The sequence below is a fragment of the Pseudomonas sp. GL93 genome, from assembly GCF_003408955.1.
GTDB lineage: Bacteria > Pseudomonadota > Gammaproteobacteria > Pseudomonadales > Pseudomonadaceae > Aquipseudomonas > Aquipseudomonas paracarnis.
The window spans coordinates 1-57,046 of the sequence record NZ_NKRF01000011.1; the positions used below are offsets into that span (position 1 = coordinate 1).

Annotated in this window: 51 protein-coding genes and 1 pseudogene (1 of these 52 cut by a window edge); 23 read left to right on the forward strand and 29 right to left on the reverse strand. The window is 60.6% G+C overall.

Going from position 1 to position 57,046, the window contains the following annotated elements:
- Positions 1 to 736: 736 nt before the first annotated feature.
- From CER19_RS02835 to CER19_RS02860, 6 genes are read left to right on the forward strand one after another with little or no spacing between them, the layout of a single operon-like run.
- Entirely contained in the window at positions 737 to 3,130 is a 2,394-nt protein-coding gene (locus CER19_RS02835; protein WP_116665368.1) for a TonB-dependent siderophore receptor, read from the forward strand.
- Between the two features lie 19 nt (positions 3,131 to 3,149).
- Positions 3,150 to 4,121 (forward strand): amino acid ABC transporter permease, encoded by a 972-nt coding sequence (locus CER19_RS02840; RefSeq protein WP_054898355.1) that lies wholly within the window; start codon positions 3,150 to 3,152, stop codon positions 4,119 to 4,121.
- Positions 4,114 to 4,887, forward strand: coding sequence for an amino acid ABC transporter ATP-binding protein (locus CER19_RS02845; RefSeq protein WP_116665321.1), 774 nt, complete (start codon positions 4,114 to 4,116; stop codon positions 4,885 to 4,887). Before CER19_RS02840 ends, CER19_RS02845 begins: the two co-directional genes overlap by 8 nt.
- Before the next feature lie 18 nt (positions 4,888 to 4,905).
- Entirely contained in the window at positions 4,906 to 5,829 is a 924-nt protein-coding gene (locus tag CER19_RS02850; RefSeq protein ID WP_116665322.1) for an ABC transporter substrate-binding protein, read from the forward strand.
- Between the two features lie 12 nt (positions 5,830 to 5,841).
- Complete coding sequence (locus tag CER19_RS02855; protein WP_116665323.1) at positions 5,842 to 7,425, forward strand: FAD-dependent oxidoreductase; 1,584 nt, start codon at positions 5,842 to 5,844, stop codon at positions 7,423 to 7,425.
- Positions 7,426 to 7,436: 11 nt separating this feature from the next.
- Positions 7,437 to 7,859: a RidA family protein gene (locus tag CER19_RS02860; protein ID WP_116665324.1), complete on the forward strand. Its 423-nt coding sequence runs from the start codon at positions 7,437 to 7,439 to the stop codon at positions 7,857 to 7,859.
- A 3-nt stretch (positions 7,860 to 7,862) separates the two neighbouring features.
- On the opposite strand, the gene CER19_RS02865 is transcribed toward CER19_RS02860, so the two are convergent.
- The 11 genes from CER19_RS02865 to CER19_RS02915 form a co-directional block, all read right to left on the reverse strand.
- Positions 7,863 to 8,645 carry a hypothetical protein gene (locus tag CER19_RS02865; protein WP_116665325.1) on the reverse strand — a complete coding sequence of 261 codons (783 nt, stop codon included), beginning with the start codon at positions 8,643 to 8,645 and terminating at the stop codon, positions 7,863 to 7,865.
- 87 nt (positions 8,646 to 8,732) lie between these two features.
- On the reverse strand, positions 8,733 to 9,569 hold the full coding sequence (locus CER19_RS02870) for a 5'-nucleotidase, lipoprotein e(P4) family (protein ID WP_116665326.1): 837 nt from the start codon (positions 9,567 to 9,569) through the stop codon (positions 8,733 to 8,735).
- 59 nt (positions 9,570 to 9,628) lie between these two features.
- Positions 9,629 to 12,139 (reverse strand): fimbria/pilus outer membrane usher protein, encoded by a 2,511-nt coding sequence (locus tag CER19_RS02875; protein ID WP_116665327.1) that lies wholly within the window; start codon positions 12,137 to 12,139, stop codon positions 9,629 to 9,631.
- Positions 12,140 to 12,224: 85 nt separating this feature from the next.
- Positions 12,225 to 12,965 carry a molecular chaperone gene (locus CER19_RS02880; protein ID WP_116665328.1) on the reverse strand — a complete coding sequence of 247 codons (741 nt, stop codon included), beginning with the start codon at positions 12,963 to 12,965 and terminating at the stop codon, positions 12,225 to 12,227.
- Between the two features lie 75 nt (positions 12,966 to 13,040).
- Entirely contained in the window at positions 13,041 to 13,643 is a 603-nt protein-coding gene (locus CER19_RS02885) for a fimbrial protein (RefSeq protein ID WP_116665329.1), read from the reverse strand.
- A gap of 197 nt (positions 13,644 to 13,840) precedes the next feature.
- Positions 13,841 to 14,488, reverse strand: coding sequence for a response regulator (locus tag CER19_RS02890; protein WP_116665330.1), 648 nt, complete (start codon positions 14,486 to 14,488; stop codon positions 13,841 to 13,843).
- 23 nt (positions 14,489 to 14,511) lie between these two features.
- Positions 14,512 to 17,685: a hybrid sensor histidine kinase/response regulator gene (locus CER19_RS02895; protein WP_116665331.1), complete on the reverse strand. Its 3,174-nt coding sequence runs from the start codon at positions 17,683 to 17,685 to the stop codon at positions 14,512 to 14,514.
- A 70-nt stretch (positions 17,686 to 17,755) separates the two neighbouring features.
- Positions 17,756 to 18,949: an EAL domain-containing protein gene (locus CER19_RS02900; RefSeq protein WP_003192443.1), complete on the reverse strand. Its 1,194-nt coding sequence runs from the start codon at positions 18,947 to 18,949 to the stop codon at positions 17,756 to 17,758.
- Positions 18,936 to 21,734, reverse strand: a complete 2,799-nt coding sequence (locus CER19_RS02905; protein WP_116665332.1) for an ATP-binding protein — start codon at positions 21,732 to 21,734, stop codon at positions 18,936 to 18,938. Before CER19_RS02905 ends, CER19_RS02900 begins: the two co-directional genes overlap by 14 nt.
- A gap of 57 nt (positions 21,735 to 21,791) precedes the next feature.
- The gene (locus CER19_RS02910; protein WP_003192439.1) at positions 21,792 to 22,775 is read right to left on the reverse strand and encodes a fimbrial protein; all 984 of its coding nucleotides are present in this window, start codon (positions 22,773 to 22,775) and stop codon (positions 21,792 to 21,794) included.
- Between the two features lie 23 nt (positions 22,776 to 22,798).
- Positions 22,799 to 23,488 carry a molecular chaperone gene (locus tag CER19_RS02915; protein WP_116665333.1) on the reverse strand — a complete coding sequence of 230 codons (690 nt, stop codon included), beginning with the start codon at positions 23,486 to 23,488 and terminating at the stop codon, positions 22,799 to 22,801.
- A gap of 198 nt (positions 23,489 to 23,686) precedes the next feature.
- Here CER19_RS02915 and CER19_RS02920 point away from each other — a divergent pair, with 198 nt between their 5' ends.
- Positions 23,687 to 24,208, forward strand: a complete 522-nt coding sequence (locus CER19_RS02920; RefSeq protein ID WP_003192436.1) for a hypothetical protein — start codon at positions 23,687 to 23,689, stop codon at positions 24,206 to 24,208.
- A gap of 15 nt (positions 24,209 to 24,223) precedes the next feature.
- Here the strand turns inward: CER19_RS02920 and CER19_RS02925 are convergent, their stop codons facing one another.
- Positions 24,224 to 25,429, reverse strand: a complete 1,206-nt coding sequence (locus CER19_RS02925) for a DUF1835 domain-containing protein (RefSeq protein ID WP_116665334.1) — start codon at positions 25,427 to 25,429, stop codon at positions 24,224 to 24,226.
- 286 nt (positions 25,430 to 25,715) lie between these two features.
- Positions 25,716 to 26,792, reverse strand: a complete 1,077-nt coding sequence (locus CER19_RS02930; RefSeq protein ID WP_116665335.1) for an aldo/keto reductase — start codon at positions 26,790 to 26,792, stop codon at positions 25,716 to 25,718.
- A 346-nt stretch (positions 26,793 to 27,138) separates the two neighbouring features.
- On the opposite strand from CER19_RS02930, the gene CER19_RS02935 reads away from it, so the two are divergent.
- The 8 genes from CER19_RS02935 (at position 27,139) to CER19_RS02970 (ending at position 34,438) form a co-directional block, all read left to right on the forward strand.
- The gene (locus CER19_RS02935; RefSeq protein WP_256660363.1) at positions 27,139 to 28,116 is read left to right on the forward strand and encodes a cysteine synthase family protein; all 978 of its coding nucleotides are present in this window, start codon (positions 27,139 to 27,141) and stop codon (positions 28,114 to 28,116) included.
- Entirely contained in the window at positions 28,094 to 28,654 is a 561-nt protein-coding gene (locus tag CER19_RS02940) for a phosphoribosyltransferase family protein (RefSeq protein WP_005789578.1), read from the forward strand. Before CER19_RS02935 ends, CER19_RS02940 begins: the two co-directional genes overlap by 23 nt.
- 22 nt (positions 28,655 to 28,676) lie before the next feature.
- Positions 28,677 to 29,594 (forward strand): DMT family transporter, encoded by a 918-nt coding sequence (locus CER19_RS02945; protein WP_050989046.1) that lies wholly within the window; start codon positions 28,677 to 28,679, stop codon positions 29,592 to 29,594.
- Complete coding sequence (locus CER19_RS02950; protein ID WP_116665336.1) at positions 29,591 to 30,838, forward strand: ATP-grasp domain-containing protein; 1,248 nt, start codon at positions 29,591 to 29,593, stop codon at positions 30,836 to 30,838. The genes CER19_RS02945 and CER19_RS02950 overlap by 4 nt, the downstream gene beginning before the upstream one ends.
- Before the next feature lie 140 nt (positions 30,839 to 30,978).
- The gene (locus tag CER19_RS02955) at positions 30,979 to 31,605 is read left to right on the forward strand and encodes a glutathione S-transferase family protein (protein WP_116665337.1); all 627 of its coding nucleotides are present in this window, start codon (positions 30,979 to 30,981) and stop codon (positions 31,603 to 31,605) included.
- A 16-nt stretch (positions 31,606 to 31,621) separates the two neighbouring features.
- Positions 31,622 to 32,542 (forward strand): LysR family transcriptional regulator, encoded by a 921-nt coding sequence (locus CER19_RS02960; protein WP_116665370.1) that lies wholly within the window; start codon positions 31,622 to 31,624, stop codon positions 32,540 to 32,542.
- The gene (locus tag CER19_RS02965; RefSeq protein WP_116665338.1) at positions 32,542 to 33,426 is read left to right on the forward strand and encodes a LysR family transcriptional regulator; all 885 of its coding nucleotides are present in this window, start codon (positions 32,542 to 32,544) and stop codon (positions 33,424 to 33,426) included. Before CER19_RS02960 ends, CER19_RS02965 begins: the two co-directional genes overlap by 1 nt.
- Positions 33,427 to 33,505: 79 nt before the next feature.
- Positions 33,506 to 34,438 (forward strand): pyridoxamine 5'-phosphate oxidase family protein, encoded by a 933-nt coding sequence (locus tag CER19_RS02970; protein WP_116665339.1) that lies wholly within the window; start codon positions 33,506 to 33,508, stop codon positions 34,436 to 34,438.
- 192 nt (positions 34,439 to 34,630) lie between these two features.
- On the opposite strand, the gene CER19_RS02975 is transcribed toward CER19_RS02970, so the two are convergent.
- Complete coding sequence (locus tag CER19_RS02975; protein ID WP_116665340.1) at positions 34,631 to 34,906, reverse strand: DUF6124 family protein; 276 nt, start codon at positions 34,904 to 34,906, stop codon at positions 34,631 to 34,633.
- Between the two features lie 661 nt (positions 34,907 to 35,567).
- On the opposite strand from CER19_RS02975, the gene CER19_RS02980 reads away from it, so the two are divergent.
- Positions 35,568 to 35,972 (forward strand): RidA family protein, encoded by a 405-nt coding sequence (locus CER19_RS02980; protein WP_116665341.1) that lies wholly within the window; start codon positions 35,568 to 35,570, stop codon positions 35,970 to 35,972.
- A gap of 123 nt (positions 35,973 to 36,095) precedes the next feature.
- Here CER19_RS02980 and CER19_RS02985 read toward each other — a convergent pair whose 3' ends face one another.
- Positions 36,096 to 37,583 (reverse strand): aldehyde dehydrogenase family protein, encoded by a 1,488-nt coding sequence (locus tag CER19_RS02985; RefSeq protein WP_116665342.1) that lies wholly within the window; start codon positions 37,581 to 37,583, stop codon positions 36,096 to 36,098.
- A 236-nt stretch (positions 37,584 to 37,819) separates the two neighbouring features.
- Here CER19_RS02985 and CER19_RS02990 point away from each other — a divergent pair, with 236 nt between their 5' ends.
- Together CER19_RS02990 and CER19_RS02995 are read left to right on the forward strand one after the other, a co-directional pair.
- Positions 37,820 to 38,989 carry a p-hydroxyphenylacetate 3-hydroxylase oxygenase component gene (locus CER19_RS02990; RefSeq protein ID WP_032901980.1) on the forward strand — a complete coding sequence of 390 codons (1,170 nt, stop codon included), beginning with the start codon at positions 37,820 to 37,822 and terminating at the stop codon, positions 38,987 to 38,989.
- Between the two features lie 56 nt (positions 38,990 to 39,045).
- Positions 39,046 to 39,519: pseudogene (locus CER19_RS02995) on the forward strand (flavin reductase family protein); the annotation flags it as partial.
- 32 nt (positions 39,520 to 39,551) lie between these two features.
- On the opposite strand, the gene CER19_RS03000 reads toward CER19_RS02995, so the two are convergent.
- The gene (locus tag CER19_RS03000; RefSeq protein WP_116665343.1) at positions 39,552 to 40,874 is read right to left on the reverse strand and encodes a hypothetical protein; all 1,323 of its coding nucleotides are present in this window, start codon (positions 40,872 to 40,874) and stop codon (positions 39,552 to 39,554) included.
- Positions 40,875 to 41,090: 216 nt separating this feature from the next.
- Between CER19_RS03000 and CER19_RS03010 the strand changes: the two genes are divergently transcribed.
- From CER19_RS03010 to feaR, 3 genes are all read left to right on the forward strand, one after another.
- Positions 41,091 to 42,590: an APC family permease gene (locus CER19_RS03010; protein WP_116665344.1), complete on the forward strand. Its 1,500-nt coding sequence runs from the start codon at positions 41,091 to 41,093 to the stop codon at positions 42,588 to 42,590.
- Positions 42,553 to 43,119 carry a DUF3156 family protein gene (locus CER19_RS03015; RefSeq protein ID WP_116665345.1) on the forward strand — a complete coding sequence of 189 codons (567 nt, stop codon included), beginning with the start codon at positions 42,553 to 42,555 and terminating at the stop codon, positions 43,117 to 43,119. Before CER19_RS03010 ends, CER19_RS03015 begins: the two co-directional genes overlap by 38 nt.
- A gap of 114 nt (positions 43,120 to 43,233) precedes the next feature.
- The gene (gene feaR, locus CER19_RS03020; RefSeq protein WP_116665346.1) at positions 43,234 to 44,175 is read left to right on the forward strand and encodes a transcriptional regulator FeaR; all 942 of its coding nucleotides are present in this window, start codon (positions 43,234 to 43,236) and stop codon (positions 44,173 to 44,175) included.
- 186 nt (positions 44,176 to 44,361) lie between these two features.
- Here the strand turns inward: feaR and CER19_RS03025 are convergent, their stop codons facing one another.
- The 5 genes from CER19_RS03025 to CER19_RS03050 all read right to left on the reverse strand — a co-directional run bounded on the left by CER19_RS03025 (position 44,362) and on the right by CER19_RS03050 (position 48,541).
- The gene (locus CER19_RS03025) at positions 44,362 to 45,117 is read right to left on the reverse strand and encodes an SDR family oxidoreductase (protein WP_116665347.1); all 756 of its coding nucleotides are present in this window, start codon (positions 45,115 to 45,117) and stop codon (positions 44,362 to 44,364) included.
- Complete coding sequence (locus CER19_RS03030; protein WP_116665348.1) at positions 45,107 to 45,910, reverse strand: SDR family NAD(P)-dependent oxidoreductase; 804 nt, start codon at positions 45,908 to 45,910, stop codon at positions 45,107 to 45,109. Before CER19_RS03030 ends, CER19_RS03025 begins: the two co-directional genes overlap by 11 nt.
- Positions 45,903 to 46,724: a molybdenum cofactor biosynthesis F family protein gene (locus CER19_RS03035; protein ID WP_116665349.1), complete on the reverse strand. Its 822-nt coding sequence runs from the start codon at positions 46,722 to 46,724 to the stop codon at positions 45,903 to 45,905. The genes CER19_RS03030 and CER19_RS03035 overlap by 8 nt, the downstream gene beginning before the upstream one ends.
- Positions 46,725 to 46,737: 13 nt before the next feature.
- Positions 46,738 to 47,103, reverse strand: a complete 366-nt coding sequence (locus tag CER19_RS03040; protein WP_116665350.1) for a cupin domain-containing protein — start codon at positions 47,101 to 47,103, stop codon at positions 46,738 to 46,740.
- Between the two features lie 139 nt (positions 47,104 to 47,242).
- Entirely contained in the window at positions 47,243 to 48,541 is a 1,299-nt protein-coding gene (locus tag CER19_RS03050; protein ID WP_020301330.1) for an FAD-binding oxidoreductase, read from the reverse strand.
- Between the two features lie 207 nt (positions 48,542 to 48,748).
- Here CER19_RS03050 and hpaR point away from each other — a divergent pair, with 207 nt between their 5' ends.
- Entirely contained in the window at positions 48,749 to 49,171 is a 423-nt protein-coding gene (hpaR, locus tag CER19_RS03055) for a homoprotocatechuate degradation operon regulator HpaR (protein ID WP_032896376.1), read from the forward strand.
- A gap of 124 nt (positions 49,172 to 49,295) precedes the next feature.
- Here the strand turns inward: hpaR and hpaI are convergent, their stop codons facing one another.
- From hpaI to CER19_RS03095, 8 genes are all read right to left on the reverse strand, one after another.
- On the reverse strand, positions 49,296 to 50,096 hold the full coding sequence (hpaI, locus tag CER19_RS03060; protein ID WP_116665351.1) for a 4-hydroxy-2-oxoheptanedioate aldolase: 801 nt from the start codon (positions 50,094 to 50,096) through the stop codon (positions 49,296 to 49,298).
- A gap of 16 nt (positions 50,097 to 50,112) precedes the next feature.
- Complete coding sequence (gene hpaH / locus CER19_RS03065; protein ID WP_116665352.1) at positions 50,113 to 50,916, reverse strand: 2-oxo-hept-4-ene-1,7-dioate hydratase; 804 nt, start codon at positions 50,914 to 50,916, stop codon at positions 50,113 to 50,115.
- Between the two features lie 11 nt (positions 50,917 to 50,927).
- The gene (locus CER19_RS03070; protein WP_116665353.1) at positions 50,928 to 52,232 is read right to left on the reverse strand and encodes an MFS transporter; all 1,305 of its coding nucleotides are present in this window, start codon (positions 52,230 to 52,232) and stop codon (positions 50,928 to 50,930) included.
- A 130-nt stretch (positions 52,233 to 52,362) separates the two neighbouring features.
- Entirely contained in the window at positions 52,363 to 52,755 is a 393-nt protein-coding gene (locus CER19_RS03075) for a 5-carboxymethyl-2-hydroxymuconate Delta-isomerase (RefSeq protein WP_116665354.1), read from the reverse strand.
- A 15-nt stretch (positions 52,756 to 52,770) separates the two neighbouring features.
- Positions 52,771 to 53,628, reverse strand: a complete 858-nt coding sequence (hpaD, locus tag CER19_RS03080; protein ID WP_116665355.1) for a 3,4-dihydroxyphenylacetate 2,3-dioxygenase — start codon at positions 53,626 to 53,628, stop codon at positions 52,771 to 52,773.
- A gap of 154 nt (positions 53,629 to 53,782) precedes the next feature.
- Positions 53,783 to 55,243: a 5-carboxymethyl-2-hydroxymuconate semialdehyde dehydrogenase gene (hpaE, locus tag CER19_RS03085; RefSeq protein WP_116665356.1), complete on the reverse strand. Its 1,461-nt coding sequence runs from the start codon at positions 55,241 to 55,243 to the stop codon at positions 53,783 to 53,785.
- A gap of 5 nt (positions 55,244 to 55,248) precedes the next feature.
- A complete protein-coding gene (locus tag CER19_RS03090) occupies positions 55,249 to 56,019 on the reverse strand; it encodes a fumarylacetoacetate hydrolase family protein (RefSeq protein ID WP_116665357.1) in 771 nt (256 codons plus the stop codon).
- On the reverse strand, positions 56,016 to 56,681 hold the full coding sequence (locus CER19_RS03095) for a fumarylacetoacetate hydrolase family protein (protein WP_116665358.1): 666 nt from the start codon (positions 56,679 to 56,681) through the stop codon (positions 56,016 to 56,018). Before CER19_RS03095 ends, CER19_RS03090 begins: the two co-directional genes overlap by 4 nt.
- Positions 56,682 to 56,809: 128 nt before the next feature.
- On the opposite strand from CER19_RS03095, the gene hpaA reads away from it, so the two are divergent.
- Positions 56,810 to 57,046, forward strand: the 5' end (the start) of a protein-coding gene (hpaA, locus tag CER19_RS03100; RefSeq protein ID WP_116665359.1) for a 4-hydroxyphenylacetate catabolism regulatory protein HpaA. 624 nt of this gene lie beyond the right edge of the window; only the first 237 of its 861 coding nucleotides appear in the window; its start codon is at positions 56,810 to 56,812; the stop codon falls past the right edge of the window.

Genomic DNA, 57,046 nt, shown 5'->3' on the forward strand with positions numbered 1-57,046 from the left:
ACAGCGGGTCACTTTGGAAAAGAGCCCCAAAGTAACCAAAGGGCTCTTGCCCCACCACTCGGCACCTCGCTTGGGCTCGGTGTACCCGTAATCCGCCAGTGATTTGGGGGGCCGCCGCCACGCGCCATCCATGGCGCGGGGCGGCTAAACCGGCATCCCTGCCGGTTTACCCCCCAAATCCCTGTCGAATTCCGGCCAGCGTGGTTTGACGGGGCGCCTAAGATCAAGAGCAGATCAAGAGCCAGATCAAGAGCGGCTCGCTTCGCATCGTGGTTACCGTCGGTAGCTACCGTTGCGATGGGGGCGTGTCAGTAAATGCATTTTGACTGGCCCACAGTCATCGGTAGCACGCCCCTTCCCACATTTTGAGCGTGCTGCGCGCGCAGATTAAAAATCATTTTTATGAATAATTATTTTTATAAATAATGAAAGTACAGAATATTAGCTTATGCCCAAATAGCATTATATTTTTAAAATCCATTCCGTTATGTTTGATCCCAACAGCCTACCCCTGACCTCGGATGGTACCCAGCGTGATTCAGATTCTGCGCGCCTGACCGGGTAATCATCCCGCCGCAGCAGAATCGTTGGACGGGAGCTCAACGTATGTTGCCACTTCAACCCCCTCGCTTGCCCCACACCTAGCCCAAGCCGCATCGCCCCTTTGATTACCGGCCACACCGCGCCAGGCGCGTGTCTGCCCGACTTTGCGATTTGGAAAAAGCTGGGAATGGATATGAAGCAAATTCTGCAACCTACTGCTGCCCTGACCCTGTCGCTGTTCGCCGCAGCAGCCCAGGCCCAGGATGACAGCACCTTGTCGACGGTCGTCGTGACCGGCAACCGTGGCGCCGAGCAGCGCACGGTCACCAGCAGCCCGGTGCCGATTGACGTGGTCAGCGCCCAGCAATTGCAAAACACCGGCAAGCCCGGGTTGATGGAAGCGTTGAGCGCGGTGATCCCTTCGCTGACCCTGCCGGAAAAAACCGGTTGGGACGCCAGCGGCATTGCCCGGGCACCGAACCTGCGGGGCTTGAGCGCCGCCGAAGTATTGGTGCTGGTCAACGGCAAGCGCCGCCACACCAGTGCCACCTTGAATATCAACGGCATCAATACCGGCGCGGCGCCAGCTGACCTGGACCTGATCCCCATCAGCGCCATCGACCATGTCGAAGTACTGCGCGATGGTGCGGCTGCCCAATACGGGTCCGACGCCATCGCCGGGGTGATCAACGTAATCCTCAAGGCCGACACCCGCGGCACTTCGGTGACCCACGCGGGCCTTGGCTACGACGGCAAGAAACAGACCGTGCAGCAAAGCCTCAACAAGGGCTTCGAAATCGGCAACGGCGGCATCGTGCAACTGGCCCTGGATGCGCGCAGCCAGAACGATGACAACAAGGCCAGCGCCAACGGCTACACCTATGAGCAAGCCTATGGCCTGGCGGGCAAGTCCACCTATGGCGGCTACGGCACGCCCAAGACCAACCTGCTGACCCTGGGCTACAACGCCGAGTTGCCGATCGACGACAGCCTCAGCCTCTACTCCTTTACCACCTACTCGCGACGCAAGGCCGAGCAGGGGCAGAACTTCCGCCTGCCGACCATCACCAACACCATCACCACCGGGCCCAACGGTTACCCGGCCGGGTACACCCCGACCTGGTACATCGACGAGGACGACTTCCAGGCGGCGTTCGGTGGCAAGGGCACTGTGGGCGAGTGGGACTGGGACTTGTCTACCACCTATGGGCGCAACGAAGCGGAGCAGGGCACCACCCACAACCAGAACCCTTCCCTGGGCGAAGTCACCCCGAACAGCTTCACCTCCGGCACCTGGATTTCCACCGAGCTGACCACCAACCTGGACTTCAAGCGTGGCTTCGACATCGGTCTGCAAAAGCCCTTGGACCTGTCCTACGGCTTCGAGCATCGGCGCGACACGTACGAGGTGCAAGCCGGCGATTACGCGTCCTATGCCAATGGCGGTTACTGCGTGGCGCCGGGTAACTGCGCATCGTCCGGGGCACAGGTCACCAACGGTATTTCACCGGACGAAGAAAGCAGCGCGTCACGCAACAGCCTGGCCGGTTATGTGGATGTGGGTTTCAACCCCCTGCCGGACTGGTACGTCGGCACGGCGGTGCGTTATGAGCATTACAACGAGGGCGTAGGCGCCACCCGCAGCGGCAAGCTGACCACCCGCTACGACTTCACCCCGCAGTTCGCGGTGCGCGCCACGGTGAGCAATGGCTTTCGTGCGCCGTCCCTGGCCAACAGTCTGTTCAGTGCGCGCTCCACCACCTATGGCGTCGTCGATGGGGTGTATCAGTCGATCAACTATGGCGTGCTCCCCGTGGGTTCGGCGGCGGCCCAGGCGCTAGGCGCGCAGGCGTTGAGGCCCGAGCGCTCCACCAACTTCAGCCTAGGTTTTACGCTCACACCCACAGACCGCCTGAGCTTCACCGCCGACGCCTACGTGATCAACCTGCGTGACCGCATTACCCTCACCGGCACCTTGCTGGGCCCGGAAGTCACCCAGGTGCTGCAGAACAACGGCATTAACTCCACCTCCGGCGGCCAGTACTTTATCAACGGCGCTGACACTCGCACCAAGGGTCTGGATTTGGTCAGCAGCTACAACCAGGACCTGGGCGCGTTCGGCGCGCTGAAGTGGACCGCCGCGTTCAACTGGAACCAGACCCAAATCCTCAACTACAAAGCATCCACCCACATTCTCGGCACGTCCTACGACCTGATGGACCGCCAGGCGCGCAACCTGATCACCGGTGTGCAACCCAACACCAAGCTGATCCTGGGCGGCGACTGGAGTATCGAACGCTTCAACCTCAACCTGGCCCTGACCCGCTACGGCTCGTACAAGGAAGTGAACTCATCGGCCAATCGTGACCTGGACCGGGTCTACAACGCCCGCTGGATTACCGACCTCGACCTTGGCTACAGCCTCACCAAAGACCTGAACATCGCCATCGGCGCCAAGAACCTGTTCGACCTCTATCCCAAGAAACAAGGGGTGCCGAGCAGCACCATGGTTGCCAGCTACGGCACTTATTCGCCCTACGGTTTTACCGGCGGGTATTACTACACCCGGCTGACTTACGCCTTCTGAGGCCTGCGAGGAAAAGAACATGCCCATTGTCGCCAAACCCTATGACCTGCTGGATGAAGTCAGCGCCCAACCGCTGCGCCAGCGCCGTGCCGCCACGCCGATCAAGGCGTTGCGGGTGGTGCCGGCCCGGCACCCCTGGCGCTGGGCCGGGTCGATTTTCGCCGCGCTGGTATTACTCGCCATCGTGCACTCCCTGGCCACCAACCCGCGCTGGGAATGGGGGGTGTTCGGCCAGTGGTTCTTTTCGCCCTCGGTGCTGCGCGGGTTGGGCCAGACGTTGCTGCTGACGCTGCTGAGCACAGTGTTCAGCATCCTGCTGGGTACCGCGCTGGCCCTGGCGCGGCTGTCGGGTTCGCCGTTGCTGGCGGCGTTGGCCTGGGGCTATATCTGGTTTTTCCGGTCGATGCCGGCACTGCTGGTGCTGATCATCCTCTACAACTTTGCCTACCTGTACGACCACATCGTGCTAGGCGTGCCGTTCACCGACCTGGTGTTCGCCGAGTGGTCGACGGTGGATGTGCTCAGCCAATTTACCGTGGCCGTCCTGGGCTTGAGCCTGATGCAGGCGGCCTACGCGGCGGAGATCATTCGCGGTGGGCTGATTGGCGTGGATGCCGGCCAGCATGAGGCGGCGGCGGCCTTGGGGCTGCCGGCCTCTCGACGCATCTTCCGGATCATCCTGCCCCAAGCGCTGCGCTCGATCTTGCCGTCGGGGTTCAACGAAATCATCGGCCTGGTCAAGGGCACCTCGATTGTCTACGTACTGGCCTTGCCCGAGCTGTTCTACACCGTGCAGGTCATCTACAACCGCACCCAGGCGGTGATCCCGTTGCTGATCGTCGCCACGGTCTGGTACCTGATCATCACCACCGTGCTCACCAGCGCCCAGTACTACGTCGAGCGCCACTTCGCCCGGGGCACCGCGCGGGTACTGCCACCCACGCCGTTGCAGCGCGTGCGCCGCTGGTTCAAGGAGAAGGCCCATGCCTGAAGCACGCGCCGGGCGCATTCAGATCCAGGGCGTGGGCAAGCGCTTTGGCAACCAGCAGGTACTCGATCATATCGACCTGAGCATTGACCCTGGGAAGGTCACGGTGATCCTCGGGCCGTCCGGCTCGGGCAAGTCCACCTTGCTGCGCACCATCAACCACTTGGAGAAGATCGACAGCGGGCATATCACCATCGACGGTGAATACGTCGGATATCGGCGCAAAGGCGACCTGCTTTTTGAACTCACCGAACGCGAGATTCTCAAGCGCCGTATCGACGTGGGCTTTGTGTTCCAGAACTTCAACCTGTTCCCCCACCTCACCGCCTGGGAAAACATCGCCGAAGCGCCCCTGGCGCACAAGCGCTGGCGCCGGGTGCAGGCCCGTGACAAGGCCGATGAATTACTCGCCAAGGTCGGCCTGGCGGACAAGGCCGACGCCTACCCGCGTCAGCTCTCCGGCGGCCAACAGCAACGCGTCGCCATCGCCCGGGCCTTGGCGCTCGACCCCAAAGTGCTGCTGTTCGACGAGCCCACCTCGGCCCTCGACCCGGAACTGGTGGGCGAGGTGCTGGACGTGATCAAGGGCCTGACCCAACTGGGCGTGACCCTGGTGATCGTCACCCATGAGATCGGCTTTGCCCGCGAAGTGGCCGACCACGTGGTGTTCCTCTGCGACGGCCAACTGATCGAAGAAGGCCCGCCCGAACAGATCTTGCGCCAACCCCGACATCCCCGCACCCAGGCCTTTCTCGGCAAAGTGCTTTAGTTCAAGGAGTGACTGCCCATGTTTATCACCACTGCCCGTGTCGTCCTGTTGGCGCTTGCTGGCGCCACTGCCCACAGCGCATTTGCCGTGCAACAGGTCGACCTCAGCCCCGACCGCCCGCGCATCCATGCGCCACGCAATGAAGCGGCCATTGCGCAGATCCCGCCCGGCTTCAAGTTCGCCCAGCCGGGCAAGTTCACCGTCGCCGTGTCAGGCGTAGCCGGGCCACCGCTGGCGCTGCTGGCCAGTGACGACAAGACCACCATCGGCAGCGAGGCCGACACCGCCCAACTGGTGGCCGACAGCCTTGGCCTGCAACTCAATGTGGTGCAGACCAGTTGGGAAGACTGGCCCCTGGGCGTCAGCTCGGGCAAATACGACGCGGTGATCAGCAACGTCACCGTGACCGAGGCGCGCAAAAAGCGTTTCGACTTCGCCACCTACCGCCAGGATGTGCTCGGGTTTTACGTCAAGAGCACCAGCAAGATCAGTGAGATCAAGCAGGCGGCGGACATTGCCGGGCTGAAGATCATCGTCGGCTCCGGCACCAACCAGGAAAAAGTCCTGCTGGCCTGGAACGAGGCCAATGAGAAAGCCGGCCTCAAACCTGCGTTGTTGCAGTACTTCGACGACCAGGCCGCCGCACAACTGGCGGTGCAGTCGGGGCGCAGTGACGCACTGTTCGGACCGAACTCGGTGTACGCCTATTCGGCGGCGATCACCGGCGGCATCAAGCGCGTCGGCACCGTCAACGGTGGTTGGCCGTTGCAGGCGGATATCGCGGTGACCACGCGCAAGGACAACGGCCTGGTCAAACCGATTCACACCGCCCTGCAAGGTGCGATTGCCGGGGGGCAATACGCACAGGTGCTGCAACGTTGGGGCCTGGATGTGGAACGGGTCGACCAGTCGCTGATCAACCCGCCTGGGCTGCCGGATTAAGGAGGCACAGACATGGGACTGACACGACGTGAAGCGCTGTCGAGTATCGCGGCGGTGGGCGGTGAGAAAGCGGTCAAGGACGCACTGGCAGTGTTGGGCCTGGGCCCATCGTCACACCGTCGGCCGCAACCGCTGAAACTCAAGGATGGTCTGGGGCAAGGCACCCGCGTACTGGTGCTGGGCGCCGGGATTGCCGGCCTGGTCACTGCGCTGGAGTTGACGCGCGCCGGTTTCAGTGTGCAGGTGCTGGAGGCCCGCGAGCGCGTGGGTGGCCGCACCTGGACCCTGCGTAACGGCGACCGCGTGGACTATAAGGACGGTCGCTCGCAGACGGTGGGGTTTGACCCAGGCCAGTATTTCAACGCCGGGCCGGCGCGCATCCCCAGCCAGCACCGCACAATCCTCGACTATTGCAGTGAACTGGGCGTGCCCCTGGAAGTGCTGGTCAACAGCAGTCATGGTGCCCAGGTGCGACCGGACTTGAGCCAGGCAGCGTTCAGCGTCGGCCAGGCGCTCAACGATACACGCGGGCATTTATCCGGCTTGTTGGCCAAGGCGGTGCAACGCGATGCCCTTGACGATGTGCTGAGTGGCGAAGAGCGCACGCGCCTGCTGGCTTTTTTGCAGGTCTATGGCGATCTGTCCCAGGCGTTGGCGTTTGAGGGCACCCTGCGTTCGGGGCACCTCGAATCCGCCGCTCACCCTGGTGCCTTGCCTGCTCGCCGCAGCCCGTTGACGTTAGAGCGGTTGCTGCACCCGGAACTCTGGGGGGCTTTGCTGCACACCGAGTTCCCGGAATTTTCGGCCACCATGTTCCAGCCGGTGGGCGGCATGGACCGCATCACCGAGGCCTTCTACCGACGCGTGCAGGAGCAGGTGCAACTGGGCGCCCAGGTGCGGCAGATCCGCCAGTTGGAGGACGGCGTGGCGGTGACCTACCACGACCAGCACAGTGGCCGTGAACAGGTGGTGCGTGGCGACTTTCTGGTCTCCACCTTGCCACTGCCCCTGCTGGCCAAGCTCGATACGGACTTCAGCGCGCCGGTCAAGGCGGCCCTGCTCAGCACCCGCAGCGACCAGGCGACCAAGGTGGCGTGGCAATCCCCGCGCTTTTGGGAGACCGACTACCGCACCTACGGCGGCTTGTCGTGGATCGAGCACCCGACGCGCCTGCTGTGGTACCCCAGCAACGACCTCAACACCCGCGAAGGTGTGCTGGTGGCCGGTTACGTGACCGGCGAGGGCGCCGACGTGTTTGGCGGTCAGCCCCTCGATCAGCAGTACGCCGCTTCCCGGCAAGCCGTGGAGCTGTTGCATCCAGGTTATTCCAGGCATTTGCGTAATCCACTGGCGGTCTCCTGGGAGCAGATCCCCTACAGCGAAGGCCCGTGGTTGCAACGCGAACACTTCCCCGCCCAGGCCCACGCCTTGCTTGAACAGCCCCATGGCCGGGTGTACTTCGCCGGCGACGGCCTGGTGCAGAGCGGCGTGGGGATCTGGCAGGAATCGGCAGCCAACTCGGCGCGCCATGTGGTCGCGCAACTGGCCGAGCGCATCACCCAACAACACCAACTCGCGGCGTTGGCCGCATCCTGAGGAGCCTCACCATGAGTGACAGCATCCAACGCACCAGCGTCGGCGAATTTCCCATCTCGCAAACCGTCACCGTGCCGGCCTCGGCCAGCCTGGTGTTTGTCAGCGGCACGCTACCGGACCCCGCTGACCCGAAGGTGCCTGGTGTATATGGCGACACCGAAGTGCAGAGCGTTTCAGTGTTCAACAAACTGCGCCAGATCCTGCGCCAACACGACCTGGACCTGGGCGACATCGTGCAGTTACGGGTGTTTCTGGTCGGCGCTGAAGAGACCGGTGGCAAGCTGGATTTTGCCGGGTTGCAGCGCGGCTATACCCAGTTCTTTGGCACGCCCGAACAGCCGAACAAACCGGCGCGCACCGCGTTGCAAGTAGTGGCGTTGCCGTTGCCGGGGGCGTGGGTGGAGGTGGAGGCGATTGCGGCCAGGAACCTTTGATCCTTAAGACTGTGCTTTTTGAGGGCTCGATGAGGTCTGCGCATGTGTGTCATCACTCGGCTCTTTGGATGACAAATGCTCTGTAAATGGCTTGCTCTGCTCCGCAAGATTGATTTTCTTATTTGAAGCAGAGCTTTGCTCATGTCGGGCAGCCAATGCATGCAGGCTGGCGAGTTTGTTCATGAGTTTTGGACATTTCGTCTGAAGTGCGTCAACCGCGCCTTGCGAGTCCCTATAAAGCATAAGTGTGGTAAGTGAAAAGGACAGCGACATTGACGCCATGTACAGCGTTCCGAGCATTTCATGTCCGTTGGTTTTAAGGACACTGCATGCATAAAGAATGAATAGCGAAGCAAATATGGCCGCGGACACGGAAAAAGCTTTGATGACGCCCCATATCAGAAATGTCAGGCTACCTTCAATAAAAATCACCGGAGACGCGCAGCCTATGAATCCACAAATTATGTAGTTCAGCACTTGGGGTATTAAGATGATGCCCACGATCACCAGCAAGATCATCAAGTCCTTTTCAAGGTCAAGCATTACAGTCAATAGGCGACTGAGGAATGATCCAATCGGCCCTTGGAATGTTCCATTGCTGATTGCGCCCGTTATGAATGCGTACGTCGCTAACGCGAGGGTAATGACCATCGTTAGGGAAAATAGATAGAAGGTGACTCTTAGATCATCACCATATTTTTTGCGTAATTGGACGATCGCCACTCCGCTGAGAAAAGCGAATGCCATAAACGAAAGTATAAGCAGACCGATAATTTTGATGGTCATTTTGGTGGACTTCCTGTCAAGTAAAAGTGTCCTTGCTGGTGCGCTGCTCGTGAGCAGTCACTCAAAAACGTTCTTATTCTACCAAGGCTACTCTTGCATGAGCAGTGCGCTCTGCTTGAGCCTGCGTTTCTGCGCAAACGGCAAGCTCTCATCATCCCCATACGGCGCGCTATACCAGTTGCCGTAGCTCGGGTTGGGCAGCAGGAACCAACGCTGGCCTAGCCAATTCACATAGGGTTCGACGGCCTTGCGTTGTGCATCCAGGGTGTTGTGTTCGGCTTGCACGAAATCTCCCAGCGAGTCACCGGCCATCAACAACACGCGGGCTTGGCTGGCGACCCACTGGCGACGGCAATTCTTGCCATAGCCTGCGCTTTCGCAGTGGCCGGTGGGGGTGCTGGCCGCCAGGATCTGTGCGTCGCTCTCAATCGGAAAGCCGCGCAAACGCAGGTTTTTGGCGGTGGCCGCGACCTGGCTGTGCTCGCGGTTGGTGAGGTAGTACACCTTGACACCTTTTTGTCTGGCCGCTTGCAGGAACGCCACGGAACCCGGCAGCGCCTGAGCCTTGGCCTGCTCGACCCAGGTATTCCAGCGATCGTAGGAATAGACCTGATTGTTGATGATGTCGCGAGCGTTGAGCGGCACGTTGTCCAACAGGGTCTCGTCGATATCCACGATCACCGCCGGCGGCAGACCGGTCAGCTTGCGCGCAGGCAAAGGCAGTGCGTCCCAGTTGGGGTCGGCCAGCGCTACATCGAGTTGGCGGGTAGCGTTGGCGAAGAGCTGGCGGTAGATCAGCTCGTGTTCGATGGACGTCTGGGTCCAGAGCACGGCGTCGAGTTGGTCGTTGGCCGGGGGTGTTTGCTGGCAGCCTGCCAGGGCGGTGGTCAGCAGGCAGGCACTGGCAAGGAACAGGTTACGCATGGGCAAATCTCGCGGAGGATGGGTGCGTGGTCGGCACAGTAGCGCATTCCCCCGCACAATCAAGGCGTACACACCAGTGCCTGGCGCTCGTAGTTCAGCGCCTTGTTCTGCGGTGGCAATGTATAGGCGGCACGACAATGCTGCTCACCCCACTTGATGATCAGCGTGCCCTGATCCTCTTCCACCAGCGCCAGGGCATTACCATTGGGATCTGCAATCGCCAACTGCTTGCCATTGGCGTCTTCCAGTGAGGCACCAAACGACAGCGGTTGATGCTGTGCATCAAACAACTCAAACAACACCCGCCGTCCGGTAGTGCCACTGTAATGCGCCACCACGATGGCGCCACGGCGCGGCACCAGTTGCTGGGTGGCGTTGGTGATTTCCACGTCGCCACCCAGATCGCGAGTGTCCAGGCTGATCCAGTTGACCCGGTAGGGTTGCGCAGTGGGCACCACCGCATAGCCGTTGTAGCCGGTTTCCACCCCGCTGTAGCTGCTGATCTTGGCTCCAGCGACGCCTGGTACTTCGGCGAGGGCGAAGGTCTCGCTGACCGTCTGCCCCAGGTTGACGCCACCCGCATGAGCCACCACCGAGCCTGCGAGGTTGAAGTTCTGTGAGTTGTAGCCCTGGCCCTGGCTGTAGCCGAGGCTGACATCCGCCACGGCGGTACGACTGTTGATGTTCACCGAGCCTGAGTCGCCGCTGGTGTCACTGTGGCCGGCCTGCACCGAATAGAAAGTGTCGCTGGTGTCGGCCACGTAGCCATTGATGCCCGCTTGGGTGGTGGTGTCACCGCGTTGGTGGCTGGTGGTGACAAACGCCCGTGGCGCGCGGGCCTGACTGCCCAGCGGGAAAGACACCGACAGGTTCACCTGCGTGTCGCTGCTCGGCTCGCCCCAGGTGACGATCTGCTTGGTGCGCGTCACGCCAAGGTTGTAGCTCAGATCGCCCCAGTTGCCGGTGTAGCCCGCGGAAAAGCTCTGGGAACCGCCGCGATTCCAGTAGCGTTGGTCGCTGGCGTTCACATACAGGCTGCCAAATTCGCTGTTGCGCCCGAGGCTCTGGTTGATGGTCAGGTCGGTGCGGGTTTTCGAGTGGCCGGTGCGTACGCGCAGGTCTTCGCTGCTGTCTTCCACATGGTCGGTGAGGGTGCGATAGCCCTCGGTAGAGTAACGGTAGGCGGCCAGGGTGAAGTTGGTATCGGTGCCGGCAAAGGTCTTGGCGTACAAGGCGCGTACGCTGCTGCCCTGGAACGTACGCCCCTGGGCCTTGCTGGACGAGTGGGTGGTATCCAGGGAGAACGCACCGAAGGCAGTGTTCCTGCCGGCGCCGATCGACAGTGCGCTGTAGTCCTCACTGGCTTGCACACCGACAATCCCACTGAGGTTGCTGGTCAAGCCATAAGCCAGCGTCCCGCTGAGAAAGCGCGGGCTTGCCAGGCCATCGGCATTGTTTTTGAACGTGCCCGCCGAGACGCTGTATTTCACCTGGCCTTCGCGCACCATGATCGGCAGGCTGGAGAACGCCTGCATCGTCACCCGCCGCGTGCCGTCGGCTTCGATCACGGTGATTTGCAGGTCACCGTTGGAGCCGCTGGGGTAGATATCGTTGATCTCGAATGGCCCCGGCGCGACGTTGGCGGTATAGAGGATGTAGTCGTTCTGGCGGATTTCCACCGTCGCGTTGGTCTGCGCCACTCCACGGATTACGGGTGCATAGCCGCGCTCGCTGTCGGCGCGCATGCCATCATCCGAGGCGAGCTTGACCCCGCGATAGCGCACGCTGTCGAACAGGTCGGTGTCGGAGAAAATCTCACCGGCGCTGAACTGGCCCTTGATCGCGGTGACGTCATGCTGCAAGTAAGTGCGGTTGCTGGTAAAGGTGTTCGAGCGATCGGTGCCGCCGCTCAGGTTCGACTCGTTGCGCAGGCGCCAGGCCCCCAGGTTGATGCCGTTGCGCAGGCCCAGGTTATTGGCGATGCGGGTCTTGTAGTCGCCGGCGGTGCGGCTGCTGTTGAGCTGGTAGTTGATGAAGGCGGCGGACACACCGTCGTCCCACAACTGTGGGTCGACATACCCGCGCAGGCCGCGCTGCATCGCTACCTGCGGAATACTCGCGAGCAGGCGCAGACGGCTGCTGTCGTAGCGCACGCTGGCGTCTTCGATCATGTCGGCAAGGGCGTAGCAGTCCTGCGGCTGCTGCGGGTCAAGTTTGCCCTCGGCCTGCAATCGGTGCAGGTCGATACCCAGTTGCTTGAGCAGGTCGAGGGTCAGGCAGGCTTCGACGCGGCCGTTTTTAGGGTTGCGCTTGAAGTCGATATCACGCCGGCCCACCAGCACTTCGTTGCTGTACAAATCGACGCGGTAATTGCCCGGCAGCACGCTGTTGGCCGAGAGCAATTGCTGCAGGTCCACCGGCGACTGCGAGCCTTGAAGGAAGGTGGTGTTGAAGGTTTGCGCAGCGTCATCGGCCATGGCCAGGCTGGGCAAGCTGGCAGTAATCGCCAGCGACAGCGTCTTCAACTTCAGTACGCCACGTGCGGGCCTGTTGCTGGAAAGAAAAGACATGCGAAGACCTATGACATCCCTGATTGACGGACAGCCGGGCACGCAAACACGCACGCGAAGTGAGCTTGTGGGTTAGCGAAAGTGCTTAGGGGTTGAGGCGCGATTCAGTCGCATGCGCCGGTAGCGCAGTGCCGCTGGTCAGCGGCGCGCTGTAGTGATTCTGCGCGCCGTAGTCATTGATGCTGGAAAACGACAACTGCACCGGCCCACTGGCAACTGGAGCACTGAGCGCAAACTGTTTTTGCTCGCCGGGCGCGATCATGGTGGAGTCGCTGGCCAATACCGCCTGTACTTTGATGTCGGCCATGGACACGTGGTACAGCGTCGGGTTTTTCACCTGCAACAGGGTTTGGCTGCCGTGTTTGGCCAGCGTCCATTCAAGCTGCGCAGGGGCTTGCAGCGCGCTGCCGGTAAGACCGGCAGGGCGGTAGAAAATCTTGATGCGTTGGCGGATGGCCAACTGCAAGGTGTTCTCGGCCTCGCTGGCCTTGGGGATTTCCTGCACATTGAGCCACACCACCGACTCGCGGTCCGTGGGCATGCCGGTGCCTTCATACAGAAGGCGCAGCAGTTGTTGTTCCTTGGCGAATACCCGTGCCAGTGGCGGGGTGACGGCAAACGGCGCGCGGCTGGCGCTGGCGTCGTTCATGTCGACCCAGGATTGAATCAATACATCCTGGTTACCGTTACGCACGGTAATGTTGGCTTCCTTGTGGTCACCGTCAAACACGATACGGGTGGCATTCAATGAAATGCTGGCGGCGGCCTGGGTAGCCATGAGCAAGCCCAGCAGCCCCAGACATGCGGCGATAGAACGAGGCGGCATGACGGTTATCCGGTGTAATCAGAAGACAATGGCGAGGCCGGAAGGCCTCGCGCGTTCGGTGCCCGGGGCGCCGAATTATTCGTATTGCAGGATGAACGGCAGGGTGGCGTCACCGCGACCGGCGGTCGACGAACCAGCCGCTGCGGTAGTGACGTAGGCGGCCGCGAAGCTCAGGGTGGCGTCGCCGCCTTCAGTGCCAGCACCGTGCATGGTGCTTTCAATACGTGCGGTGCTTGGCGAGCTGAGGTCAATCAGACCGCCCTTGCTGTCGAGCAGGGCAATACCGACGTTTTGTGCAGTGGCCGAACCCGGGTTCAGGGCCAGTACTTTTTTGCGGGTGACCAGGCCCGAACCGCCGTTGTTGGCGTCAAAGATCATGGCGACCTTGGTGCCCTGGTTGCAGTTGACGTTCAGGTTGAAGTCTTTGGCGGTCACACGACCTGCGGTTGGGTTTTCCGCGGTGCCCATGTCCTTGATCGAAACGTTGCCCATGTCCACCGAAATGGTGCGGTCGGAGTTGGCGCCGTCCACCGAGCACGCGTCGTTGTTGATCACGCCGGTGAAGGTGATTTTGCCGCTGCCGCCCAGGGTTGGCGTAGGAGCAGGATCCACGGCAAATGCACTGCCGGAAGCGGCGATAATGGCCGAGGCGATCACAGCCAGGGAAAACTTCTTCATGATGATGTCCGTAAGTGTTAGTTGAAAAGTTTGCTGTTGTTGAACTGCGAGCAAAGAGTAGGCGACGAGGCGGCGGGAGCGAATAAGACGATTCTTATAAGCGCTGGGGTGGGCAGGTTATTTGTGCTGTTGCAGCGGTTAAAGGCTTGAAAATAAAGGGCAAAGCCATTGTCCAGGAATGGCTTGCAAGTGATGCGTTAGTTGAAAATGTTACGTTCCAGGCAATAAGCAAGTAGATCCTGGTCGCTGCTGACTTCAAGTTTGCGCATGGCCGATATCTTTTGTGCGCTGATGGTCTTTGAACTTCGGTTCTGGCGGCGCGCAATGTCACTCACGCTCATGCCGGAAATAAACAGGCGCAGGATCTCGAACTCTTTGGGCGACAAACTGGTAAAGCGCTCGTCAATTGCCGTGAGGGTCTCTATTACCGAGGTCTTTGGCGGCTCCAGGCTGCGATAGTCGCTGTCCTGGGCGATCGCCTTGAGTGCCAGTTGAATCTCGGTATGCAACTGGCTTTTCTGGATGATGCCGACCACGCCCAGCTCTTGCAGGCGGGTGAGGATCAGGTGGTTGGAGATCATGGTCAGGATCAGGATCTGTACCTGCGGGAAGTGTCGTTTCAGGTACTCCACCAGCTTCAGGCCATCGCCATAAGGCGAGTCGCCCGGCATGTTGTAGTCGGTAATCACGATGTCAGCGCCTTGACGCTGCAACAGCTCGATCAGGCCGGCCGAACACACGGCCTCGCCGATGACTTGAAAACGCATGTCACGCTCTACCAGTTCGCGAACGCCAAGCAACACGATCGGGTGATCGTCCGCGATTACCACATTGAATTTTTTCATAAAGGGCCGTCCGTAGTGCCAGTTCAAGTGAGTGAAGAGTGCCCGGGCTGGAGAGTCTCCAGAACGGCCGACAGACGCTGCATCACAGTCTTCACCTTGAGCTCAAGCGTTGTGTCGAGGCTGCCGCGGTTAAGTGCGCTTTCCAGTTCGATGCAGGCCTGGGCCAGGCTGAGCGCCTGCACTGCGCCCAGGGCCCCAGCGATCGAGTGCAGCAATTGGCCGAGGCCGCGGGCATCACGCTGGACCAGGGCCACGCCGATGCGCTGCACATCCTGCTGCACGCTGCTGATGAACAGCGGGCGCATCTTGTCCGACAGTTGCACGCGGTCGTCGAATACCTGGGCGTCAGGCTCAACCGGCGACTTGATCTTGCACAGTTTGATCAACTGGTCGCGCAGGGTCTGCAGGCTCAAGGGCTTGACGATCCAGGCGTTCATGCCCACTGCCAGGCAACGTACGCCTTCCTCGCGCATTGCATTGGCGGTCACGCCGACAATCGGCAACCGTGGATCATGCTCACGCAAGGTCCTGGCCAGTTCATAGCCATTCATCAACGGCATATTCACGTCGGTCAGCACCAGGTCGAAGGCCTCCGGTTGCCATAACTGCAACGCCTGTTCACCGTTGGCGGCCAGGCTCACCGAGCAACCGAGCGCCTCCAGTTGCTCCTTGATGATCGCCTGGTTGACCGGGTTGTCCTCGGCCACCAGGATGCGCAGCTCCAGCCGCCCGGCGCTTTGTGGCCGGGTCGCCGTGGGTTGCTCGTGCCTGCCGTGCTGCGCCAGTGATACGGTGGCGGCGATGGTGCGTATGTCGTGCATATCCACCACCCAGCCTTGCGCCGTGTGCAGCGGCGGGCTGTGCGCACCGGGCAGGCAGAGCACACGTTGGCCGGCCCATGGCTTGGGGGGCTCGCCAGGTAACAGATCTACCAGTACCGCGTGGTGACTGTCTTTGTCCTGGGGGGGCGCGGCCCGGGCGGCGGTGATGCCCAAGCGGTTGAGCCAGTCACTCATTGCCTGCGCCAGTTCGCGTACCGGTGCCTGCACGTACACCGGCGTCGGGCTGGGTTCGATCAGCGGCAGGTTGGTCAGTGCGCCACAACACAGTGGCAAGCGCATTTTCAGGGTAAAGCTGCTGCCCAGTCCGGGCTCGCTGACCACGCGGATTTCGCCGTCCATCATCTGCGCCAGCCATCGGCAGATCGGCAGGCCCAGCCCGGTGCCGCCTTCGCTGGCGGTGTCCGGTGCCTGGTAGAACAGATCGAAGAGCTTGGCCTGCTGCGCCTCGGCAATGCCCACGCCGGAATCGGTGACTTGCCATTCCAGGTCGACATTATTGGCGTCGCTGCCCACCACCCTGGCACGAATCACCACGCACCCAAAGTCGGTGAACTTGATGGCGTTGCTCACCAGATTATTGAGGACCTGGCGGATGCGCATCGGGTCGCCCATCAGGCAGTTCGGCAACTGCGGGTCGATGCAACTGTAAAGCTGCAAGCCTTTGCGCCGGGCGAAGGCGGCGTAGGTGTGCAAGGTATCTTCGAGCATGTCCAGCGGACAGAAATCCACGGCTTCTATCGCCATTTGCCCGGACTCGATCTTCGAGACATCCAACACATCACTGATCAGTTGGAACAGTGTGGCGGACGAACGCTGGATGGTGTGCAGGTAGGTTTTCTGGTGCGGGTCGAGGTCGGTCAGGCCGAGCAATTCGAGGGTGCCGAGCACGCCATACAGCGGCGTGCGGATCTCATGGCTCATGGTTGCCAGGAACAGCGTCTTGGCCTCGCTGGCCGCATCGGCGGCATGACGTGCCTCTTCCAGGGCCTGGGCGTCTTCGATGTGCCGGGTGATATCGTTGAATGCATACAGGCGTACGTCTTGAGCCTGATAACGGGTCGACACAAAGCCGATCTGCAGGTGCCGGCCCTCGATCTCCAAGTGCGTCTCACCGCTCTCGGCGCCATCGTGCTTACCGGCCATGGCCTGCACCAGGCGCAAGGTGCCCGGCCATTGCTGGGCGCGCTGGTTTTCGATCAATACCTTGCCATCGCTGCGTCGCACCACGCATAACCCAGTGGGTGCGGTGTCGATGATCACGCGGCTGAACGCCACGCTTTCGGCGATGCGTTCGTGGGCCAGTTGTGCCGGAGTGATCACCTGGCGTCGATACCATCGGCTGCCGGCCCAACCCAGTGTAATCAGGCTGAACAGCAGCAACGCCATGGTGCTCAACGGCCACAATGCGGAGTGAAAGAAGTGCGAGTAGTCCAGGCCATAGACCGCGCTCCAGGGCTGGTCGCCGGCCTCGGTGACCTTGAATTCAAAACCGTCGGCCGTGAAATGCACACCATCGCTGAGCTGCGCCTGGGTGGTTGGCCCAATCAACCGGTTGCCGTCAGGGCCTATCAGGGTAAAGCGATCAAACGCCGAGTGATTCAGCGCGCGCTGTACATCGTCGACCTGCGACACGTCGAGCAGGGTGCCGATCACGGCCTGGCCCTGGGCGTCGAGTGGCAGGCCGATGTAGGCCAGCAAATGCTCGGGTTCGGGGCCGGCCTGCCAATACACCCGATTCTGCTCCAGTGGCTGCGGCGCCTGAGCAAGGATTTGCTGCACGGCGTTGACCCGGGCCACCGGGTTGTCGGTATCCTCGGGGTTTTCCCGGTGCTGATAGCCCACGGACGGAATGGTGATGGTGTAGTTGGTCTGGCGATTGAGCACAAAGGTTTGCGGTGCCTCGTACGGCGACGAGGACCAGAAGGCGCTGTAGTAGCTGGTCAAGTGCGCACCCAGGGCAAAAATCGGCGGCCTGGCGGCGGTGCTGATCTGCTGTTCATCGAACTTGACGCTGAATGGCACCGAAAACGAATACTTCTGGCCTTCGTACAGTGTGCGGCGGTTGTCGACCATGCGGCTTTTGAGGCTGACCTGCACGTGGGTGGCGCGCAGCAGTTCGGCCTGGATGCCGGGGTGTGTCAGGCTCTTGAGGTAGGTTTGCTGTTCTGCGAGGTTTTCCATCAGTCGCGCAAAGTGAAAGCGCATCGCGCTGTAGCGCACTTCGACGCCTCGGTGCAGCGACCAGTAATTGGTCAGCATCAGCAGCAACGCGATTCCCATCAACACCATCAAGCCTTTGTTCAGGCGCAATGAGCTGCGGGTAAAGGCTTCGAGAATCGCGTTATTGTGCTTCATCAAGGTTTTCCGCAGGCGCAGGATAAATCGGTACAGGATGGAGCTTACTCCCTGGAATCGCGGCCGCCAGCTAGTGAGATGTCGCGGGGCCATCATTGTTCAGTAGTTGCTGAAATTGGTCCGAAGACACGGCGTGGGAGATCAGGAAACCCTGCACCTGATTGCAGTCGATTTTGCGCAGCAGCGCCAATTGCTGCGGGGTCTCCACGCCCTCGGCAACCACCGTCAGACCCAACTTGCGGCCCAGCGCGATAATGCTCGCCAATGCCTGGGCGATGCCTTCGTTGTCGTGGCTGCCCTGCACCAGTGCCTGGTCGATCTTCAGTTCGGTAAAGGGCGTGGACACCAGATTGAGGTAGGAGCTGTAGCCCTTGCCGAAATCATCCTGGGACAAACCGAACCCCTTGATCCGCAATCGGCAGGCGCCGGCGTAGAAATTGCTGATGTCCTGTGGCACCGAACATTCCATCAACTCGAAGCAGATCATTCCCGGGATACCATCGTGGTGCAGCACGAACTCCAGCAAACGGTCGGCCAGGTCATGGCTGTTGAGCAAGTGGGTCGGCAGGTTGATCGACACCGGAATTTCATAGCCGCGCTGGCGCCAGTGTTCCTGGGCGTGGATCGCTTGCTTGAGCACCAGCCACAACAGCCGCTCCTCCAGTTCGAACGCCTTGATTGCCGGCAGGAACGCGGCAGGCAGCATCACGCCTTGTTCGGGGTGCATCCAGCGCACCAGGGCTTCGGCGGCGACGATACGGCCGTTGGCCAGGGATTTTTTCGGCTGGAACCAGGCCTGGAACTGGCCGCTGCTCATGGCCTGCACCAACGTGTGACGGTCGATGTCCATGTGCTCGGGCAGTTCGGGGGTAGGCGTGCGCACCCTGTTCCTGAGTTGGTTGACCAGGGTGCGTAAGGCTTCGGCGTTCACGGGCTTGGAAATCAGGCCAAGCACTTCCACATCGAGGTTTTTCGCCACCAGGCTGGCCGCCATCAGCATGCGCCTCGACGCCGCACTCATGATTGCCAGCGCCGGCTTGCAGCGCAGGCTGGCCAGGCACTGGATAAACTGCACGCCGTCCATGCCGGGCATCAGCAGGTCGGTCAGTACCAGGTCGAAGTCCCGCTGGCGCAGGCGCTCCAGCGCTTCTTTGCCATCCTCGGCGGTTTCAAGCAGGAAGTCTCCCAACTCGCTGAGCAAGTTCTGCAGGTAGATATGCTGCAGGGGATGGTCCTCGACAATCAAAATACTAAGGGGCTTCATGGGTGATCCGTGCATAAGGCGCCAGGGAGTTGAATAGAGCCCGCAACGCAAAGGGTTTGACCAGGCAATGGTTCATGCCGGCGGCCAGGCACAGGTCGGCCTCGCCGCGCATGGCGTTGGCGGTGGCCCCAATAATCGGCAACGTGCAGCCCTGGCGCCGCAGTTCACGCGCCAGTTCATAGCCGTTGATATGGGGCATGTTCACATCCGTCAACACCACGTCGAAGTTGCCGGCGGTGTGGAGCTGCAACGCTTGCTGACCGTCGGCCGCCAGCTCCACGGTGCAGCCGAGTTCTTCCAGTTGATCACGCAAAATCAGCTGGTTGATGATGTTGTCCTCGGCCACCAGCAGGTGCAGGTTGAGTTTGTTCAGATCCCGCCGGTGCGTTTGCTCATCGGCACGGGCCACCCATAGCCCTTGCGCCTGGCTCACGGCCTGATGAATAGCCCCCAGGTGGTTGAGGTTGACGTGCCAGGCGCCGGCGTCGGCTTCTACGCCGGGGCAGGCGTTGCTGCTCACGTGAATCACCGGCCCGGGCCACTCGGGCACCAGCAACGGGTCGACGCTGCCGGGGTGCACTTGCAACAGCAGATGCGTGTCCGCCAGCGTCGGCAAGCCGGCCTGGGCCCTTGCGCCCCAGCGGCGCAACCAGCCGGCGATCGCGTTTGCCAGTTCCGGGATCGGCGAGGCCACGTAAATGGTCTCAGCCAGCAACGGTGTCATCGGTGGAACAGATGCTTCTTCCAACGGTAGGATCAGGCTGAAACTGCTGCCCAGGCCGAGTTCGCTGACCATGCGGATATTGCCGTTCATCAACTCCGTCAGGCGCTGGCAGATAGGCAGGCCCAGGCCGGTGCCGGCGACCACATTGGTATTGCCTTCACTCTGGTAAAACGGCTCGAAGATCATCGCCTGGTCTTCCTGGGCGATACCTTTGCCGGGGTCCGAGACCTGCCACAACAGACTGGAGCGTTCCCCGTCGCGGCCCAGCACTTTGACCCGCATTACCACGCGCCCATAGTCGGTAAATTTCACCGCGTTATTGAGCAGGTTATTGAGAATCTGGCGGATGCGCGTTACGTCGCCGATCAGGCGTTCCGGCAGCTTGGGATCGAAGCAGGCATACAGCTGCAGGCCCTTGGCGTGGGCGGCTGCGGCGTAGCCCTGGATGATTTCATGCACAAGGTCCAGCGGCGAGAACTCGCCCATCTCCAGTGCCAACTGCCCGGCCTCGATCTTCGATACGTCCAGCACATCGCAGATCAGTTGCAGCAAGGTCGACGATGAGCCTTCGATCGCCTGCAGGTAGTCCTTTTGTTGTGCATCCAGTTGCGTGCGCGCCAGCAGTTCCAGGGTGCCGAGCACGCCATACAGCGGTGTACGGATTTCATGGCTCATGGTCGCCAGGAACAGGGTTTTTGCCGCGTTGGCTGCGTCCGCCGATTGCCGCGCCTCTTCCAGCGCCGCCTCGACCTGCTTGCGCGCACTGATGTCACTGAAGGCGCAAAACAGCACGTCTTCGCCTTTGTAGCGGGTCGGTGCACTGCTCAGGTACAGGTGACGGCCGTCGATGGTTTCAAAGTAGTCACTGCGCTCGGAAGGTCCGTTGGCAAAGGCTTGCTCGATCCAGCCGGCGCGCAGTGCCTCGCGCTCCGGCCCGTTACCCAGCCATTGCTGGGCCAGGGTGTTTTCCAGTACCACCTGGCCGTCGGTGCGGCGCAGCACGCAAAGGGCCACTGGCGCGGTCTGGATCACATCGCGGCCGAAGGCTTCGCTTTCGATCAACGCCTGGATGCGATGGATCGACGGAATGATGAAACGCTGATCGACGCGGCGCATCACCAGCCAGATCAGTGTCAGGCTGAACAGGCAGAACAGCAGCGAACCGAGCAGCTGTTTCCACAGGCCGGTGACCACCGCACGCAGGTCGATGGAGTACATCAACTGCCACTCGGAGGACTTCAAGTGTTTGCGAATCACCAGGTGGTCGGGCAGCCAGCCGCTGCCGACAAAACCGAAAAAACTGTCTTCGCCGGGCCTCAGGTGTTGCTGGCTCAACTGTGTATCGGTGCTGTTGGTGAACACCAGCATGCCCTGGGAATTGAGCATCATGAACTCACCGGCGCTCTGGTCGCTGAGTGTCGATGAGACTTCACGGCTATCCATCTCCAGGCCGAGCCAGCCGGAGTCGCGATCACGCTCGTCCAGGCGGATGAAGATATACAGGTGCGAGTGCTGTTCAGTCCTGTCGCTCAGCCAAAGTTCGTTAAGCGTGGCCGGGTCGGTGTGCTGCAGAGCCTTGAGGCGGTTGAGCATACATTTGGAAATCGGCAATACCTGCGCGGTGGCGTCGTAAAGGCGCATCACTTGCGGGTTGGGGCCGGCGTTGACATAGAGTAGGTTCAGCTGTGTGGCCTTGAGGTAGTCGCGCATGCGTGCGGTCAGCCAGATGCTCCACTGGTTGCCCGATGTGTCGCCCAATTCCAGGTGTTGTTCTTCGGCCGAGGACGGATAGACCCTGGACTGCTTGCGCACTGCCGACAGGCTCAGGCTTTCGAGCAGGGCTTGGCGGTTGGTGAAAAAGGTATGGGCTTCGGCAATGGCGCTGCTCATGTAGCCGCGGCGCTGGGAGATGTCGTTGTTGAAGGTCGACAGCAAAAAGGTATAGACCCCGCTGAGGATGCCTACCAGCAGCACGCTCGCAAAAATACGAAGCAGCCTTCTGGCTGCTTCGGGTCGGGAGAGGACGGGGTTGATCTGGAGCAGATAACTTTTCAATCGCATCGGCAGACTTTACGTCTGGGCCTCTGCCGGTGGCATAAGACGATCCTTAAAAATCACCTACTTGTAGTACATATCCACCACTACGGCAGCGTCGAACGCTCCGGGAATCGGTAGGGTGCGCCACTTGAGGTCGGCGCGGAATTCATCGTGGCTCTGGCCCAGGCCCATCAGCTCCTGCAGCGTGAACCAGTTATTGAAGGGCAGTTGCTGCTGGCTCTCGGCGCGAGACAGCGAGATGCCGACTGAGCTGTTGTTGTCCGGCACCAGCAGGCCATTGTTCACACTGCCGCCGCCCGGCGTGGTGGCGAAGCGTGCACTGACGGTATAGGGCGTGTCGCAACCTTTGCGCAGGTTCAGGCTGAAGTTTGCGCTGCTGGCGACTTCACCGATCGAGGCTTTGCGCGAAGGTGTGGGGAAGTTGACCACGCTGGGGCTGATGGTCAGTTCGGGAGTGCAAGGCACGAAGCGGATATCGTTCATTCCAGTGACCACATAATTGAAGTTGCTGTTGGGTCGTGAGTTGAGCCCGCGCACGCCGTCCAGTTGGAACACGCGGTAAGAGGTCAGGGTGCTGGCCTGGCCGCTCGGTGGCGTGGGGTCGTACTTCTCGATGAACACGCTGAAATTGAGGGTGAAGCGCGCCTTGTCCCAGCCCACGCAGTTGGACAAATTGCAGCCTCGGTCGGAGAAGAAACCGGTACCGACCTTACCGGTGCTTTGGGTAATCGGTTGGTTGTTATAGCGAATGCCCACGCGGATCCCGGTGCCGATACTCACGCTGGCCGGGTTGACGTAGAAATACACTTCCTCACGGCCGTGGAGGTAGTCGTCCTTGCAGATGACATTGGTCGAGCGCGGGCCGGATTCCCAAATGATGGTGCCGTTGGGTGCATCGGCGGCGACTGCCAGCGCCGTGCCCAGCGCTTCCTGGGTGATGATCGAGTTGGTGCCGTCCTCGCGGCAGGCCAGTGCGTGGCTGGTGGCGGGCAAGACCGCGCAGGCCCATATCAGTAGGGGTAAACAGCGTTTGGTCAGTGACATTGGTATAAATACCCCGTGATTTATCAGTTGAGCGCCGTGCTATGACGGGCTTGCAAACCGATATCGGTGATTTCGGTGAAGTGGAGAGTGGCGCCCTTGGACACAGCCTCTAGCGCGGTCAGGGTTTTGCGTTCATGGGGCTTGAGCAGCAGGTAATCGCTGAGCGTCTGGCTGTCGATTCGCAGGTTGACCAGCGACAGGTGGAAGGCGCTGGGGTTGTTGACCGTCACCGTGCGCCCGTCGCTGCTCCATACCAATTGCTGCACCGCCTCGGCCGAGCCGCCCTGGAGTGCGGGGGGCCGATAGAACAGCTTGAGCCGCTGGCGGATCGCGAACTGCACGCTGTTGGGGTCTTCAGGCTTGAGCGGGATCTCCATGATATTGAGCCAGAACAGCGATTCCCGATCGCTGGGCAAGCCCTCACCGGCATACAGGATGCGCAGCTTGTGATGCTCCCCGGCGCCCAGTTGTACCAATGGCTCGGTGGCGGCAAAGGGCACGGTGCGGTCGGCTGATTCGTCCTCGCCGGTGATCCAGGTTTGCACCACCACTTCCCGCGAGGCCTGGTTGACCACGCTGATACCGGCGGCCTTGTCCTGGCCGAAATAGATCAGGCGGGTGCCTTCGATCTTCAGCGCCGCATCGGCAGGCGGGGGCGCAAGCACCAGCAACCCGCAGGCCAGCAGCACCATTCTGAGTAGAAACATGAACACGGTAATTCCATGGTCGGGTAAGGGAACGCAGCCCATGGTAGGTAGCGAGTGGCGCGAAGGCTTTGAGGCGATTCTTAAAAGTACGGTGTGCCCCGGATTGCCGTTTCAGAATCGCCTTAAAGTCAGGGTTCACCCCTGACGGTTACTTTGCTCAGCGTTGAATGATCGACGCGGATGCCCAACTGTCAGGTTTACCCTATGTCCAATAAAGCGTTACGCCTTCTGATTGCCGATGCAGAGCTTTTGCAACGGATCAAGATCGAGAAAATGCTCAACCAGCTGGGCTATCACCGCATCGCCCCGTTGAGTTCGTTCGACGAGTTGCAGGCACTGACACGCTCGGGCGTTGTGGCGTTTGACCTGCTGATCATCAACACTGCGCTGGTGCACTCGCGGCAGGTCAACCTGCTCAAGTACTGCCATGACAACCCGTTGATCCGCCACACGCTGATCTATGACGGGCAATGTGCGCAGCGCTCGGTAGTGTCGGTCTCGGTCAGCCAGACCCTGCACCTGTCGTTGTCACAGTCGCCAGACTTCACCTCCCTGCGTCGCTGCATGGAAATTGTCGATCCGGCACACAGTTCTCCGACCGCTGAGTGGCCCATGCTGCGCGCCGTGGACGGCCGAGCGCCCCAGCCTTCGATGAGCCCGCGGGCGGTCTACCAGGGCGACCCGACTGTGGTGGCATGTGCCGTGGGGTTGTTCCCCAAGCGCTGAGCGTATCGCGCAGCATCAGTCACGCCAGACGGGCAGATCATCAAGGCCCAGTGCCCAATGAGGTTGCCGTGGCTGCAGGCACACACCGCCGACCCAACGCTCATGGCTGGCGTGCTCCAGCCAGCAGGCATTGCCGTCCAGTACCTGCTGCGCCAGTGGCGTCAACGCCAATACGCGGCGCGGCCACTCCACGTCCGTTTCGGCCTCGATCAGCAGCGGCGCCGTCCCATCAATCAATGGGCGCAGCAGCGCGTGAAACATCATATCGCCCAGGAAAGGCAGTGGCTCGCGCTTGGCCATCAACTCGGCAAACACCCGACCGAAAGGCACAGGCCCGGCCTCAGCGATATACCTCAGGGACAAACGTTCAGTCAGTGACAAACCGTCCTCGATACCCGGCAACTCCTGTAGCTGGCGCCGTAACGCCGGTGCCAGAAAAGGCAGGGCAGGGTGATTGCCATGGGCCAGTTCCGCGAGCTTGAGCGGTGAGCTGTCGCAGTAAGCCGACCAGACCCGTTTGGCCAACTGCACTGCGTCGTCGTCGATCAAGCGCCGCTGCGGCCAGAGCCAGGCCAGCACATCGGGGGCCAATTGGCCTATGCCGATAAATCGCTCGACTCCGGGAATTCGGTCTGCCTCAATCAGCTCCAGCTTGCGCGGCGCCTGCTCAAGGCCAGCCAGGGCGCGGACCAGGAACAATTGATCGTAGGCGTCCGCCTCGCACCACAGCACACTGGGATCGGCGTTGTTCAAGGCTTGTAGTTGGTTGTATTCATCGTTGATGCGATGCGCAACTTCAGTGGAGTCAATGGCAAAGGCCTGGCTGATAAAGGTACTGCGCATCGCTCGGAACGCTTCGCTGGGTAGTTCACGCACTGGCCCCATGCACAGCGGGTCAGTGAGCATCCGGAACTGTCCCTTGAACCCGGCCAGTTGCAGGCTGTGGGCAATATCATTACCACACCGCCAATGGGTGGTGCGGGATTCATCGCTGGCATCGAAACCAGGGTGGCGGGCGGCAAAGTCGAGGGCGTCGACGTGGGCCTTGAGCTTGGGCCAACTGGCGAAGCCCAGCTGTTTGGCGACCTGCCATTGAGCCTGGGACAAGGTTGCGCTGTGGTCTTGGCTTTTCAGGCGCGGCAACAGTTCCTTGGCGCGCTTGCGCTGCTGCTCAAGGTTGAGGCGGCCATTGGTAGTGGAGGCTAAAGGGCGTTGCGACATACGAGCTCCTTGCACAAACCTTTTCCGCTTTAAGGTTGGGAGTCGTAGAAATGAGGTAGAGCTGTGATGTCTTGGGCGCAGCCCTTTCCGCGGAAGGTGGCGTAGAGAGCGCCAGGCGGAAATATAGGCAGCATTGCCGTCGGGTGGCAACCCCAAAAATGTAGGAGCGAGCTTGCTCGCGAAAAACGTCAACGATAACGCGTGCTTCCTGAATAAACGCGGTGCCTGTGGTTTTTTCGCGAGCAAGGTCGCTCCTACAGAAAAGCCTGCTCCAAGGGGGGTGTTTTTATTTGTCCTGGCGGGCATCCAGGGTTTTTTGATGCTCGGCCAGGAAGGGTTGCTCCGCTGGATCAAAACGATCAATCCCGGCGGTGAAACGGTGCCAGTAGGGGTACAACGGCTGACGACGCGTGACAGCCTCGATGCGCGCCGACTGCTCGTCGGTGAGTTTCAGTTCGGTGGCCGCCAGGTTGTCGCGCAGGTGTGCTTCCGTACGGGCGCCGACAATCAGCGAGGTGATCCCCGGGCGATCCTTGAGCCAGGCCAGGCAGGTGCGGGCGACGGAGACGCCGTGTTCATCACCGACGGCGGCGAGGGTCTCGATAATGTCCAGCGCACGCTCCTGGTCGTGGACATAGGGTTCCGGCCAACCGCTGCCCTGGCGGGTATTGGCCGGCGGCTTGTGCCCGCGTCGGGGTGTGCCGGTCAGCAAGCCTTCGCCCATCGGGCCCCACACCAAAGTGCCGACCTGCTGGTCCAAAGCCAACGGCAGCAACTCGTACTCGGCCTCGCGGGATTCCGGGGTGTAGTAGATCTGCTGGGTAATTGGCTTGAGCATGCCGTGCAGTTCAGCCTTGCCCAGGGTTTTCATCATCTGCCAGGCGGTGAAGTTACTGGTGCCGAAGTAGCGGATCTTGCCCGAGCCGACTAACAGACGCAGGGCTTCGAGGGTCTCTTCGATGGGCGTCATGCCGTCCCAGTTATGCAGTTGGTACAGGTCGATATGGTCGGTGCCCAAACGCTTCAAACTGGCTTCACAGGCGCGAATCAAGTGATAGCGCGATGAGCCGGAATTGTTCGGGTTCTGGTCCACCGGGCTGCGGCCCTTGGTCGCCAGCAGAATATCGTTGCGCTTGTCGCCCAAGGCTTTGCCGACGACCTCTTCGGCCAAGCCGTGGGAGTAAAGATCGGCGGTGTCGACCATATTCACCCCGGCATCGAACGCGATATCGAACATACGCTTGGCCAAGGGCACGTCCACTGCGCCGCATTTTTCGAACTCCGCACGACCGCCAAAGGGCACGGTGCCCAGGATGATTTCCGATACCAGCAGGCCGGAATGACCCAGTTGTCGGTATTGCATGTCGCCTCCTACTTAACGTTGCACGTGAAGGTGTGAACGATGGGGAGGGCGATAGTTTGAATTTTTTAATGAAAACTCGTCTGAGGGGGGCGCCGCACCATTGCGGCCACGGGATTTGGCAGGGCGCACTGCTATTGAAGGTGGCGAGTCTCGTACGAAAAGTCTTTTTTGTACGTAATAAATTGTTAGTTATTACGTGGTTTACCTGCTGTTGTCGGGGCGTTCCTACATACATTTCCCTTAATGGATAGGTGGCCAAATGTTTTCTATTACCTATCCGTTCGGCTAGCTATTATTTATCGAAATGATTTGCTAGCGTCTGAATTCATTGACGAGTCGCTGAGGCATGGAAATGGAGCTGAAAGATATTGGTAATACGCCGCTACTCGAATTGGCAACACTTTCTGTGAATGGAAATAGGGTTTTCTCTAAGTGTGAGTACTTGAATTCATCGGGAAGTCATAAGGATCGTACCTATTTAAATATTATCAATAAATTGGAGAAGGCAGGCGTCCTTAAACCTGGTATGACGCTAATTGACTGTTCTACTGGGAACGGAGGGGCTGCACTCGCTTGGATCGGCAGGTTGAAGGGATACGGCGTAAAGATATTCATGCCTGAAGGTATGACCGAGGAGCGGAAAACACAAATACGTACCTATGGGGCGGATATAGTAGAGACTCCAAAAGAGTCTTTTTTGACGGGAGCAGTTCTCCAAGCAAAAGCGTATCTATCCGAGAACTCATCGGAAGAGTTTTATTATCTGGATCAGTCTAATAGCCTGTTGAATAAAGACAGTTGGCGGTGCTGTGGGAAAGAAATCGTGAAACAGTTGAGTGCACAAAATATCGTGCCGGATTTCTTCGTGTGCTCAATCGGTACGGGCGGCACTTTTTCTGGAATCGCTGAGGTATTGAAGCAAACGTACAGTGGGATTAAAACAATAGCGCTGGAGGTTAGCAACTCTGCGCCTCTGTTTGCGCAAAGAAATAATTTGGCGTTCAATCATCGCTCGCACAATTTGATGGGTTTGGGCGCAGGAGTTTTATCAGCGAATACAGACTCCGGTCTAGTTGATGAAATACGAGTGATTGATGATGTCGACGCTTGGGCTCGGATGAAGCACTTCATCGCGTCAGAAAAAATACCCATTGGACCAACCTGCGGAGCCAATCTACTGATGTGTGACGAGATCGTTCAAGCGCATAAATGCAAGAACATAGTCACGTTATTTTTTGATAGCTCTTGGAAGTATGCGAGTCGCTGGGATGGGTTTTATCCTGAGTACAGTGAGGTGCGCCATGTTGCTGGAAGAAATTTATAAAAAAGCTAAAGTTGTGAGATCTGGAAAATCTCTGACTACGGTCAATGAGTTTACGGATCAGATACCTGCTTTGCGGCCGGAAGTTTTAATTGAGGTCGCGCATAAAATCATCAAAGTCATGGAACGTGACGTTTCGAAAATTGTCACCGAGGAAGATAAGGGGGCCGCGTTGGCAACCACGGTCTCATTGTTGACGGGTATACCTTTAGCCATGGCCAGGTGGTATTCCTACAGTCTTGGTGGTTTCAATGAGCAAGTGGTCGATATTGACTCCGAATACTACAAGGGACAGTTGTATCTCAACGGCGTCGAAGTTGGCGATCGAGTCATCATCATTGACGATACGCTAAGTTCCGGCGGTGCGGTAATTGCGCTGGTAGACGCTGTGAAAGGGGCGGGTGGTGAAGTGGCAGATGTTGTCTGCGCTGTAGAGAAGGTTGGGAATTTTGGGGTTGAGAATGTAGTAGGTGCGACTGGGATTACCGTTAAAACTATTTTGAAAGTGTTGGTGAGCGAAGATCGAGTAACGGTTGAATGAAAATGCGCGCGCGGGTGGCTAAATGTTGATGCAACGAACCGGGTTAATTATCGGCTTGGTGTTTTGCTTGATCAGTGCGGCATTCGATGTTTATGTTGCGTTGGTCACGCAGTCGATCAGCACGTTGAACGTTATTTTTTATTGTTTTACAACGTCAGCCTGTGTCTTTGGTGTTTGGGCGGTTTATCGAAATCCCAATTCATTGTGGTCAAAGCTCAGAACCCAATGGCGATTGATCGTTATCATCAATCTTGCGGTTCTGTGCAATTGGGGCGGGTTGTTTTACGCACTCCGGTATCTGGAGCCAGCAGTAGTGGGAGTCGCCTCCGTAGCCTGCGGCCCTGCACTCACGTTGATTGTCTCCCTGCTGACCAATCGTAGCGTGAAGGTGGCCGTAGTCGATGCGGTGGTTTCATGGCTGGTGCTCATCTCGGTAGCGATGATGTTGTTCAATTCCCTTGCGGGGGACAGCGGTGTAGTCACCACCACCGCTGTGCAGCGGGTGCTCGGTATCGTTAGCGTATTGACGTGCGCGTTGGGCACGGTCATGTACACGGTTTTTTCTAAAGAGATGTTCGCTCGTCAATGGTCGGTCTACGAGATTTTGGGTGTCAGAAACATCGCGATGGTGGGTGTCTGTGCCGTTGCGATTCCTGCTACAGGAGGCAGCTTTTTACTCGATAGTGGATGGGTTCTGCCTATGGCTATCTTGGTGATAGCCGGACATTTGCTGCCGATTTACCTGATTCAGAAAACCATCTATTACCTCACGCCTATTCACGTTTCCCTGGTATTGCTGACGCTTCCTGTGTTCGTTTTTTTGTTCCAGTACCTGGATTCGAGAGTTGGGTTTTCTGTAGCCAGCCTCTCAGCCGTAACAGTCATCATCTTTTTGCTGTCGTTCAGGTCGTTGCATGCGCTGAAACGGGAGATCGTATGAAAATTGTGATAGTCGATGGGTTCTCATCGGGTAAATTTTTAGCGAAGCAATTGAACGACGATGGCTGCGTGCTGGTGCATGTGGCTTCATCAGCAACACTGGACGGCTATTATTATCAAGGTTTTGATTGCACGCTTTATGAGCAGATGATCGTCAATAGCAATTTTGGAATGACCTTGGCTGAAGTCCAACGCTTCATGCCACAGTTCATCCTCGCGGGTGCAGAAACGGGTGTGCTTCTGGCTGACGAGCTGAATGAGCAACTGCAGCTGCCTTATCGCAATGATTTCGACAAAACTAACGCACGTCGAAACAAGTACGAAATGATCCATTGCATTACCCAGGCGCAGTTGCCGGCCGCAAGGCAGTTCATTACTGATAGTTGGCGTCCTGCACAAGAGTGGATCGATGAACACGGACGTTTTCCTGTGGTCATCAAACCCCTCGAGAGCGCAGGCGCCGATGGGGTGTCTATTTGCGAGGATATGTGCGCGTGCAAAGCTGCTATGGAGCGCCTGTTAGGAACGACCAACAAGCTAAATATACCTAACACGCGGGTCCTGATTCAGGAATACCTGGCGGGACTGGAGTATGTGGTGAACATGGTATCGCTCGACGGGCAACAACTCGTCACTGAAGTCGTCCGTTATCGAAAGCAGCGAACGCCGACCGGCGGCGTACTCTATGACATTGACGAACTGATTGGGCCCGATTCGATGGTTTATCCGATTCTGGTCCAATACACACGAGCAGTGGTGCAGTGCCTGGGGATCCGAAATGGGCCTAGCCATGCGGAGATTATGTTTACTGAAGACGGTCCGAAACTGGTGGAAATTGCTGCCCGCACTGACGGCATTCTTCGGCCTGGGGTTTCAAAGGTAACTACTGGCCTTGGTCAGATCGATGCTGTGGTTTTATCCCTCATGCAGCCTGAGTTATTTGAACAACAACTGGCGAGGAAGATCAATTATCAGCGTCTGCAACATACCTACAATGTTTGCTTGATAAACCGCTCAGAGGGGCGTTTTGAAAAAGATGGGTTCTTGAGGGAGTTACTCAAGCTTGAGTCGTTTTTCGAAGCAGTGTTTTACGTTGAGGACGGCCAGCAGATCGGCGTGACGCAGGATGTTTTCAGTCAGCCGGGCACGGTGTATCTGGTACATGAAGACCCCGCCGTGCTCGAGGCAGATTACCACCAGATTCGCATACTTGAATGGCAGGGGGCTTATCTGGCGGAGAGGTAGCCGTTCGCCATGGATCACCTCATTGTTTCATTCTGTGAAATGCTGGATTGCACAATCTGGTGATTCCATCGCAGGGTTGCCCATAAGAAGATCGCTTCCCTCGACGCGAATACTCGGTCGACAACGATCTGGAGTCTTTCATGCCTGCTATCAAACTGTATGGTTTTCCCTTGTCTGGCCACTCCCACAGAGTCGAGCTGATGTTGTCCCTGTTGGATCTGCCGACTGAATTCATCCTCGTGGACCTCAAACAAGGCGCTCACAAAGCACCTGCGTTCATCGCCAACTTCAACAGCTTCGGACAGGTGCCGGTGATCGACGACGCCGGCACTGTGCTGGCCGACTCCAATGCGATTCTGGTCTACCTTGCCAGTACCTATGGCAAAGGGCAGTGGTTGCCAAGCGACCCCATCGGGCAAGCGCGGGTCCAACGCTGGCTCTCGGCCGCCGCTGGTCAACTCCATGCTGGGCCCGCCACGGCGCGCTTGGCCACGGTGTTTGGCGCCGAGGTGGACACTGTCAGCGCGATCAACCGTGCCCATGCCTTGCTGAGCGTGATGGAACAGCAACTGAGCCAAAGCCGTTTCCTCGCCAGCGATCAGCCAAGCATCGCCGATATTGCGTTCTATACCTACGTGGCCCATGCGCCGGAAGGCAACGTGTCGCTGGCCGACTACCCTGAGGTGCGTGCCTGGCTTGCCAGCATCGAAGCCTTGCCAGGGTTTGTCGCTATGCCGCGCACGGCGGTGGGGCTGCAATCACAGTAACGATCAAGGGATGCCGATGGACCGATTTCATGAGATGCAGGTATTCCTGGCGGTGGCCGAGGAGGAGGGTTTTGCGGCTGCTGCACGCCGCCTGAAGACCTCGCCACCCAGCGTGACCCGCGCCATTGCCGCTATGGAACAGCGCATCGGTACGCAACTGCTGGCGCGCACCACGCGCAGCCTGCACCTGACCGAAGCCGGCCAGCGTTACCTGGAAGATTGCCGGCGCATCCTCGCCGAACTGGAGGAGGCCGAGGAAGCGGCAGCGGGCAGTTACTCCATCCCCGGCGGCCAGTTGACGGTGACCGCACCGGTGCTGTTTGGCGAGCTGTATGTGGCGCCTGTGCTGGGGGAGTACCTTGACCAGTTCCCCTTGGTGAACATCAGTGCCTTGCTGGTCGACCGTGTGGTCAATATGGCCGATGAAGGCGTCGATGTAGCGGTGCGTATCGGCCATCTGCACGAACCCGGGCAGCAGGCGATCAAGGTCGGCGAAGTGCGCCGGGTGGTGTGCGCATCGCCGGCTTATCTGGACCAACATGGGCGCCCGCAGCGACCTGAGCAATTGCGAGAAGCCAGGATCGTCTCCTCATCGTCCAGCCAACTGGTCAGTGAATGGACGTTCGTCGACGCCGGGCGGCCGCTGAAGATAGCCATTGAGCCGCGTTTGAGCGTTACGGCGAACAATGCCGCAATCAACCTGGCGCGCCTGGGCTGGGGCATGACGCGGGTGCTGTCCTATCAGGTGGCGGCAGCGGTGGCGGCGGGTGAGCTGGAGCTGGTGCTGGAGGCTTTCGAACCGGCGCCGCTGCCGATCCACGTGGTGTTCCAGCAAAACGGCCGCATACCGGCCAAGGTCAACACCTTTGTGGATTTCTTAAGCCATCACCTCGGGCAGGACCCGGCCCTGAACCCGGCGACGAAGCGGCGCACCTGATGGAGCGCTTTCGCGATATGCAGCTGTTTGTCGCGCTGGCCGGCCAACCCAGCCTGGCGTCGGCGGCACGCCATGCCGAGGTTTCCGGCCCGACCCTGGTACGAGCGGTTGCGCGCCTGGAGGCACGCTTGCGGGTGGTGTTGCTGCAACGCAGCACACGTGGGGTCAACCTCACCGATGCAGGCCAGGCTTACCTTACCGACTGCGTGCGCTTGCTGGCAGCGGTGGACGCGGCCGAAGCCTCGGCCAACGGCGCCCATGTGCACGCCCAGGGCAACCTGCGGATATGCCTGCCGTTGTTGTTCAGTCGCTATGTCATGGCGCCATTGCTGGCAGGCTACATGGATCGCTACCCGGCGGTGCGTGTCATTGCTAACTACCACGACTATTACCCCAACCTGCACGAAGAGGGCTTTGACGTGGCGGTGTGGGTGGGCCAATTGCCCAACTCATCGCTGATTGCACGGCAGGTTGGGCAAGTGCGCACCCTGCTTTGCGCCAGCCCCACGTATTTGGGGGCCAAAGGCGAGCCCCGGCATCCGGCCGACCTCAAGCAACATCATCTGATTGCCAGCGCCGAAGCGCTGCGATGGGATTTCCTGCATTACACCCTCAACGCCCGCGCCCGCCTCAGTTGCGCCACGGTGCAAGGCGCGATCAATGCGGCCGTGCAGGGCGCGGGGGTAATTCGTTGCCTCAGTTACCCGGTTCATGATCACCTCATAAATGGCCAACTGCGTCGTGTCTTGCCGGCCTTTGAACTGCCGCCGCTGCCGGTGCATGTGATCTACCGCGAAGGCCGCCATGCGCCGATGCGCGTGCGCAGTTTTGTCGACTACTGCGTCACCGCGTTGCGCGAACATCCGGCATTTCAGTTGGAGTAATAGTGGATTGCCTGGGGTGGGCATTCTCTGCAGGGTTGGGTAGGCGCAGCATTCGGTTATCCAACCAGAGGTGATCGCCATGAACTCGATCGAACAATCCCCTTGGCATGTCGGCGAACGCCACTTGCAGGAAAGTGCCGGCGTCGCTGAACGCATGGCCATGATCGGGCCGAAGGTCATTCGTGATTATTTGCCCGAGCAGCATCGTGATTTTTATCCGTTGTTGCCTTACCTCATTCTGGGTGTGGTGGACGAACAGGGTATCCCCTGGGCGACCATGCTGGAGGGCGCGCCAGGGTTTGCCCATTCACCGGATCCACAGGCGCTGCAAATCGACGGCCTGCCGTCCAAAAGCGACCCGGCCTGGGCTGGCATCACTCATGGCGCGTCCGTTGGCCTGCTGGGCATCGACCTCGGCACCCGGCGTCGCAACCGCATGAACGGTCGGATCGGAGCGCTGGATCATGACGGCTTTGCGGTGAACGTGGTGCACACCTTCGGCAACTGTCCCAAGTACATCCAACTGCGGCCCGTCGCTGGGATTGCGCGCAAACCTGGCGATACAGCCGAGCGCAGCACCAGCCTGGACGCCGCCGCCCAAACGCTGATCCGCAACGCTGACACCTTCTTCGTCGCCAGCTACGTGGACCAGCACGGCGAACGCTCGGTGGACGTTTCCCATCGCGGCGGCAACACGGGGTTTGTGCGGGTGGAAGGCAACGTGCTGACCATCCCCGATTTTGTCGGCAACCTGTTCTTCAACACCCTCGGCAACCTGCACGCCAACCCGGTGGCGGGGTTGCTGTTTGTCGATTTTGAAACCGGCGACGTGCTGCAAGTGGCGGGGCGTACATCGTTGATTCTCAGCGGGTCGCCAGTGGCCGAGTTCGAGGGCGCGCAGCGCTTGTGGACGGTGACGGTGGAGCACGTGGTCCGCCGCCCGGCAGCATTGGCACTGCGCTGGCAGTTCGCAGAGTTTTCACCGCACAGCCTGGCGATGGGCACCTGGTAGCCTGGCACGCTCTCCCTGGCACAACTACCTCACTGATGCAGTGAGATCAAATGTGGGAGGGGCGGTGCGACGATTCGACTTGCCCCCGATGAGGTAGTGTCAGTAGACACATTTGTGACTGACCCACCGCCATCGGGAGCAAGCCCCCTCCCACAGGGGAACGTCATTGCCTGTTGAGTTTGCGTTTGTTCATCAGGCCACCGGGCATTCCCGGTTCAGCGCTTCATCGACCAGCAACTGCGCAATCTCAATCATCTGCACCACCGCCAGCACATGCTTGCGGCTCTGGCCGTCAAGCTGTTCGGCACAGTCGTAGGCACAGACAGTCGCTGACTCCAGCATTTCGCTGGCATTGCTCAAGGCGGCTTCAGTGCTGAGTCCGGGGCGGACGGTAAAGATGACATCGGGAGGTAGTAGCGGGTTGTTATCCGAGGGGGATGGCGGGGGATTGGGTGTGACTTTCTTCATGGCGAAGCTCCTATGAATGAGCACCTCCATTTCGCTACCACACGAAGTAAGGAGGCGACTGTACACGGGGTGGTAGACCGGTCATAGAAACCCGGCAGGCCGAAGCCTCCCATGCACAGCCGCCACAAAGCAGCCCGCACAAAAAAACGCCCTTGAGCGTTTTGGGGTCTATGAAAGAACTGGGCTACCACACCCATTCGCTGAATTTGCAGCGACCCGCGAAGGTTAGCGGTGAGGCTCATCGGACGCAACCCGAAGTTTGTGTAAGAGCGGTCTGATGAACTCACTCCTTGGATCAACGTCGGCGGGGGGTAGTTGCCGGAAGGTTGATCGAGATGGAGGCGCAGGCGCTGGGGGCTGAAAACGACAGCTATCTCACTGACGCAATGCGACCCAAATGTGGGAGGGGGCTTGCCCCCGATGGCGGTGGGTCAGTCACAGATGTATTGATTGACACTACCTCATTGGGAGCAAGTCGAATCGTCGCACCGCCCCTCCCACAGTGGGACGTCATTGCTTGTTGAATTGCGTTTATTCATCAGGCCACCGGACGTGCCCGGTTCAGCGCTTTATCCATGAACATGTTGCTGGATGTTGAACCGTCCGACTGAGCAGTTCCTTTGGGTTAGCCTTGTTTTCCTACTGCCAACAAGGACTCGTCATGCAACGAAAGGTCATTAATCCCACGACGGTATTCAATTCGCTGCAATACGGTTTCAGCCAGGCCATGGAAGTGCCGCAGGGGCGGCGGATCATGCTTTCCGGGCAGGTGGGCGTCGATGCTCAAGAGCGCACCGTGGGCCCAGGCATTGCCGAGCAGACGGCCATGGCGTTGGATAATGTCGACAAGGTGCTGGCTGAGGTGGGGGGCGATCTGTCCCATGTGATCATGCTGCGGTTGTATATCGTCGAGTCTGCCCGGGAGCAGCAGGAGCCGATTGCTGAAGCTTTGCGCCAGCGCTTCGCGCATAACCCGCCGCCGTCTTCGTGGACTATGGTCAGTGGGTTGTCGTTGCCGGATTGGTTGATCGAGGTTGAGGCGGAGGCGGTGGTTCCGTTCAGTTAGGCGAGCGATTTTTTGAAAGCAGCAAGTAGTGGCTGACAAAGACAGCTATCTCACTGATGCAATGCGATCCATATGTGGGAGGGGGCGGTGTACACCAAACCAGATGTGCACTGCCCCCCCCAATCAATACCGAATCATCACCGACTTAAGCTCGGTGTAATCCTCAATAAATGCACTGCCAAACTCCCGCCCAACCCCCGAAGACCGGCACCCACCAAACGGCACTGCCGGGTCGAGCAAGGTGTGCATGTTCACCCACAAGGTGCCTGCCTTGATCGCCGGGATCATGCGCAGGGCCTTGCCCAAATCGTTGGTCCACAGGCTGGCGCTCAGCCCATAGGGCCCGTGGTTCATCAGCGCCAGCAGCTCGTCTTCGTCGTCGTAGGGCAGGAAGGTGGCGATGGGGCCGAAGGTTTCTTCGTTGAGCAGGGTGTCGTGCAGGTGGTTGGCGAGGATCACCGTGGGTTCGACGTAGCAACCGGGGCGGTCGATAAGGTGGCCGCCGTGGATGATCGTGTTGTTTTCGGCGCGGGCCTGGTTGAAGTAGCCAAGCAGTTTGTGCTGATGCTGCTGGTGTGTGACCGGGCCGAATTCGGTGTGTTCGTCCAGGGGCGAGCCGATATTCAGGCGGCTCAGGCGCGTCTTGAGTTTTTCCAGCACGGCGTCGATTTGCGAGCGGTGCACGAAAAAGCGTTCGGCCGCCGCGCAGATTTGCCCCGAGTGCAAGAAGCCCGCTTCGATGATGCCGTCCACTGCTTTGTTCACGTTCATATCGGGCAGGAATCCTGCCGCGTTCTTGCCGCCCAGTTCCAGGGTCGCACGGGTGAGCCCGGCACCCATGGCACTGCGGCCTACTGCAATACCGGTGGGCACTGAGCCGGTGAAGGACACCTTGTGCGTGCCAGGGTGTTCCACCAGCCCCTTGCCGACATGGCCGCCGCCGGTCAGCACATTCAGCACCCCCGCCGGCAGCCCCGCGTCGATGGCCAGTTCAGCGATGCGCAGCAGGGTCAGCGGCGTGAATTCGCTGGGCTTGATGATGATGCTGCAGCCGGTCACCAGCGCCGAGGCGAGCTTCCAGATGGCGATCATGGTCGAGAAATTCCACGGCACAATGCCCACCACCACGCCCACCGGTTCGCGCAAGGTGAAGGCGGTGTAGCGCTCGCCATTGAACGAAGGCAGCGACGGCGTGAGGGTCTGGCCGCTGAGCTTGGTGGCCCAACCCGCGTAGTAGCGCAGGAAATGCGCGGCCTGGTCGACCTCAAAGGCGCGGGAAATCTGGATGATCTTGCCCGACTGGCAGGTTTCGATCTGTGCCAGTTCTTCGCGGTGGTGTTCCAGCAGGTCGGCCAGTTTCAGCAGCACGTTGCCACGGATGGCCGGTGCGGTCTGCGACCACAGCTGGAAACCCCGGTTGGCGCAAGCGACCGTGGCGTCGATATCCGCCAGGTCTGCGTCGGCCACATCGGCGATCACCTGGCCGGTGGCGGGGTTGGTCACGCTCAGGCGTGTATCGGTGTGGCTGTGCACGCTGGCACCGTCAATGAATAGCCCATGGAGACGACGTAGAAAAGCGTCGACTTGAGGCAGCAGCGGTATATCGCTCATGGCAGGTTCCTGGCAGTTCACAAAAGAAACCCCGAGGTTAACCAACGCGCAGGTACGCAGCTTGACTGTGCCTGCCAGCTTTTATGCCTGTGCCTGCCGTGCTTGTGAAAAGTACAAGCTTGCCTACCGAACGTGCATTTCCCGCCTGCACGACCCGTTTGATACTGGCCCTGCATCCCGCGCCGTTCCACGATTCGGAGCGCCTGCCGGACTTCCAATAATAAGCAGGGCCGTCCATGAAAAAGCCAAACCCGCTCCTCGAAGATCTCAAGCCTCTTCTGCCTGCCATTGCCGCGAACGCCAGCCGTGCAGAACAGCTGCGCCAGGTGCCGGATGAGAATATTGCGCTGCTCAAAAGCATCGGCCTGCACCGCGCCTTCCAGCCCAAAGCATTTGGCGGCCTGGAGCTGTCGCTGCCCGAATTCGCCGACTGCATCGCCTTGCTCGCCGGCAGTTGCGCCAGCACCGCCTGGGCCATGAGTTTGTTGTGTACCCATAGCCATCAACTGGCGCTGTTCTCGGCGCAGTTGCAGGAGGAGATCTGGGGCGCCAACCCGGATGCCACGGCCAGCAGCAGTATTGCGCCGTTTGGCCGGGTGACCGAGGGCGAGGGCGGTGTGTACTTCAGTGGTGAGATGGGCTGGAGCAGCGGCTGTGACCATGGCGAATGGGCGATTGTCGGCTGCCGTCGCCAGAATGCCGAAGGCACCCAGGATTACTGCTTTGCCGTGCTGCCGCGCAGTGACTATCAGATCCGCGATGACTGGTTCGCGGCCGGCATGAAAGGCAGCGGCACCAAGACCCTGATCATCGACAACGCCTGGGTGCCTGAGCACCGGATCCAGAAGGCCAAGGACATGATGGAAGGCAAGTCCGCAGGCTTTGGTCTCTACCCTGACAGCCAGATTTTTTACGCGCCGTACCGGCCGTATTTCGCCAGTGGCTTCTCCACCGTCAGCCTCGGCGTGGCCGAGCGCATGCTGGAGGTGTTCCGCGAAAAAACCAAAAACCGCGTGCGCGCCTACACCGGTGCCGCCGTCGGCGCAGCGACCCCGGCGCTGATGCGCCTGGCCGAGTCCACCCACCAGGTGGCCGCCGCTCGGGCGTTTTTGGAGAAGACCTGGCAAGACCACGCCGAACACAGCGCCGCCCACCGCTACCCAGCGCGAGAAACCCTGGCGTTCTGGCGCACCAACCAGGCCTACGCCACCAAGATGTGCATCGAAGCGGTAGACCGGCTGTTCGCCGCCGCCGGTGGCAATGCCTGGTTCGAACACAACGAAATGCAGCGCCTATTCCGCGATGCCCATATGACCGGCGCGCATGCCTACACCGACTATGACGTGTGCGCGCAGATCCTTGGCCGTGAGCTGATGGGCCTGGAACCCGACCCGAGCATGGTGTAGCCGCGTTTTCCCTACAACAATCAGGGCGGCCCATAGAGGCCACCCGGGAGTCTTGCATGTCAGACGTATTCGACCCACGAGCCTTTCGTCGCGCCTTGGGCAATTTTGCCACTGGCGTGACCGTGGTCACCGCGGCCACCGCCTCCGGGCGCAAGGTGGGCGTGACGGCCAACAGTTTCAACTCGGTATCCCTCGACCCGCCGCTGGTGCTGTGGAGCATCGACAAACGCTCCAACAGCCATGCCGTGTTCGAGGAGGCCAGCCACTTTGCCGTGAATGTGTTGGCGGCGGACCAGGTGCATCTATCCAACAATTTTGCCCGCCCCCGTGAAGACCGCTTCGCCCTGATCGAGTACGAGCCGGGGGAGGGTGGCTCGCCGGTATTCGCCGATTGCTCGGCGCGTTTTCACTGCGAGAAATACCAGCAGGTGGACGGCGGCGACCATTGGATCATGATTGGCAAGGTGGTGGCCTTTGATGATTTTGGCCGTGCGCCGCTGCTCTATCATCAGGGCGCCTATGCCGAGGTCCGGGCGCTGCCTCCCTGCGCGCCCGAGGCGGTTTAGAACGGCACGGCGACCACCAGTTGGCTGTAGACATTGGTGCCGTTGCCGCCGACCTGATTGCCACCGGTATCGGCTGATTTGTTGGGTGTGTAAAGGCCCAGCAGCGGCGTGATGATCAGGTGCTCGTTGACGGCCCATTCGGCATACAGGTCCAGTTCGCGGCCATCCAGATTGGGCTGGTCACGGGTACTGACGGTGTTGTAGTCGAAGAACAGCGCCCCAAGGGTGACGTTCTCCAATGGTTTGACCTTGAGCGCCACGTGCTGCACGGCGGTATTGCTGTTGAAGGGGCCGGAATAGTTGCCCGCCACTTCGCCCTGCACCCAGGTGCCGTAGCCACGGTTGAAGCCTGAGAACAAGCCGTCCCAGTTCTTCGAATAACGGGCGTAGCGGTAGGTCAGGTCCGGCGACCACGGCAGGTTGGCGAAGGTGTAGCCGGCTTCGACGTAACCGGCATTTTCCTGGCCGTCGCGACGGCTTTGGCGCGCCAGTTCGAAGGCCAAGTGCGCGTTGTCGATACCGGCATTGCCGGCGCCGCGCAGGCTGTAGAGGTTCATGCCTTTGCGCTGGCGCTGCAGGTCGGTGGCGAAGCGCTCATCCACGTCGATGCCGTGAATATAGGTCAGCCCCAGGGTGCCCGGCGCGGCACTGTATTCCAGGGTGCCGGCGGCCATTTCGGTGAGGGCCTGGGCGCGGTTGTCGGACTTGATCCACATCAGGCTGCCGTGCACACCGTCCTTGCCGCCCAGGCGAATCACCGCCGTCTTATCGAAGGCATGGCGTGCGGCGATGTAGTAGGCGCCGCCGCGATTGAACTCGCCGTCGCCCACACCGTTGCCCAGGTTGGGGCCGTCGTCGTTAAGGATAAAACCGTCGCCGAGCATGATGATCTGGCGCCCGAACGACAGGTCCAGGCCGTCCTTGCCCAGCGCCGGTAACAACTCGCCAGACCGCCAGCCAGCGAAGGCTTCGTCAAACTTGGTGGTGCGCTCGGTGCCGTTGGTCAACCCGGCCGCATCGCCGTCGCCCCAGGTACCGGAACTCACCAGGTTGGCCGTGCCATACACACCGCCCAGGTTGCCCAGGTTCTGTTCGGCGCTCAGGCCGTACTTGATGAACGCCTCACGCCAAGTGGAGCCGCCGCTGCGCCCATCGTAGTTCTTCGGGCTATTGAACATACCGTACACGGCGAGGAAGTTGCCGGTGACCTGAGTGTCGGCGTCTGCATACAACTCGATGGCCTGCGCTTGGCCCACCAGCAGTGCCACGCCCAGGCCGACCGTCTGGCGCAGGCAGCGGTTTTTCAGTGTGTGCTCCATTGTTATTGCCCCCATCTTGGTTAAGAGTGAGGGCGCATTAGGGCGAGCGGTATGAGGCCAAGTCTTTTCCCTGCGTGCCAGGCAATTGACTCTGGCCGCCAGGCAGCAGGCCTTGGCAGGCAGCAACAAAACCGGCGGCAGACAGGGGCAAGACGATCAACGGGAGTGGGGCGCAGAGTGCCGACACATTAAAAAAACCGCTTCGAGGACCCCTCCATGTCGATCAACGACCGACTCACCGCACACCTCAACCGGGGCACGGTAGGTTTTCCCACTGCGTTGGCCAGCACCATCGGCCTGATCATGGCCAGCCCGGTGATTCTCACCGCCACCATGGGTTTTGGCATCGGCGGCAGCGCCTTTGCCCTGGCGATGCTGATCGCCGTGGTGATGATGCTGGCCCAGGCCACCACCTTCGCCGAGGCCGCGTCGATACTGCCTACCACCGGTTCGGTGTACGACTACATCAACTGCGGCATGGGTAGGTTCTTTGCGATCACCGGGCCCTTGTCGGCCTACCTGATCGTGCATGTGTTCGCCGGCACCGCCGAAACTATCCTCGCCGGCGTCATGGCCCTGGTGAACTTCGAACACCTCAATACCCTGGCAGAGTCGGCCGGCGGCTCGTGGTTGCTGGGCGTCGGTTTCGTACTGGTGTTCGGCGTGCTGAATGCTTTTGGCGTCAGCGCATTTGGCCGCGCCGAGATCATCCTCACCTTCGGCATGTGGACCACCCTGATGGTGTTCGGCGTACTGGGCCTGATCGCCGCGCCGGCGGTGCAGTTGGATGGCTGGTTCGGCGAGTCGTTGGTGGGCACCGACCTGGTTACCGTACTGTCGCTGGTGGGCATGGCGATGTTCATGTTCGTGGGCTGCGAGTTCGTCACCCCGCTGGCGCCGGACCTGCGCCAATCTGCCAAGGTGATGCCACGGGCGATGATGCTCGGGCTGATGGGCGTGGCCACCTGCATGTTCATCTATGGCGCGGCGATGAAACGCCAGGTGGAGAACGTGGTGCTCGATGTGGCGTCCGGCGTTCACCTGTTGGACACACCCATGGCCATCCCCCGGTTCGCCGAACAGGTGATGGGGCAGATCGGTCCGTTGTGGCTGGGCATCGGCTTTCTGTTCGCTGGCGCTGCGACCATCAATACCCTGATGGCCGGCGTGCCGCGCATCCTCTACGGTATGGCGGTGGATGGCGCCTTGCCCAAGGTGTTCACCTACCTGCACCCGCGTTTCAAGACGCCGCTATTGTGCATCCTGGTGGCCATGTTGATTCCGTGCCTGCACGCGCTGTACCTGGGCGGCAACACCGACAACATCATGCACCTGGTGCTGGCGGCGGTGTGCGCGTGGAGTTTCGCCTACCTGTTGGTGACCTTGTCAGTGGTGATCCTGCGCATTCGGCGTCCGGACTTGCCACGGGCCTATCGCTCGCCGTGGTTCCCGCTGCCGCAGATCGTCTCCAGCATCGGCATCCTGCTGGGCATGTGGTTTATCACCCCACCAGGCATGAACCCGGCTGACATCTACGTGCCGTTTGGCGTGATGCTCGGCGTGACGGCCACCTACGCGCTGTTCTGGACCCTGGTGGTGCAGAAGGTCAACCCCTTCAAGCCCGCCTGTGTGGAGGAGGTGTTGGCCAAGGAATTCAATCACGAACCGGGGCAGGCCCATGACGGTTATAGCGACCTTGCGGCAAAAACTGTTTGAGCTGTTTCGTGCTGACCGCGCACCCAGCGGGTATCGGCCGGGGGTGACCCTGGCCCACCTGCGGCGTGATCTGGGCCTGGCAACCCTTGAAGTGGACGGTGTGGCCTTCGAGATTGTCGAGCGCACCGAGTCGCAGTTGTTAATGCACCTGGTGCTGACCGAATGTGTCCTGCGCGTTCCTGCTGCAGCGGGTGGCGCTGGCAACTTCGAGGTGCACCATGGCGGCGCGTTCCGTCGCAGCGGCATTCATGTGCGGCGCCGCGCTGGCAACCAGGCACTGGGCCGTGAGTTGCAGGCGCGTTTGCTGGCTGACAGCACGTTGTTCCAAGCGTTAATGCCGCTGGATTTCAAGCGCCTGCGCATCGAGCTGCACGACCAGCAATGGTGCGTGCGCCTGGAGCATATGGGCGGCAGCGAGGTGGTCAACCGCATGCCGACGTTTCGGCGCTACATTGCTGTGAGCCGTGCACAACGCGAGCATTTGCTCGCCACATTGGTCGGCCTGCACAGGGTACTGTCGAATCTCTGATTGGCACCATTAGTGCTTCTGCAAAGGGCAAACAGGTTGTTGTTGCGTGCATATAGATAACATGTTAACTATTGCACCAGAACAACAAGAATAACGCCACTGCGGAGACACCCCATGAGCATCCCACAGCATGCACCCGACGGGCTCGACAGCTGGAACCGCGAACTGCGCGCCGCGTGCGGCCACTTCGATACCGAACTGGCCTTTAACCGTTCGCTGTTTATCGGCGAGATCCACAACCTGTCGCGTGGCCTGGCCATCCTGCGCACCAACGCCGGGCTAATCAAACGCCCGACGCACCAAGCTGACCATGACAACGACCAGGAATGTTTCCTGGTCAGCCAGCGCAGCGGCTATTCCCAGATCACCCAAAACGACCAGACCGTACAACTGGCTCCCGGCGAAATGCTGTTGATGGACTCGGTGGGCTCAATCGAAATCACCCCCTTCGGCCTGATCGAACACGCCTCGCTGTCCCTGTCGCGCACTGCGGTGTGCAAGCACCTGGGCGGCCAGGCACGGGCCTTCGGCAAGATCTCCTCGACCAAAGCCTGCGGGCGCATGCTGCATGTGCTGATGGACCAACTGTGCAAGGACGATACCGACGAAGACGCCACGCAAGTGGAAGCACTGCAAGCGGCCTTTGTCTCGCTGCTGGGTTCGGCGTTGGAGCAGGGCGGCGAGTGCCGTGAAGGCGTGGCCTCGTTGCAGGGCAATAACCTGCGCAGCTATGTGCAAAAAGTCATCGATGAGTCGCTGAGCCAGCCGGGCCTGAGCCCGATTGGCCTGGCCAACCGCCTGAATATTTCGGTGCGACACCTGTACCGTTTGTTTGAAGAACAGGACGACAGCGTCTGCCGCTATATCCAGCGCGCACGGCTCAAGCGCAGTGCGGATGACTTGACCAACCCGTTCCTGCGCAGTGAGTCGATCACCTCGATTGCGTACAAATGGGGCTTTACCGACTCGGCGCATTTCAGCCGCTCGTTCAAGAAGCAGTTCGAGGTATCACCCAAGGATTTTCGTTCGAGCCGGTTGCAGGCGGTGCAGGCATAAACAGCTTCTTCAAGCTGCATGAGAGCCAATGTGGGGCAGGCAAGGCATTTTGTAGGAGCGAGCTTGCTCGCGAAAGACCCACAGGCGCCGCGTTCATTCAGGAAGCACGCGTTATCGTTGACGTTTTTCGCGAGCAAGCTCGCTCCTACAGGGCATTGGGGCAAGCCCCCACAGTTAGTTCGGGTTTCAGGTTTCGGGCAGGGTAGACCCACCATCCACCACCAGCGTCTGCCCGGTGATATAGCCCGCCAGGTCAGAGGCCAGAAACACCATCGCCCCGGCAATATCCGCCGCCGCGCCCAGGCGCCCCAGCGGTACACGGCGGGCGATGCTGTCATTCACGGCCGCATCGCCCAGGTTATCCATCGCCGGCGTGGCGATCATGCCCGGCTCCACGCCGTTGACCCGCACATTCAACGGCGCCAGCTCCAGCGCTGCGTTGCGGATAAACCCATTCACCCCGGCCTTGGACGCCGCATAGTGGCTCAGCCCCGGATAACCGACCCGGTTGCCGGTGACCGAAGACGTCACCAGCACGCAGCCCCGGCCTTGCTCGCGAAACCTCGGCAACGCCGCCTGGGTCAGCCAGAACAGCGCCGACAGGTTCACCGCCAGGGTGCGCTCCAGGATCGTTGGGGTGATGTCGGCAAAGGCGGTCAGCGGAAAGTACCCGGCGTTGTGCACTAGCACATCCAGTTGCGCCAAGCCTTGGACGCAAGCGAACACCGCTTCGGCATCCGCCAGGTCAACGCCAACGGCGTCAACCTGATGCCCTTGCGTGCGTAACCCGGCAGCCAGGGCTTCAGCCTGTTCAAGCAGACGGTCGGCAATCACCACTCGCGCACCGCGTTGGGCAAAGGCCTGGACGATGCCCAGGCCAATGCCTTGGGCACCGCCGGTGACCAGCACGACTTGGCCGCTGAAATCCAGGTCATGGGGCATGGGCAGGCTCCAGGCGCGTGAACGCCAGCGTCGGCACGTCGACGATGCTGGCCCCACCGTCCGCCACCAACGTGGCGCCGGTAATGATCGAGGCGTCGTCGCTGGCCAGGAAGCGGCACACCTTGGCGATCTCGTCGGCACGGGCGGCGCGCCGCAGCGGTACATCGGCACACACGCGCGCGTACGCTTGCGCCAATGTGTCGCCATACGCCGCCATCAATGGCTGCATTTCCGCATCGGCCATCGGCGTGTGCACCCAGCCTGGGCACACCGCGTTCACCCGCACGCCATGGGGCCCATAATCGCGGGCCAGCGAGCGGTTGAGCCCGAGCAACGCATGCTTGGCGGTGGTGTAGCCACACACCTCGGGGCCTGCCGCCAATGAGGCGATGGAGCCAATCAGCACCATGTTCCCGGCGCTTTCCTGCAACAGTGGCAGGCAGGCGCGGGCGCTGTAGAACGCACTGTCGAGGTTGCTGCGCAGCGCACCTTCCCAGGTGGCCGGGCTGGTCTGGGTCGCGCTGCCCAGGCCGTGGCCACCGGCGCAGGCCAGCAGCACATCGAGGCGCCCGCAGTGGCTGCGGATTTGCTGGATAAAGCCGTCCCAGGTGTCCGGGCAGGCGGCATCGCCCACCAGGATCAGCCCGCCGGTGTCCAGCGCCACCTGTTCCAGTGGCTCACGACGCCGACCGATCAGCACCAGATGCGAGCCTTCCTGTGCGTACAAGCGTGCGCAGGCAGCGCCGATGCCGGTGCCGGCCCCGGTGATCACCACCGTGCGCGGCTCAGTCACGGGGGTACTCCGTGCGGTTGAGCACCTGGCAATAGGAACTGATCGGGAAGTTCGACAACGCGTCGAAGGACGCCCCGGCATAGCCGAAGATCTTGCCGTCGCTGCGGTGCTGTTGCAGGTCGATCAGCACCAGGCCGAGGGTCGGCACGATCTTCTCCTGCCAGACGAACAGGTACAGCTGTTCTGCGATCTTGTAGTAATGGCAGCGGTCGGTGTCGCACAGGCCTTTCTCCACGCCCTCAAGGCATTGCCAGGCGTAGAACCGCGGGTTGAGGTAGATGTGCTCGTAGACCTCGCTGGGGCTGTAGCGATAGTGGTTGCGCAGGCCGACCAACTCGTCGGTGGGGGCGTGCAGGCAGTGGCCGTCCTGCCACGGCCGGTCGAGGCTGCCGTGGAGGAAGTCAACCTGTACAGAGGTCAGCGGTTTGCCGGCCAGGGCGCGGTGGTAGAGGCCTTCGTGGGTCTCTGCCGGTTCCGGCATACGGCCAATCACCGCGGTAAAGGAGGCATTTGGCGTGTCCAGCACCAGGCTGATCGACCAGCTTTGCCCGGCCTCGTGCTTGATAAAGTCCACCAGGTACAGGCCCGGGCGAATCGAGCTGGCGCGGTAGGCCGCGCTGCCGCTGGAGTGGCCATCGGCGGCATGCCAGGCCAGGCGTTCCTGTTCGAAGCGGTGTTCGATCTGCCAGCCATTGGCAAAGTGCAGGGTGAAGGTCTGGCCGGCCAGGTCGGCCAGGTTCGGCAGGATGAACGCCTCGGGTGCAAAACCGTCGGCCAGGGCGCCTACGGTGATCCAGTCAGATGAATTCGACATGGCAACGCCTCCCTTACACGACGGCGAAGTAGTGTTTGACGAAACTCTCGCTGACCACTTCCCACAGCACGGGCGTGCCCTTGGTCACGAACCAGCTGTCACCGGCTTTGTAGCGTGTGGATTGGCCGGTGGACTCGTCGGTCAGCACCACTTCGCCGGTGACTATCGTGGCCTGTTCGGCGAACGGGTAAACCATGCGGAACTTGCCCTGGGTGGTGCCGAAGTACGCACTGCTGACCGCATCGGTGGGCGCGCCTAAGGTCATCTTGCCGAAGGCGCGTACTTCGCCTTCGAGGATTTGCGAGCCGAGGTCGGCCACGGTGCCCCAGGCGTCGAGTTCCGACAGCTGGACGTTGTGTTTGATAGTGGTAAGGGTCATGGCAGATGCTCCTGATTAATACAGCATTATTTTTTGTAGGAGCGAGCTTGCTCGCGAAGAACGTATTGGCAGCGCGATTCACCTGAATGCCCGCGTTATCGTCGACGCTTTTCGCGGGCAAGCCCGCTCCTACAGGGGGTTAGCGGCGACCGTTCCAGTAGCCGGAAAGTTGGTGCCAGGATTTGCCCGCCGTCAGCAGCAGCGGGCGAATCGCGTCCTTGCCAATGATGGTGGGGCGATGAATCGAGCTGACCAGGTCATAGCGCGCCGAGCCTTCGCTCATGCCTTCGGCCAACACCTTGCAGATGATGTGGCTGGGGGTGACGCCGAAGCCGGAATAGCCCTGTACGAAAAACGCATTGCTGCGCCCCGGCAAGGTGCCCACCTGCGGGAACAGGTTCGGGCTGCACGCCATCGGGCCGCCCCAGGCCAGGTCGATTTTCACGTCCTTGAGGTAGGGGAAAATCTTCAGCATCAGGTGGCGGTTCCAGGCTTTGAGGTCGCCGGGAATGTGCTCCACCAAAGGCGTGGCGGCGCCGAACAGCAGGCGGTTCTCATTGGTGACGCGGTAGTAGTCGATCACCGGGCGGATGTCGCTGTAGGCCCCACGGATCGGGCTGATGCGCTGGATCAGCTCCTCGGACAACGGCTCGGTCATCATCTGGAACGCGTAGGTGTTGATGGTCGAGCGGTGCAGTTCTGGCTCCAGCTTGTTGAGAAAGCTGTCACAGGCCCACAGCAACTTGCTGGCGCGTACCGAGCCGCGACCGGTGCGCACAGTGATGCGCTCGCCGTAGCTGACTTCCAGCGCCGGGCTGTTCTCGAAGATCTTCACGCCATGGCTGGCCAGTGCGGTGGCTTCGCCCAGCAGCAGGTTCAGCGAATGCACATGCCCGCCACCCATGTGCAACAGGGCGCTGGTGTAGGCGGTGGAGCCGATGATCTGCTGCACATCGGAGCCGCCGAGAAAGCGGATTTCGTGCTGGCTGTTGATCGACTTGAAGTCTTTCTCCCAGGCGCGCAGGGTTTTTTCCTGGCGGGCGTTGAAGCCCATGTAGCCGTAGCCGTGGCAAAAGTCTGCATCGATGTTGTACTTGGCGATGCGGTTCTTGATGATGTCGGCGCCCAGGTCGCTGATCTCGAACACTTGGCGCAGGCCGTCTTCGCCCACGTCCTTCTTGATCTTCTCCAGGTCATGGCCGATGCCTGCCATGATCTGCCCACCGTTGCGGCCCGTGCCGCCAAAGCCCAGGTAGCGCGCTTCAAGCACCACAATGTTGGTGATGCCTTTTTCCGCCAGCTCAAGGGCGGTGTTGATCCCGGAAAAGCCGCCGCCGATGACCACGACGTCTGCGTCGATATCCTGTTCCAGGGTGGGGAAGCTGAGGTTGTATTTCTTGGTGGCGGTGTAGTACGTGGGGGTTTCGATGTTGATCATGGCGCAGCCTGAAAAAGTGAAGGAAGGCGCTAAAGCGGATGCCTCCATTAGGGCCCCTGGCGGGCTGGAAGTCTTGATCCTGCGTGCCCGGGTTTTTGATTCAGCGCGCCACGGGCGAGGGCACCTACAAGTTATAGCGCGCTCCGCGGCCGGGAATGTTAGAGTTTCGTTAAACTATTAACTAAATACTTCGTGACCCTGAGCCCTATGTCCACACCTCGACAATCCCTGACCCTGGCCTTGCTGCAAGCACGTGAGGCCGCGATGAGTTTTTTCCGTCCTTCCCTGAATGAACACGGCCTGACCGAACAGCAATGGCGCATCATCCGCATCCTTGAACAGCATGGTGAGTTGGAGATCTACCAACTGGCGGAACTGGCCTGCATCCTCAAGCCGAGCATGACCGGCGTGCTGGTGCGCATGGAAGCGGCCGGCATGGTGCACCGGCGCAAGGCCGAACAGGACCAGCGCCGGGTGCTGATTACCCTGGCAGACAAGGGCAAGGCGAGTTTCGAGTCGATGAGCCAGTGCATGGAGGCCAACTACCAGCGCTTGCAGGATCAGTTTGGCGAAGAGAAATTCCAGATGCTGTTAGGGTTGCTGGATGACTTGAAGAACATCAAGCGCTGACCTAGTGACTGAACCACCACCGGTCAACTGTGGGAGCTGGCTTGCCTGCGATAGCGCCGGGTCAGCTGGCTTATTTGTCGCTGATGCACCGCTATCGCAGGCAAGCCAGCTCCCACATTGGATCTCAGTAGACACCACCGGTACTGGCAGCCAGAGGCACGTCTTTGAACTTCCCGGCCAGGCTTTGCAGCCCCCTCATCAACACCGTGGTGTCGACCCCCACCGCCACGAACGTCGCCCCCAACTCGATATAGCGTCGTGCGAGATTTTCATCTGCACTGAGAATCCCTGCGGCCTTACCCGCCTTGACGATACGCACGATGGCATCCTCAATCGCCGCCTGCACTTCAGGATGCCCAGGATTACCCCGATGGCCCATGGACGCGCTTAAATCTGCCGGGCCGATAAACACACCGTCCACGCCTTCGACGGCGGCGATGGCGTCCAGATTGGCCAGGCCCTCGGCATTCTCAATCTGCACCAGCAGGCACATCTGCGCGTCGGCCTGGTCGAGGTAATTATCGATACTGTTCCAGCGCGAGGCACGGGCCAGGGCGCTGCCGACCCCGCGAATACCCTGGGGTGGGTAGCGCAGGGCGCGCACTAGTTCTTGGGCCTGGGCAGCGTTTTCGACCATGGGCACCAGCAGCGTCTGCGCGCCGATATCCAGCAGTTGCTTGATCAGGGCCGTATCGCCGATCACCGGGCGAATCAACGCCTGGCTGGGGTAGGGCGCAATGGCCTGTAACTGCGCGAGCATGTCCCCCAGTTGGTTGGGCGCATGTTCGCCGTCGATCAACAGCCAGTCGAAACCGGCGTTGGCGGCCAGTTCCGCGCAGTAGGCGTTGGCAAGGCCGAGCCACAGGCCAATCTGTACCTCGCGGTTGTGCAGGCGTTGCTTGAAGCGGTTGACAGGCATGTCCATGAAAGCACTCCTGGATTCAGACGAAGCGGCAGGCAATCGAGCCGAGCAGGTCGTAGTCGACGTGGAAGGTATCGCCGGGGCGGGCTGCCACGGGGCGGGTAAACGAGCCGCCGAGAATCACCTGGCCGGGCAGCAGGGTGACGTCATAGGGCGCCAGCTTGTTAGCCAGCCACGCCACGCCCTTGGCCGGGTGGTTGAGCACCGCCGCCGACACCCCGGACTCTTCGATCACGCCATTGCGATACAACACCGCCGGCACTTTGCGCAGGTCGATCTCGGTGGGGCGCACGGCGCGGCCGCCGAGCACCACACCGGCGTTGGCGGCGTTGTCGGAGATGGTGTCGAACACCTTGCGCGTGGCGTTGGTGTGCGGGTCGACCTGCTGGATGCGGGCGTCGATGATTTCCAGCGCCGGGATCACCCATTCGGTGGCGTCGAGCACATCGAACACCGTGCAGTTGGGCCCTTTGAGCGGCTTGCCGAGGATGAAAGCCAGTTCCACCTCCACCCGTGGCACGATGAAACGTTCGAAGGGAATGTCGCTGCCTTCGTCGAAAAACATGTCGTCGAGCAGGGCGCCGTAATCGGGTTCGGTGATATTCGACGACACCTGCATGGCCCGTGACGTCAGGCCGATCTTGTGGCCCTTGAGCGTGCGCCCGTCCTTGATCTTTTGCGCGACCCATTCACGCTGGATGGCGTAGGCGTCCTCGATCGTCATGCCGGGGTAATCGAGGGAAAACTGGCGCACCTGTTCGCGGCTGCGTTCGGCGCGGTCCAGGTGGGCGGCGGCCGCGAGGATTTGCTGGGAGTCGAGCATGGCAACGGTCTCTAGTGTGGGTTGACGATGGCGGCCTGGGTGCGCAGCACCAGCAAGCCACCGAGGGCGATAAACAGCGCGAGTACGTACAGGGCCAGGCTGGCGCTCTGGGTGGCGTCGCGCATCCAGCCGATCAGGTAGGGCGCGAGGAACGCCGCGATGCTGCCGAACGAGCTGATCATGGCGATGCCCGCCGCCTGGGTGGTGTGGGAGAGAAACGCCGGTGGCAGTTGCCAGAACATCGGCAGGGCGGCACTGGCGCCCATGCCGGCGACCACCAGCCCGCTCATCACCAGCAGCGCATTGCCGGGCGCCAGGCCCGCCACGGCGATACCGAGCGCGGCCATCAGCAACGGCACGCACAGGTGCCAGCGGCGCTCGCGGTGGCGGTCGGACGAGCGCCCGCAGCCGAGCATGAAGAAGCAACCGGCCAAGTACGGCACGGCGCTGAGCAAGCCGACCTGACTGTCACGGCCGATGCCGGCGCCGTGGATCAGGGTGGGCATCCAGAACGCCAGGGTGTTGACCGCCAGCATCACCGCAAAGTACACAGCCACCAGCAGCCACACCTGCGGGTCACGCAGGATGCCGCCGAACGAGGTGATGGTCTTGCGCTGTTCCTCGTTGCTCAGTTGGGTGCGCAGTTGCTGTTTTTGCTCGGCAGTCAGCCAGTGCACCGACTCGAAGCTGTCCGGCAGCCACTTGAGCACCACCAGCCCCAGCAAAACCACGGGCGCGCCTTCGATCAGAAACATCCACTGCCAGCCGCGCAGGCTGCCGACGTCGTGGAAGTTTTCCAGGATCGCCCCGGAAATCGGCCCGCCCAGCACCCCGGCCATGGGCACCGCAATGGCAAACAATGCGGTGACCTGGGCGCGACGGCGTGCCGGGTACCAACGGTTGAGGAATACCAGGATCCCCGGGAAAAACCCGGCCTCGGCCACCCCCAGTAGAAAGCGCAGCACGTAGAACCCGCGCGCGCTCTCCACCCACAGCATGCCGGTAGAGAGCAGACCCCATACCACCATCAGGCCGGCGATCCAGCGCCGTGGCCCGACGCGGTCCAGGGCGATGTTGCTGGGCACGCCGAACAGTGCGTAGGCAATGAAGAACAGGCCGGCGCCGAAGCCATACACGGTGTCGCTGAAGTGCAGGTCGCTGCTCATCTGCATCTTGGCAAAGCCGATGTTGATGCGGTCCAGATGGGCGAACAGGTAACACACCAGCAACAAGGGCATCAGGCGCCAGGTCACCAAACGATGGGTGCGGTCGTGCTCGGCAAGCTGCAGGCTTGCAGTGGAATGGGCTGTGCTCATGGTGGTGTTCTTTTTGTTGTAGGAGCGAGCTTGCTCGCGAAAAACGTTAACGAAAACGCAGCGCTGTTGGATCCGCCGTGCCTGAAGGTTTTTCGCGAGCCAGCTCGCTCCTACAGGGAGGCGGGCCGTTTCAGTTCGCCGGGTTGTTCAGGAACGCGTGCACATTGTTCTGCTTGAAGTTGAGCTGCGGGTGCAGCTCGATCATCTCGAACGACAACGCGAGCAAGCGCTGTGCCTGCAGCTCGGCGAAGTGCGCGATGATCACCGCGAACACCGCTTGGGCGACGGCCTCGCGCGTGGCCAGGTCGCGGCCATGGCCGACTTTGAGGGTCATGTGCACAAAGGCATAGTCATGCTTGCCGTCGGCCATGCGCCAGGTGTCCAGGCGTACGCCGCGACTGCGAATGCCGCCCAGCGGAAACACACCGCTGTCGCCCAGCACGCGGTGGACTTTTTCAAACAGGCCGGGCAAGTCGGCCTGCTGTTCGAGGTTGTCGGTGTACTCAGCGATAAAGTGCGGCATGGGGCTCTCCCAGGGTTAAAGCGGGAAAATCGCGTTGATCTGGCCGGTGCCCGAACTGCCGAACGGCGGCGTGATGATCTCGGCCGGCTTGGCATAGTCCGGCCCACCCAGCAGGCCCAGGAGCATGGCGGTGTCGTGCATCTTGCCTTCGCCAAAACAGTGTTCGGCGTAGTCGGGCAGCATGGCGCAGAACTCTTTGAAGCGACCTTGCTTCCACATTTCCACGACATGCAGGTCCACCTGCTTGTCGAATTCGCGGGTCCAGTTGTGAATATTCGCCTCAGCCTCACGGTCGTCCGAGAACCGATGGGACAGCGAGCCGGACGCCAGCACCAGCACCTTGCGGTCGCTCTTTTCGATCGCCCGGCGCACAGCGGCGCCGAAGGCAAAGCTGTCTTCCAGGCGATGCCAGGCGCACCAGGCAGCGATGGAAATGACCTTGAATTTGTGTGCGTCGGGCACGCCCATATGCATGTAGCGCATGGGCACCAGGGTGCCGTATTCCAGCTCCAGGCTCGGGATGTTGTGGGCCATGCTGCGCACGCCAGCCAGGTTGGCTTCGGCGGCGATCAGCTCGCCCAGCTCGGGGCAACCGGGGTAGGCGTAGTCCATGTTCTTGATGAAGTGCGGCAGTTCGTTGCTGGTGTAGGTGCCCTGGAACTGTTCGCCGCAGTTGACGTGGTAGCCGCTGTTGACCAGCCAGTGCACGTCGAACACCACCGCGGTGTCGGCCCCCAGTTCGCGGGCACGCCGGCCGATTTCCTTGTGTCCGGCAATGGCCGCTTCGCGACAGCCGTGATGCTTGCCGGGCAGTTCCGACAGGTACATCGACGGTACGTGGCAGATCTTGGCTGCCAGAACCACTTCGCCCATGATGACTCTCCTGAATAATTATTCTTGTATGGCCTGTGAGGTCCCTGTGGGAGCTGGCTTGCCTGCGATGGCATCGACTCGGTACGGCTGAAGGACCGCGGTGTCTGCATCGCGGGCAAGCCCGGCTCCCACAGGAGGCTTGTTTGATCCTGGGCTACACGCCCCAGCGCGGAATGTGATGACTGCCCATGGAAATACACACGTTCTTGATCTCGGCAAACACTTCAAAGCTGTACTGGCCGCCTTCACGGCCGGTGCCCGAGCCTTTGACCCCGCCAAACGGCTGGCGCAAATCCCGTACATTCTGGCTGTTGATAAATACCATGCCCGCTTCGATACCGCGCGCCAGGCGGTGGGCCTTGCCGATGTCCTGGGTCCAGATGTAGGAGGCCAGCCCGTATTCGGTGTCGTTGGCCAGTTGCAGTGCCTCGGCTTCATCCTTGAACGGAATCAGGCACACCACCGGGCCGAAGATTTCTTCCTGGGCGATGCGCATCCGGTTGTTCACGTCGGCAAACACCGTTGGCTGAATAAACTGGCCGCGGCGCAGGTGCGCCGGCAGGTTGGCCGGACGTTCCAGGCCGCCAGCCAGCAGCGTGGCGCCTTCCTCCAGACCGATCTTGATATAGCCGGTGACCTTGTCGTAATGGGCCTGGGTGATCATCGAGCCGACCTGGGTGTTCGGGTCCTGGGGGTCGCCGACGATCAAGCGCTTGGCGCGCGCCGCGAACTCGGCGACAAATTGCGGGTAGACGCTTTCCTGGATGAAGATGCGGCTGCCGGCGGTGCAGCGCTCGCCGTTGAGGGAAAAGATCGTGAACAACGCGGCGTCGAGGGCGCGTTCCAGGTCGGCGTCTTCAAAAATCAGCACCGGCGACTTGCCGCCCAGTTCCATGGAATACTTTTTCAGGCCGGCGCTCTGCATGATTTTCTTGCCGGTGGCGGTGCCGCCGGTAAAGGAAATCGCCCGTACATCCGGGTGCCGTACCAGTGCATCGCCGGCGGTGGCGCCGTAGCCCTGGATCACATTGAGCACGCCATTGGGAATCCCGGCCTCCACCGCCAGGCGCCCCAGTTCATTGGCGGTCAGCGGCGACAGTTCCGACATCTTCAACACCGCCGTATTGCCCAGTGCAAGGCACGGCGCGGTCTTCCAGGTGGCGGTCATGAACGGCACGTTCCACGGCGACACCAGCCCGCACACGCCTACCGGCTGGTAGAGGGTGTAGTTGAGCATCTGGTCGTCCACCGGGTAGGTGTGGCCGTCCATGCGGGTACAGACTTCAGCGAAGAAATCGAAGTTGTGCGAGGCACGCGGGATCAACACGTTTTTGGTCTGGTGGATCGGCAGGCCGGTGTCCAGAGTTTCCAGTTCGGCCAGGCGTGGCACGTTCTGTTCGATCAACTCGCCCAGCTTGCGCATCAAGCGCGCGCGCTCCTTGGCCGGCGTATTGGCCCACTTGGGGAACGCCTCCTTGGCTGCTGCTACGGCTTGCGCGACTTCTTCGGCGCCGCCGCTGGCCACCTCGCCGATAGCCTCGCCGGTGGCCGGGTTGTAGTTGATAAAGGTGTCTTTGCTTTCGACCTCACGGCCGTTGATCCAGTGTTTGATCATGGTGCTCAAGCCTCTTTGCGCGCGGAGAAAAACTCCGTTTCACTGACAATACGGTTGACCAGGCGGCCCACGCCTTCGACTTCCACCACCACTTCATCCCCCGGCACCACATCGGCCAGGCCCTCGGGCGTGCCGGTGGCGATCATGTCGCCCGGTTGCAGGGTCATGAAGCTGGACAGGTATTCGATGAGGTAGGGGATATCGAAAATCATGTCTTTCGTGCTGCCTTCCTGGCGCAGTTCGCCGTTGATCCAGGTACGCAATTTCAGGTTGCCTGGGTCGGGCACATCGGCCACGTCGACGATCCACGGGCCGACCGGGGTGGTGGCGTCGCGGTTTTTCACGCGCAGGTTGGGGCGGTAGGAGTTTTCCAGGTAGTCGCGGATCGCGTAGTCGTTGCACACCGTGTAACCGGCCAGGTACTCCAGGGCGTCGACGCGCTTGACGTTGCGCGCGGTCTTGCCGATCACCGCCACCAGCTCGCACTCGTAGTGCATGTAGGCGACGTTGTCCGGGCGCCAGGTGACTTGGCGGTGGCCGGTGTAGGTGCCCACCGATTTGATGAATGCCAGCGGTTCGGTCGGCGGCGTAAAGGCCAGTTCGGCGGCGTGGTCGGCGTAGTTCAAACCCAGGGCGAACATGTTGCCGGTGGCGGGTGGCAACCATTGCACTTGGTCTTCGGCCAGCAACCGCCCATCCTCCAGGCGCACGCTGCAGTCGGCTTGCACCAATACGTTGTGGGTTGCACCTTCAAAGTGGATACGTGCGCGTTTCATGCCGATGTCTCCGCTGCAATGGTGTTGCTCAGGCGGCCAATGCCGGTGATATCGACCTCAACCTGGTCGCCTGGCTGCACATCCACGCGGCCTTCCGGAGTGCCGGTGATCAGCACGTCGCCGGGGTACAGGGTCATGAACTCGCTGATCTCGGCGATCAATTGCGGGATGTCCCGTACCCAATGGGCGGTTGAGCTTTCCTGGCGCAGCTCGCCATTGACGAACAGCTTGAGGCTCAACTGATTGGGGTTGGCCACTTGATCCCGCGCCACCAGCTGTGGGCCCAGGGCGCAAAACCCATCGCGGCATTTGGCTTTGACGGCAGGGCGGTAGTAGCTGTCTTCCGGCAGGCTGAATTCATTCACCACCACATACCCGGCCACATGCGCCATGGCGTTCTCCAGGCTGACACGGCTGGCGCGCTGACCGATCACCACGCCCAGCGCCGGGCCCGGTTGCAGGCGCTCGCCGTGCGGGTGTAGCACCACGCCGTCGTGCCCATTGCGCGTGTTGGGGGTTTTGATAAACAGCACCGGCTTGGTCGGCGGCTGCTGGTAGGGCGCCTGCTGGAAGGCGGCGAGATGCTGGTCCAGCAGGCCCTGGTAGTTCAGCGCAACGCCGAACAGGGTGCCGCTGGCAACATCATGCAGGGTACGGCTCATGCGTTTCTCCTGGCGGTGACGACGGCTGCACAGGCCGTTCGTTAAGTTGTTAACGTTATAATTAATATGTTAACTACCGTCAAGCGTGGCACACTGCGCTGGCCTCACAACAACAAGAAGAGAGCCCCGTGAAGCCGATTCCCAACATCAACATAGGGCAGGTCTACGACCAGCGCTACAGCGACGCCGAGGTGCATTACGACAAGCTCGGCAACCTGGCGGGTTTTTTCGGGCGCAATATGGCGGTGCATCGCCATGACCGGTTTTTCCAGGTGCATTACGTCAAGAGTGGCGCGGTGCGGGTGTATCTGGATGACCGCCAGTACGTTGAATCGGGGCCGATGTTTTTTCTCACGCCGCCCACG

Coding starts and splice junctions, on each gene's coding strand:
- CER19_RS02835 (WP_116665368.1), top strand. CDS start 737: ATGAAGCAAATTCTGCAACCTACTGCTGCCCTGACCCTGTCGCTGTTC.
- CER19_RS02840 (WP_054898355.1), top strand. CDS start 3,150: ATGCCCATTGTCGCCAAACCCTATGACCTGCTGGATGAAGTCAGCGCC.
- CER19_RS02845 (WP_116665321.1), top strand. CDS start 4,114: ATGCCTGAAGCACGCGCCGGGCGCATTCAGATCCAGGGCGTGGGCAAG.
- CER19_RS02850 (WP_116665322.1), top strand. CDS start 4,906: ATGTTTATCACCACTGCCCGTGTCGTCCTGTTGGCGCTTGCTGGCGCC.
- CER19_RS02855 (WP_116665323.1), top strand. CDS start 5,842: ATGGGACTGACACGACGTGAAGCGCTGTCGAGTATCGCGGCGGTGGGC.
- CER19_RS02860 (WP_116665324.1), top strand. CDS start 7,437: ATGAGTGACAGCATCCAACGCACCAGCGTCGGCGAATTTCCCATCTCG.
- CER19_RS02865 (WP_116665325.1), bottom strand. CDS start 8,645: ATGACCATCAAAATTATCGGTCTGCTTATACTTTCGTTTATGGCATTC.
- CER19_RS02870 (WP_116665326.1), bottom strand. CDS start 9,569: ATGCGTAACCTGTTCCTTGCCAGTGCCTGCCTGCTGACCACCGCCCTG.
- CER19_RS02875 (WP_116665327.1), bottom strand. CDS start 12,139: ATGTCTTTTCTTTCCAGCAACAGGCCCGCACGTGGCGTACTGAAGTTG.
- CER19_RS02880 (WP_116665328.1), bottom strand. CDS start 12,965: ATGCCGCCTCGTTCTATCGCCGCATGTCTGGGGCTGCTGGGCTTGCTC.
- CER19_RS02885 (WP_116665329.1), bottom strand. CDS start 13,643: ATGAAGAAGTTTTCCCTGGCTGTGATCGCCTCGGCCATTATCGCCGCT.
- CER19_RS02890 (WP_116665330.1), bottom strand. CDS start 14,488: ATGAAAAAATTCAATGTGGTAATCGCGGACGATCACCCGATCGTGTTG.
- CER19_RS02895 (WP_116665331.1), bottom strand. CDS start 17,685: ATGAAGCACAATAACGCGATTCTCGAAGCCTTTACCCGCAGCTCATTG.
- CER19_RS02900 (WP_003192443.1), bottom strand. CDS start 18,949: ATGAAGCCCCTTAGTATTTTGATTGTCGAGGACCATCCCCTGCAGCAT.
- CER19_RS02905 (WP_116665332.1), bottom strand. CDS start 21,734: ATGCGATTGAAAAGTTATCTGCTCCAGATCAACCCCGTCCTCTCCCGA.
- CER19_RS02910 (WP_003192439.1), bottom strand. CDS start 22,775: ATGTCACTGACCAAACGCTGTTTACCCCTACTGATATGGGCCTGCGCG.
- CER19_RS02920 (WP_003192436.1), top strand. CDS start 23,687: ATGTCCAATAAAGCGTTACGCCTTCTGATTGCCGATGCAGAGCTTTTG.
- CER19_RS02925 (WP_116665334.1), bottom strand. CDS start 25,429: ATGTCGCAACGCCCTTTAGCCTCCACTACCAATGGCCGCCTCAACCTT.
- CER19_RS02930 (WP_116665335.1), bottom strand. CDS start 26,792: ATGCAATACCGACAACTGGGTCATTCCGGCCTGCTGGTATCGGAAATC.
- CER19_RS02935 (WP_256660363.1), top strand. CDS start 27,139: ATGGAAATGGAGCTGAAAGATATTGGTAATACGCCGCTACTCGAATTG.
- CER19_RS02940 (WP_005789578.1), top strand. CDS start 28,094: ATGTTGCTGGAAGAAATTTATAAAAAAGCTAAAGTTGTGAGATCTGGA.
- CER19_RS02945 (WP_050989046.1), top strand. CDS start 28,677: ATGTTGATGCAACGAACCGGGTTAATTATCGGCTTGGTGTTTTGCTTG.
- CER19_RS02950 (WP_116665336.1), top strand. CDS start 29,591: ATGAAAATTGTGATAGTCGATGGGTTCTCATCGGGTAAATTTTTAGCG.
- CER19_RS02955 (WP_116665337.1), top strand. CDS start 30,979: ATGCCTGCTATCAAACTGTATGGTTTTCCCTTGTCTGGCCACTCCCAC.
- CER19_RS02960 (WP_116665370.1), top strand. CDS start 31,622: ATGGACCGATTTCATGAGATGCAGGTATTCCTGGCGGTGGCCGAGGAG.
- CER19_RS02965 (WP_116665338.1), top strand. CDS start 32,542: ATGGAGCGCTTTCGCGATATGCAGCTGTTTGTCGCGCTGGCCGGCCAA.
- CER19_RS02970 (WP_116665339.1), top strand. CDS start 33,506: ATGAACTCGATCGAACAATCCCCTTGGCATGTCGGCGAACGCCACTTG.
- CER19_RS02975 (WP_116665340.1), bottom strand. CDS start 34,906: ATGAAGAAAGTCACACCCAATCCCCCGCCATCCCCCTCGGATAACAAC.
- CER19_RS02980 (WP_116665341.1), top strand. CDS start 35,568: ATGCAACGAAAGGTCATTAATCCCACGACGGTATTCAATTCGCTGCAA.
- CER19_RS02985 (WP_116665342.1), bottom strand. CDS start 37,583: ATGAGCGATATACCGCTGCTGCCTCAAGTCGACGCTTTTCTACGTCGT.
- CER19_RS02990 (WP_032901980.1), top strand. CDS start 37,820: ATGAAAAAGCCAAACCCGCTCCTCGAAGATCTCAAGCCTCTTCTGCCT.
- CER19_RS03000 (WP_116665343.1), bottom strand. CDS start 40,874: ATGGAGCACACACTGAAAAACCGCTGCCTGCGCCAGACGGTCGGCCTG.
- CER19_RS03010 (WP_116665344.1), top strand. CDS start 41,091: ATGTCGATCAACGACCGACTCACCGCACACCTCAACCGGGGCACGGTA.
- CER19_RS03015 (WP_116665345.1), top strand. CDS start 42,553: ATGACGGTTATAGCGACCTTGCGGCAAAAACTGTTTGAGCTGTTTCGT.
- feaR (WP_116665346.1), top strand. CDS start 43,234: ATGAGCATCCCACAGCATGCACCCGACGGGCTCGACAGCTGGAACCGC.
- CER19_RS03025 (WP_116665347.1), bottom strand. CDS start 45,117: ATGCCCCATGACCTGGATTTCAGCGGCCAAGTCGTGCTGGTCACCGGC.
- CER19_RS03035 (WP_116665349.1), bottom strand. CDS start 46,724: ATGTCGAATTCATCTGACTGGATCACCGTAGGCGCCCTGGCCGACGGT.
- CER19_RS03040 (WP_116665350.1), bottom strand. CDS start 47,103: ATGACCCTTACCACTATCAAACACAACGTCCAGCTGTCGGAACTCGAC.
- CER19_RS03050 (WP_020301330.1), bottom strand. CDS start 48,541: ATGATCAACATCGAAACCCCCACGTACTACACCGCCACCAAGAAATAC.
- hpaR (WP_032896376.1), top strand. CDS start 48,749: ATGTCCACACCTCGACAATCCCTGACCCTGGCCTTGCTGCAAGCACGT.
- hpaI (WP_116665351.1), bottom strand. CDS start 50,096: ATGGACATGCCTGTCAACCGCTTCAAGCAACGCCTGCACAACCGCGAG.
- hpaH (WP_116665352.1), bottom strand. CDS start 50,916: ATGCTCGACTCCCAGCAAATCCTCGCGGCCGCCGCCCACCTGGACCGC.
- CER19_RS03070 (WP_116665353.1), bottom strand. CDS start 52,232: ATGAGCACAGCCCATTCCACTGCAAGCCTGCAGCTTGCCGAGCACGAC.
- CER19_RS03075 (WP_116665354.1), bottom strand. CDS start 52,755: ATGCCGCACTTTATCGCTGAGTACACCGACAACCTCGAACAGCAGGCC.
- hpaD (WP_116665355.1), bottom strand. CDS start 53,628: ATGGGCGAAGTGGTTCTGGCAGCCAAGATCTGCCACGTACCGTCGATG.
- hpaE (WP_116665356.1), bottom strand. CDS start 55,243: ATGATCAAACACTGGATCAACGGCCGTGAGGTCGAAAGCAAAGACACC.
- CER19_RS03090 (WP_116665357.1), bottom strand. CDS start 56,019: ATGAAACGCGCACGTATCCACTTTGAAGGTGCAACCCACAACGTATTG.
- CER19_RS03095 (WP_116665358.1), bottom strand. CDS start 56,681: ATGAGCCGTACCCTGCATGATGTTGCCAGCGGCACCCTGTTCGGCGTT.